56 protein-coding genes, 4 tRNA genes and 1 riboswitch (1 of these 61 running past the window's edge) are annotated in these 57,671 nt (G+C 48.5%); of the genes, 22 read left to right on the forward strand and 38 right to left on the reverse strand.

Annotated elements, in window-relative coordinates:
- The 19 genes from FTU86_RS10095 to FTU86_RS10185 form a co-directional block, all read right to left on the reverse strand.
- On the reverse strand, positions 1 to 658 hold a 658-nt coding region (locus FTU86_RS10095), incomplete at its 3' end, for a GTP-binding protein (RefSeq protein ID WP_180036841.1).
- Positions 659 to 806: 148 nt separating this feature from the next.
- A tRNA-Thr gene (locus FTU86_RS10100) sits at positions 807 to 881 on the reverse strand.
- A 15-nt stretch (positions 882 to 896) separates the two neighbouring features.
- Positions 897 to 972, reverse strand: a tRNA-Gly gene (locus FTU86_RS10105).
- Between the two features lie 36 nt (positions 973 to 1,008).
- Positions 1,009 to 1,092 (reverse strand) — tRNA-Tyr (locus FTU86_RS10110).
- A 56-nt stretch (positions 1,093 to 1,148) separates the two neighbouring features.
- A tRNA-Thr gene (locus FTU86_RS10115) sits at positions 1,149 to 1,224 on the reverse strand.
- 98 nt (positions 1,225 to 1,322) lie between these two features.
- Positions 1,323 to 2,816: an anthranilate synthase component I gene (gene trpE / locus FTU86_RS10120; RefSeq protein ID WP_005181673.1), complete on the reverse strand. Its 1,494-nt coding sequence runs from the start codon at positions 2,814 to 2,816 to the stop codon at positions 1,323 to 1,325.
- Positions 2,817 to 2,936: 120 nt separating this feature from the next.
- Complete coding sequence (gene gph, locus FTU86_RS10125; protein ID WP_160255756.1) at positions 2,937 to 3,608, reverse strand: phosphoglycolate phosphatase; 672 nt, start codon at positions 3,606 to 3,608, stop codon at positions 2,937 to 2,939.
- A 63-nt stretch (positions 3,609 to 3,671) separates the two neighbouring features.
- Positions 3,672 to 4,379, reverse strand: a complete 708-nt coding sequence (locus FTU86_RS10130; RefSeq protein WP_104472166.1) for an FHA domain-containing protein — start codon at positions 4,377 to 4,379, stop codon at positions 3,672 to 3,674.
- Between the two features lie 66 nt (positions 4,380 to 4,445).
- On the reverse strand, positions 4,446 to 6,695 hold the full coding sequence (gspD, locus tag FTU86_RS10135) for a type II secretion system secretin GspD (RefSeq protein WP_168395600.1): 2,250 nt from the start codon (positions 6,693 to 6,695) through the stop codon (positions 4,446 to 4,448).
- Between the two features lie 40 nt (positions 6,696 to 6,735).
- Positions 6,736 to 7,572: a type II secretion system protein N gene (locus tag FTU86_RS10140; protein ID WP_180036842.1), complete on the reverse strand. Its 837-nt coding sequence runs from the start codon at positions 7,570 to 7,572 to the stop codon at positions 6,736 to 6,738.
- Positions 7,572 to 8,312, reverse strand: coding sequence for a type II secretion system protein N (gspN, locus tag FTU86_RS10145; RefSeq protein ID WP_104473370.1), 741 nt, complete (start codon positions 8,310 to 8,312; stop codon positions 7,572 to 7,574). The genes FTU86_RS10140 and gspN overlap by 1 nt, the downstream gene beginning before the upstream one ends.
- 163 nt (positions 8,313 to 8,475) lie before the next feature.
- Complete coding sequence (locus FTU86_RS10150) at positions 8,476 to 8,802, reverse strand: H-NS family nucleoid-associated regulatory protein (protein ID WP_104473371.1); 327 nt, start codon at positions 8,800 to 8,802, stop codon at positions 8,476 to 8,478.
- A gap of 145 nt (positions 8,803 to 8,947) precedes the next feature.
- Positions 8,948 to 9,376, reverse strand: coding sequence for a thioesterase family protein (locus tag FTU86_RS10155; protein ID WP_180036843.1), 429 nt, complete (start codon positions 9,374 to 9,376; stop codon positions 8,948 to 8,950).
- A gap of 10 nt (positions 9,377 to 9,386) precedes the next feature.
- A complete protein-coding gene (locus FTU86_RS10160; RefSeq protein ID WP_180036844.1) occupies positions 9,387 to 10,580 on the reverse strand; it encodes a heme biosynthesis protein HemY in 1,194 nt (397 codons plus the stop codon).
- A gap of 2 nt (positions 10,581 to 10,582) precedes the next feature.
- Complete coding sequence (locus FTU86_RS10165; RefSeq protein WP_180036845.1) at positions 10,583 to 11,428, reverse strand: hypothetical protein; 846 nt, start codon at positions 11,426 to 11,428, stop codon at positions 10,583 to 10,585.
- Complete coding sequence (locus FTU86_RS10170) at positions 11,425 to 12,204, reverse strand: uroporphyrinogen-III synthase (RefSeq protein ID WP_160241694.1); 780 nt, start codon at positions 12,202 to 12,204, stop codon at positions 11,425 to 11,427. The genes FTU86_RS10165 and FTU86_RS10170 overlap by 4 nt, the downstream gene beginning before the upstream one ends.
- A gap of 1 nt (position 12,205) precedes the next feature.
- A complete protein-coding gene (gene hemC, locus FTU86_RS10175) occupies positions 12,206 to 13,123 on the reverse strand; it encodes a hydroxymethylbilane synthase (protein WP_034598116.1) in 918 nt (305 codons plus the stop codon).
- A gap of 108 nt (positions 13,124 to 13,231) precedes the next feature.
- Positions 13,232 to 13,972: a LytTR family DNA-binding domain-containing protein gene (locus FTU86_RS10180; protein ID WP_005181633.1), complete on the reverse strand. Its 741-nt coding sequence runs from the start codon at positions 13,970 to 13,972 to the stop codon at positions 13,232 to 13,234.
- Positions 13,973 to 14,027: 55 nt separating this feature from the next.
- Entirely contained in the window at positions 14,028 to 15,182 is a 1,155-nt protein-coding gene (locus FTU86_RS10185; RefSeq protein WP_104989206.1) for a sensor histidine kinase, read from the reverse strand.
- Here FTU86_RS10185 and argH point away from each other — a divergent pair.
- Both argH and FTU86_RS10195 read left to right on the forward strand, forming a co-directional pair.
- Positions 15,173 to 16,603, forward strand: coding sequence for an argininosuccinate lyase (argH, locus tag FTU86_RS10190; RefSeq protein ID WP_180048504.1), 1,431 nt, complete (start codon positions 15,173 to 15,175; stop codon positions 16,601 to 16,603). The genes FTU86_RS10185 and argH overlap by 10 nt on opposite strands.
- Positions 16,604 to 16,624: 21 nt before the next feature.
- A complete protein-coding gene (locus FTU86_RS10195; protein WP_005181625.1) occupies positions 16,625 to 16,894 on the forward strand; it encodes an oxidative damage protection protein in 270 nt (89 codons plus the stop codon).
- Between the two features lie 963 nt (positions 16,895 to 17,857).
- Here FTU86_RS10195 and phoU read toward each other — a convergent pair.
- Both phoU and FTU86_RS10205 read right to left on the reverse strand, forming a co-directional pair.
- Positions 17,858 to 18,580: a phosphate signaling complex protein PhoU gene (gene phoU / locus FTU86_RS10200; RefSeq protein WP_005181619.1), complete on the reverse strand. Its 723-nt coding sequence runs from the start codon at positions 18,578 to 18,580 to the stop codon at positions 17,858 to 17,860.
- A gap of 124 nt (positions 18,581 to 18,704) precedes the next feature.
- On the reverse strand, positions 18,705 to 20,045 hold the full coding sequence (locus tag FTU86_RS10205; protein WP_160241695.1) for a TolC family outer membrane protein: 1,341 nt from the start codon (positions 20,043 to 20,045) through the stop codon (positions 18,705 to 18,707).
- A 348-nt stretch (positions 20,046 to 20,393) separates the two neighbouring features.
- Between FTU86_RS10205 and FTU86_RS10210 the strand changes: the two genes are divergently transcribed.
- The 7 genes from FTU86_RS10210 (at position 20,394) to FTU86_RS10240 (ending at position 27,075) form a co-directional block, all read left to right on the forward strand.
- Positions 20,394 to 21,416, forward strand: a complete 1,023-nt coding sequence (locus FTU86_RS10210) for a hypothetical protein (protein WP_171526572.1) — start codon at positions 20,394 to 20,396, stop codon at positions 21,414 to 21,416.
- A gap of 60 nt (positions 21,417 to 21,476) precedes the next feature.
- Positions 21,477 to 21,607: riboswitch (TPP riboswitch) on the forward strand.
- 84 nt (positions 21,608 to 21,691) lie between these two features.
- Positions 21,692 to 23,587, forward strand: coding sequence for a phosphomethylpyrimidine synthase ThiC (thiC, locus tag FTU86_RS10215; protein WP_005181616.1), 1,896 nt, complete (start codon positions 21,692 to 21,694; stop codon positions 23,585 to 23,587).
- A gap of 77 nt (positions 23,588 to 23,664) precedes the next feature.
- Positions 23,665 to 24,273, forward strand: a complete 609-nt coding sequence (locus FTU86_RS10220; RefSeq protein ID WP_160241696.1) for an NUDIX domain-containing protein — start codon at positions 23,665 to 23,667, stop codon at positions 24,271 to 24,273.
- Positions 24,274 to 24,294: 21 nt separating this feature from the next.
- A complete protein-coding gene (locus FTU86_RS10225; RefSeq protein ID WP_104989208.1) occupies positions 24,295 to 25,098 on the forward strand; it encodes a metallophosphoesterase in 804 nt (267 codons plus the stop codon).
- A 214-nt stretch (positions 25,099 to 25,312) separates the two neighbouring features.
- Positions 25,313 to 25,840, forward strand: coding sequence for an RNA polymerase-binding protein DksA (gene dksA / locus FTU86_RS10230; protein ID WP_016659695.1), 528 nt, complete (start codon positions 25,313 to 25,315; stop codon positions 25,838 to 25,840).
- Between the two features lie 2 nt (positions 25,841 to 25,842).
- Entirely contained in the window at positions 25,843 to 26,763 is a 921-nt protein-coding gene (gluQRS, locus tag FTU86_RS10235) for a tRNA glutamyl-Q(34) synthetase GluQRS (RefSeq protein ID WP_005181600.1), read from the forward strand.
- A gap of 51 nt (positions 26,764 to 26,814) precedes the next feature.
- Positions 26,815 to 27,075: a zinc-ribbon domain-containing protein gene (locus FTU86_RS10240; protein WP_005181597.1), complete on the forward strand. Its 261-nt coding sequence runs from the start codon at positions 26,815 to 26,817 to the stop codon at positions 27,073 to 27,075.
- On the opposite strand, the gene ftsW is transcribed toward FTU86_RS10240, so the two are convergent.
- From ftsW to FTU86_RS10265, 5 genes are all read right to left on the reverse strand, one after another.
- Positions 27,064 to 28,260: a putative lipid II flippase FtsW gene (gene ftsW / locus FTU86_RS10245; protein WP_075167820.1), complete on the reverse strand. Its 1,197-nt coding sequence runs from the start codon at positions 28,258 to 28,260 to the stop codon at positions 27,064 to 27,066. The genes FTU86_RS10240 and ftsW overlap by 12 nt on opposite strands.
- A 14-nt stretch (positions 28,261 to 28,274) precedes the next feature.
- Positions 28,275 to 29,627 (reverse strand): UDP-N-acetylmuramoyl-L-alanine--D-glutamate ligase, encoded by a 1,353-nt coding sequence (gene murD, locus FTU86_RS10250; RefSeq protein ID WP_180036846.1) that lies wholly within the window; start codon positions 29,625 to 29,627, stop codon positions 28,275 to 28,277.
- A 154-nt stretch (positions 29,628 to 29,781) separates the two neighbouring features.
- A complete protein-coding gene (locus FTU86_RS10255; RefSeq protein WP_016659699.1) occupies positions 29,782 to 30,030 on the reverse strand; it encodes a DUF6587 family protein in 249 nt (82 codons plus the stop codon).
- Between the two features lie 25 nt (positions 30,031 to 30,055).
- Positions 30,056 to 31,909, reverse strand: coding sequence for a ferrous iron transporter B (locus FTU86_RS10260; RefSeq protein WP_180036847.1), 1,854 nt, complete (start codon positions 31,907 to 31,909; stop codon positions 30,056 to 30,058).
- Positions 31,906 to 32,166, reverse strand: a complete 261-nt coding sequence (locus tag FTU86_RS10265) for a FeoA family protein (protein ID WP_005181588.1) — start codon at positions 32,164 to 32,166, stop codon at positions 31,906 to 31,908. Before FTU86_RS10265 ends, FTU86_RS10260 begins: the two co-directional genes overlap by 4 nt.
- A gap of 168 nt (positions 32,167 to 32,334) precedes the next feature.
- Here FTU86_RS10265 and xerD point away from each other — a divergent pair, with 168 nt between their 5' ends.
- The 4 genes from xerD to thrC all read left to right on the forward strand — a co-directional run bounded on the left by xerD (position 32,335) and on the right by thrC (position 36,792).
- The gene (xerD, locus tag FTU86_RS10270) at positions 32,335 to 33,252 is read left to right on the forward strand and encodes a site-specific tyrosine recombinase XerD (RefSeq protein WP_005181586.1); all 918 of its coding nucleotides are present in this window, start codon (positions 32,335 to 32,337) and stop codon (positions 33,250 to 33,252) included.
- Positions 33,253 to 33,349: 97 nt separating this feature from the next.
- Positions 33,350 to 34,162 carry a DsbC family protein gene (locus FTU86_RS10275; RefSeq protein ID WP_104473377.1) on the forward strand — a complete coding sequence of 271 codons (813 nt, stop codon included), beginning with the start codon at positions 33,350 to 33,352 and terminating at the stop codon, positions 34,160 to 34,162.
- Between the two features lie 122 nt (positions 34,163 to 34,284).
- Positions 34,285 to 35,589 (forward strand): homoserine dehydrogenase, encoded by a 1,305-nt coding sequence (locus FTU86_RS10280; RefSeq protein WP_016659702.1) that lies wholly within the window; start codon positions 34,285 to 34,287, stop codon positions 35,587 to 35,589.
- A 57-nt stretch (positions 35,590 to 35,646) separates the two neighbouring features.
- The gene (thrC, locus tag FTU86_RS10285; RefSeq protein WP_005181581.1) at positions 35,647 to 36,792 is read left to right on the forward strand and encodes a threonine synthase; all 1,146 of its coding nucleotides are present in this window, start codon (positions 35,647 to 35,649) and stop codon (positions 36,790 to 36,792) included.
- Between the two features lie 92 nt (positions 36,793 to 36,884).
- Here thrC and FTU86_RS10290 read toward each other — a convergent pair whose 3' ends face one another.
- Positions 36,885 to 37,967 carry a serine hydrolase gene (locus FTU86_RS10290; protein WP_127799456.1) on the reverse strand — a complete coding sequence of 361 codons (1,083 nt, stop codon included), beginning with the start codon at positions 37,965 to 37,967 and terminating at the stop codon, positions 36,885 to 36,887.
- A 217-nt stretch (positions 37,968 to 38,184) separates the two neighbouring features.
- Between FTU86_RS10290 and FTU86_RS10295 the strand changes: the two genes are divergently transcribed.
- The 3 genes from FTU86_RS10295 to FTU86_RS10305 all read left to right on the forward strand — a co-directional run bounded on the left by FTU86_RS10295 (position 38,185) and on the right by FTU86_RS10305 (position 41,830).
- Entirely contained in the window at positions 38,185 to 38,820 is a 636-nt protein-coding gene (locus tag FTU86_RS10295; RefSeq protein WP_005181577.1) for a response regulator, read from the forward strand.
- Between the two features lie 14 nt (positions 38,821 to 38,834).
- Entirely contained in the window at positions 38,835 to 40,403 is a 1,569-nt protein-coding gene (locus FTU86_RS10300) for a PAS domain-containing sensor histidine kinase (RefSeq protein ID WP_180036848.1), read from the forward strand.
- A gap of 71 nt (positions 40,404 to 40,474) precedes the next feature.
- On the forward strand, positions 40,475 to 41,830 hold the full coding sequence (locus FTU86_RS10305) for a sigma-54 dependent transcriptional regulator (RefSeq protein WP_218945238.1): 1,356 nt from the start codon (positions 40,475 to 40,477) through the stop codon (positions 41,828 to 41,830).
- A gap of 16 nt (positions 41,831 to 41,846) precedes the next feature.
- Here the strand turns inward: FTU86_RS10305 and FTU86_RS10310 are convergent, their stop codons facing one another.
- The 4 genes from FTU86_RS10310 to lptF form a co-directional block, all read right to left on the reverse strand.
- Positions 41,847 to 43,016: a S41 family peptidase gene (locus FTU86_RS10310; protein WP_160241704.1), complete on the reverse strand. Its 1,170-nt coding sequence runs from the start codon at positions 43,014 to 43,016 to the stop codon at positions 41,847 to 41,849.
- Positions 43,017 to 43,039: 23 nt separating this feature from the next.
- Entirely contained in the window at positions 43,040 to 44,587 is a 1,548-nt protein-coding gene (gene gpmI, locus FTU86_RS10315) for a 2,3-bisphosphoglycerate-independent phosphoglycerate mutase (protein WP_160241705.1), read from the reverse strand.
- Between the two features lie 118 nt (positions 44,588 to 44,705).
- On the reverse strand, positions 44,706 to 45,776 hold the full coding sequence (gene lptG, locus FTU86_RS10320; protein WP_127801557.1) for an LPS export ABC transporter permease LptG: 1,071 nt from the start codon (positions 45,774 to 45,776) through the stop codon (positions 44,706 to 44,708).
- Position 45,777: 1 nt separating this feature from the next.
- The gene (gene lptF / locus FTU86_RS10325) at positions 45,778 to 46,878 is read right to left on the reverse strand and encodes an LPS export ABC transporter permease LptF (RefSeq protein ID WP_005181567.1); all 1,101 of its coding nucleotides are present in this window, start codon (positions 46,876 to 46,878) and stop codon (positions 45,778 to 45,780) included.
- Between the two features lie 158 nt (positions 46,879 to 47,036).
- Between lptF and FTU86_RS10330 the strand changes: the two genes are divergently transcribed.
- From FTU86_RS10330 to FTU86_RS10345, 4 genes are all read left to right on the forward strand, one after another.
- The gene (locus FTU86_RS10330) at positions 47,037 to 48,485 is read left to right on the forward strand and encodes a leucyl aminopeptidase (RefSeq protein ID WP_160241706.1); all 1,449 of its coding nucleotides are present in this window, start codon (positions 47,037 to 47,039) and stop codon (positions 48,483 to 48,485) included.
- Positions 48,478 to 48,885 carry a DNA polymerase III subunit chi gene (locus tag FTU86_RS10335; protein ID WP_160241707.1) on the forward strand — a complete coding sequence of 136 codons (408 nt, stop codon included), beginning with the start codon at positions 48,478 to 48,480 and terminating at the stop codon, positions 48,883 to 48,885. Before FTU86_RS10330 ends, FTU86_RS10335 begins: the two co-directional genes overlap by 8 nt.
- A 23-nt stretch (positions 48,886 to 48,908) precedes the next feature.
- On the forward strand, positions 48,909 to 49,529 hold the full coding sequence (locus FTU86_RS10340) for a hypothetical protein (RefSeq protein WP_016659708.1): 621 nt from the start codon (positions 48,909 to 48,911) through the stop codon (positions 49,527 to 49,529).
- A 209-nt stretch (positions 49,530 to 49,738) separates the two neighbouring features.
- On the forward strand, positions 49,739 to 49,957 hold the full coding sequence (locus FTU86_RS10345) for a hypothetical protein (protein WP_005181560.1): 219 nt from the start codon (positions 49,739 to 49,741) through the stop codon (positions 49,955 to 49,957).
- Positions 49,958 to 50,039: 82 nt separating this feature from the next.
- On the opposite strand, the gene FTU86_RS10350 is transcribed toward FTU86_RS10345, so the two are convergent.
- The 7 genes from FTU86_RS10350 to glnK all read right to left on the reverse strand — a co-directional run bounded on the left by FTU86_RS10350 (position 50,040) and on the right by glnK (position 56,185).
- Positions 50,040 to 50,585 (reverse strand): VTT domain-containing protein, encoded by a 546-nt coding sequence (locus FTU86_RS10350; protein ID WP_160241708.1) that lies wholly within the window; start codon positions 50,583 to 50,585, stop codon positions 50,040 to 50,042.
- Positions 50,586 to 50,697: 112 nt separating this feature from the next.
- On the reverse strand, positions 50,698 to 51,357 hold the full coding sequence (locus FTU86_RS10355; RefSeq protein ID WP_016659709.1) for a riboflavin synthase: 660 nt from the start codon (positions 51,355 to 51,357) through the stop codon (positions 50,698 to 50,700).
- 27 nt (positions 51,358 to 51,384) lie between these two features.
- On the reverse strand, positions 51,385 to 52,674 hold the full coding sequence (locus FTU86_RS10360; RefSeq protein WP_005181555.1) for a DNA adenine methylase: 1,290 nt from the start codon (positions 52,672 to 52,674) through the stop codon (positions 51,385 to 51,387).
- A complete protein-coding gene (gene ribD / locus FTU86_RS10365) occupies positions 52,671 to 53,759 on the reverse strand; it encodes a bifunctional diaminohydroxyphosphoribosylaminopyrimidine deaminase/5-amino-6-(5-phosphoribosylamino)uracil reductase RibD (RefSeq protein WP_160241709.1) in 1,089 nt (362 codons plus the stop codon). The genes FTU86_RS10360 and ribD overlap by 4 nt, the downstream gene beginning before the upstream one ends.
- Positions 53,760 to 53,782: 23 nt before the next feature.
- Complete coding sequence (gene nrdR / locus FTU86_RS10370; protein ID WP_005181550.1) at positions 53,783 to 54,241, reverse strand: transcriptional regulator NrdR; 459 nt, start codon at positions 54,239 to 54,241, stop codon at positions 53,783 to 53,785.
- Positions 54,242 to 54,380: 139 nt separating this feature from the next.
- Positions 54,381 to 55,784 carry an ammonium transporter gene (locus FTU86_RS10375; protein WP_180036849.1) on the reverse strand — a complete coding sequence of 468 codons (1,404 nt, stop codon included), beginning with the start codon at positions 55,782 to 55,784 and terminating at the stop codon, positions 54,381 to 54,383.
- Positions 55,785 to 55,846: 62 nt separating this feature from the next.
- Positions 55,847 to 56,185 (reverse strand): P-II family nitrogen regulator, encoded by a 339-nt coding sequence (glnK, locus tag FTU86_RS10380; protein ID WP_004650081.1) that lies wholly within the window; start codon positions 56,183 to 56,185, stop codon positions 55,847 to 55,849.
- A gap of 276 nt (positions 56,186 to 56,461) precedes the next feature.
- Here glnK and FTU86_RS10385 point away from each other — a divergent pair, with 276 nt between their 5' ends.
- Both FTU86_RS10385 and FTU86_RS10390 read left to right on the forward strand, forming a co-directional pair.
- On the forward strand, positions 56,462 to 56,689 hold the full coding sequence (locus tag FTU86_RS10385; protein ID WP_005181545.1) for an accessory factor UbiK family protein: 228 nt from the start codon (positions 56,462 to 56,464) through the stop codon (positions 56,687 to 56,689).
- A gap of 69 nt (positions 56,690 to 56,758) precedes the next feature.
- On the forward strand, positions 56,759 to 57,671 hold the 5' portion of the coding sequence (locus FTU86_RS10390) for a YifB family Mg chelatase-like AAA ATPase (protein WP_180036850.1). 575 nt of this gene lie beyond the right edge of the window; 913 of the gene's 1,488 nt are visible here — the first part of the coding sequence; it begins with the start codon at positions 56,759 to 56,761; its stop codon lies off the right edge, out of view.

Here is a 57,671-nt window from a genome sequence, read left to right on the forward strand (position 1 = left end):
CGTCTTCGATTGGCATCAAGAATGCTTGATCGATTGCACGTACTGGCTCTGGAATGTAAGAGTCAAGTGCTTCAACAAGAGCAACAACAGCGTCTTCGCCATATTGACCTGATTCACCGTTAAGTGCAGCAAGCGCTGAACCACGGATTACTGGAGTGTCATCGCCTGGGAAGTCGTAAGTAGAAAGAAGTTCACGAACTTCCATTTCAACTAATTCGATTAACTCTTCGTCGTCTACGATATCGCATTTGTTTAAGAATACGATGATGTAAGGTACACCTACCTGACGAGAAAGAAGGATGTGTTCACGAGTTTGTGGCATTGGACCATCAGTCGCTGAACAAACAAGGATCGCACCGTCCATCTGAGCAGCACCAGTGATCATGTTTTTAACATAGTCGGCGTGACCTGGGCAGTCAACGTGAGCGTAGTGACGAGTTGGAGAATCGTATTCTACGTGAGAAGTGTTAATTGTAATACCACGTGCTTTTTCTTCTGGAGCAGAGTCGATTGCAGCGTAATCTTTCGCTTCACCACCGAATTTCTTCGCACATACAGTTGCAATTGCAGCTGTTAAAGTTGTTTTACCATGGTCAACGTGACCGATTGTGCCCACGTTAACGTGTGGCTTATTACGTTCAAACTTAGCCTTAGCCATGTTTATTTTCCTCGTTTACGTCGAACACAATCTGAGTAATACCCAGCCTCGACATATCGCCTAAAAAACTAGACACCTAATACTTAAAAAGCAGACTAAATAGCCTGCTTTCTTTAAATCTCATGCAACTAAGTTGCTAAACTGTATCTGGAGCTCTTATCGAGATTTGAACTCGAGACCTCTCCCTTACCAAGGGAGTGCTCTACCACTGAGCTATAAGAGCGATCATCTTCGATGATGGAGCGGGAGACGAGGATCGAACTCGCGACATGCAGCTTGGAAGGCTGCCGCTCTACCAACTGAGCTACTCCCGCACATTGTTGGTAATGTACCACTTCATTCGAAGTTAATGGTGGTGGGAGAAGGATTCGAACCTTCGAAGCTTACGCGGCAGAGTTACAGTCTGCTCCCTTTGACCGCTCGGGAATCCCACCAATATCACACTTATTGCAGTGCTCGTTCTTTACTTCACATCTCGAATTCTCTAAGATGGTGCCGGCACACGGATTCGAACTGTGGACCTACTGATTACAAGTCAGTTGCTCTACCAACTGAGCTATGCCGGCGTTTCTTAGTGTTTCGTACGTTTCGTATCGGAACGGTGTGCAGTTTAGCAAAACTTGAAATCCGTGCAAGTGTTTTTTTTAAAAAAACCGTCAAAAACTCACAAAATCAATCCGTTTGACGATAATTCAACCGCTTTGATCACTGCGCGAGCTTTTATTTGGGTTTCATTCCACTCAGATTCAGGATTTGAGTCGGCAACAAGGCCTGCGCCAGCCTGCACATAGACCTTATTTTCACGAATAACACAGGTCCGAATCGCAATCGACATGTCCATTTCGCCATGCCAGCCTAAATAACCAACAGCACCACCAAAAATTCCACGTTTTACTGGCTCAACTTCGTCAATAATTTCCATGGCACGGATTTTTGGTGCCCCAGAAAGTGTGCCTGCCGGGAAAGTTGCCTTAAAAACATCCAATGCATCAACATCATCGCGCACTTCACCCTGCACATTGGACACAATATGCATGACATGCGAATAACGTTCGATCACCATTTGATCAGTCACCTGCACTTTGCCAATTTTTGAGACGCGACCAACATCATTACGACCCAAGTCAATCAGCATTAAATGCTCGGCAATCTCTTTTTCATCAGAAAGTAAATCTTTTTCCAGGGCCAGATCTTCTTCTTTGGTTTTACCACGTGGACGTGTGCCAGCGAGTGGACGCACGGTAGCAATACCATTTTCCAGACGCGACAGGATTTCCGGCGATGAACCGACAATATGAAACGGGGTGTTATTGTCCAAGGTTCGCCCTTGCACCAGGAACAGATATGGTGATGGATTAAGGTGACGTAAAGCGCGATAGACCTGTAACGGCTCACCATCAAAGTCAGACACCATACGATGTCCCGGCACCACTTGCATGACATCACCAGCACGGATGTATTCTTTAACCTTCTCAACCGAAGCAATAAAGTTGTCATGCCCAGTTAAAGATTCAAAATGCGGTGCCATATGAGTCTGTGCTTGCAGATTCACCGGTGTCGCCAGCAACTGCTCCAGCGCATCCAGTTGTGCCTGTGCTTTCTGATAGGCATCAGCATCATTACTATCGGCGTGCACAATCAGGAATAAGGTATCTTTTAAGTTGTCAAACACGATCACGGTTTTAGACAGCATCATCCAGATATCTGGCAGGCCCACCGGATCGGCGTCTGGAATATTGTTCAGGCGCGGTTCGATATAACGCACGGCGTCATAGCCAAAGTAACCGACCAGTCCACCAGTAAAGCTTGGCAACGCCGGTAAATCGGCCTGTGTTGGCACTTTAAACTGGGCCTGGAAATCACGGATAAACTGGAAAGGATCACTACACGGCTGCTGTAGCAGTTCGCCATTGGCCTGCTGAATGGTCAACCGCCCTTCATTGCAGGAAAACACGGTTGACTCGCCCAGGCCAATAATCGAATAGCGCGCCCAGTTTTCACCACCTTCAACAGATTCAAACAGATAAGCCTGTTCATGCTCTTTTAAACGCGCAAACACAGACAATGGGGTTTCGGTATCGGCCAGACGCTGACGGTAGACAGGAATCAGGTTATAGCCGGCAGCTTGCAGTTGTTGATATTGGGCTTGAGTGGTCATGTTGAATCTCTTTCATTTTCGCGGGGTCATAGGAAGGTTGCTGGTAGGTGCTGACTTAGTGACGCCATCGAAAAACTACACAATCACTCATTGCGGTGTCCTTTTACATCTATTCTTACATTAGGAAGCTAATAATTCTGTCAGATTATCCACCACTTGCTGCGGCTGACAATCATAAATACTCTCGCCATGATTATAGCCATAGCTGACTACAATACAATCAATACCGGCACGACGTGCGGCTTCCACATCATTGGAAGAGTCGCCAATCATCAACACTTGGGATTTTTCTACCCCAAAGGTCTCAACACAGTGCAATAACTGGCGTGGATGCGGTTTACGTTCGCTAAACCGATCACCACCAATCACATCAACAAAATAATGGCTCATGTCCAGTGCATCTAAAATGGCGCGTGATGGCAGCTCGGGCTTGTTGGTGACACAGATCATTTTTTTCTGCTGCTGTTTACCCCATTCCAGAAACTCCAGAATTCCGGCAAAAGGCTGGGTATCCAGACAAGGATCGGCATTGTAAATTCCTAGGAAAGTTTCCAGCAGCTGCTGATGCTGATCGGGATGCACCTCTCCGGTTAAATGCAGCAAGGTGCTGTGACAAAATACCGAGGTGCCTTTGCCAATCCAGGTGCGTACCTGTGCTTCGGTGACCATGGGCAGCTGCAAGGCATTCAGGCTCATATTCATGGCACGATACAGATCGATGGCTGAATCGACCAGCGTGCCGTCCAGGTCAAATAAAATCAGCTCACGGGTGTCAAGTTTGGCCACAGACATTTTGGTCCTCTCAAAAAATAAAGGCATGCCAAAGCATGCCTCGATTGTATGCTGTGTCGCGGTTTATTTAAACAACAGCCAGGCAATAATTGCCAGGATCACCAGCACAATAATAGTCATCAGGCCAACAGAGGCATTTTTCTGCTGCTCTTTTTCCTGCTCAACGCGTGATACAGGCTGCTCAACCGGTACCGGTTGTGGCTCTGGGGTGGCTGCGCTTAAATCGGTCCCTTCAGGAATTGGTGCCGGTTTTGGCACACCGACATTGGTTGGCATGCCATCACGTGTCAGTTGCACCGATGCATCACGCTCTTTCAGCTCAGGCATACCCTGATCATTCATCTGCTGTGCCGGCGTTTTCACTGCTACAGTTTCTGTCGGCTCGGCTGCAGTAGCGGTTTCCACCACATCCAGCTCAGGAATCTGTTCTACTTCGGTGCCTGCAGGCGCAAGCGGCTCATCCGGCAACAGTTCCGGTTTGGCTGGTGCCAGGACTGAAAATTTAAAGCTGGCGAACTGGACAATATCACCTTCATGCAACGGAGTTTCCTGCTCAATCCGCAGGTCATTCACAAAGGTGCCATTGGATGAATTTAAGTCCTGTACCCACAGGTCTTCAGCTTTCAGTAACAACGCAGCATGTTTGCGTGATACTTCAGCCGACTGCAGCACCACATCAGCTTCCTGATGACGCCCCACCAGCATGTCACGATCAACACTAATTTCCTGCCCGGTAAATTCACCCGTAATTGCTTGTAATTTCCAAGTCATAGCGAACTTCTCTTTAAATTTTTGCCCATCATAACATGCTCAAAACCAGATTCCATGTCCGCTCTGTTAAGAGCGCGGTCTTAAGGTGGTCGTGGTGGTGGTATTGGTGGTTTTGCTGACTTGCGGGCTTAAGGTCTGACGCTGCAGCGCCGGTTCTACCGCAACGGGTGTGGTCACCACAGCCACCCCCGACTGTGCCGCAGGGGTCGCGGATGGCACCTGCTGATAACGGGTTTGATTTAGTGGAGTTTTAGACACTGGCACCCGCTGCTGATAGATATCTTCCACCCGCTCCGGCAGTTTGGCAAAATTACCATCCTGATCCAGTGCCAGTTGCAAGCTATACAGCTGACTATAACGCTGCTGCGAAATCCGGCGGATATCATTCTGATCTCCAACAATGGTCGGGTGAATAAAGATCAGCAGATTACGCTTCTGATTGGACTTACCATCGGAACGGAATAAACGTCCCAGTCCTGGAATGGCACCCAACCCCGGCACGGCCTGGCGAGAATAGGCAGTGTTATCTGAAATAAGACCACCCAAGACAATAGTCTGACCATGCTCGGCCAGAATTGAGGTTTTAATTGCGCGTTTGCTGGTGACCAAGTCCTGCGCCTGACCTTTGCTGGATTTAACCCCAGAAACTTCCTGTTCCACTTCCAGACGCACTGTGCCATTTTCGCCAATGTGCGGCACCACTTTTAGGGTGACCCCGACGTCCTTACGCTCAATGGTGGTATAGGGATTGACGGTACCATTTCCGGTACTGACCGAACCGGTGACAAACGGCACGTTCTCACCAACCACGATATAGGCTTCTTCATTGTCCATGGTGACAATAGATGGGGTCGACAACAGATTGGATTTGGTGGTTTCTTTTAAGGCTTGAATCAGCGCGCCATACAAACGGCGTGAACCATCACTACCTTCCTGATAATCCCCCAGCACCAGTGAGGTACCCGCGCCAATCGCACCACCGGCACCCGCTGCACCTCCAGTTAAATAACCGGCGGCAATATTTTTCAGGCTGGAACCCAAGTTATCAAAATTGATCAGGCCAATGCCGCTGCTTAAATCACCCAAGGCCCATTGCACGCCAAGCTGATCGGCATCGGTGCCTTCTACTTCAATAATCGCGGCTTCAATGAGAACCTGTTGACGGCGTGTATCCAGCTGCTGAATCGCAGATTCAATTTCACGCATCAGCTGTGGATCGGCTTTGACCACCAGGGCGTTCTGGCTACTATCGGCAATAATACTGACGCCATTGCCATTAAAGCTGGTGATCTGGCTCTGCTGATCAAAACCGTTATTCAGGGTAATACTTGGCGAGGTACTGCCTGTGCTATTGCTGGATGTGCTGTTACTGCTGTTATTGACCAGACTGCTAACGCTATTGTTACTGCTATTTTTCGTATTGGAAGATGAGCTGCTGACCGCCTGCCCCGATACCAGCCCTTGCAGAATTTCCGCCAGGCTTTGCGCACTGGCATATTTTAAGCGAAAGACTTTTAAGCCACCAAGACGGTCGGCCGCCGGCACATCCATCATTTCAATCATCTGACGGATGCGCTTGCGGGTGGCGGTATCACCTTTAATGATAATGCGATTGGTCCGGTTATCCGCCACAATTCGCACCCGCGAGCCTTTGAGATCTTTGGCATTACCGGTCGAGCTCATTGACTCCAATAGCCCGATCACTTCTTCGGCCTGACTGGACTGTAGCGAGATGGCTTCAATATCATTTTGGCCGGTGCCATCCAAATTACGGATAATATTTTCCAGCTGATAGATATTGCTGGCCCGGTCCGAAACAATCAGGGCATTGGTGCCGGCCACCGCAGACAGGTGGGCAAATTGCGGCATTAAAGGCCGTAAAGCCGGAATCATGTCATTGGCATTGGTATTTTCCAGCCAGATGACCCGGGTCACAATCTGGTCGCCGCGCGCATTCTGGCGTGCATCAAACGGAATTCCGGAGCTTTTGACATTGTTATCTGGCACCAGCTTGATGGTATTGCCCGAGGGAATAGCCACTACCCCATTAACATTAAGCACGCCCAGAAACAGGTCATAGACTTCATTGCGGTTCAACGGCTTGTTGGAAATGACCGTGACATTGCCGCGCACCCGCGGATCAACCGCGAAGTTTTTACCGGTAATATCGGCCACTTCATTAATAAATGCAGTCAGGTCAGCATCACGTAAATTAATTTTCCAGGTTTGTGCATAGCTCGCCGTACTTACCATAGCCACCAGAGGTGCACCGACCATCAATGCCCAAAGCGGACGCTCATGATTTAATAAAGCCATAATCTACCGTGTTTCCTAACCCTATAAGGTGACAAATCCGTCACTTAAAATCTTGTTGTACCGTGATGACCTGGTCACCACGCTGAACTTCCAGTCTGACCTGACCCTCCTGTCTTGCCTGTTCCAGCAATTGGGCTTCATTTTGCCCTTGTCCGACAGTCTGACCATTTAAGGATAAAATCCGGTCGCCTGGTTGTAATCCCAATCTGCTTCTGAGTGCCGCCGGTGTCCGTGCGGTAATTTCATAGCCCTGACCATTGCCACTATTCACGCCCATATCCTGTAAATAGCGTTCCCGGTCTTGCTGAATCTTTTGCACTGCCTGACCAATCGCATTTTGCGCAGTTGTTGCCGGTGCCGGATTTCTGTTGGGTGCAGCTGGGCTTTGTGTCGGCACAATCGGCTGATTCAGCCCGTTTTCAATGCCTTTAAACTCTATCTCACGGGTGGCGCCACTGCTATGACGCAAAACCACCCGATCCCAGTACACTTCAGCCAACTGATAACCACTGCCTTCAATCACATCGCCGACGCGATAGCGCTCTGCCACCTCATTGACTTTGAGCACGGCAGAAGAAAACTGGTTGGGATAACCGACCATCACGCCTTGTAATTGAAGGTTCAGATTGTCTTCGGCCTGCGTACGCTGGCTCGCTTCATGAAACAAGGCAAAACTGCTGATATTCGGTACACGCAGCTGCTGCGAACCCAGTTCGACCCGATCCAGTTGCATCGCTTGAGGTGGCGCCAGTAATAGCCAGAACAGACTGGCCAGCTTCCAGCATAAATACAGAATCAGCAGCGCCAGCAATACCGGTGCGACACGATCGGCCTGTTTCAACTGGAGAATCTGCAACTGTTCCCAGATTTTCTGCATCAGAAGCCTCCCTTGAACAGCGGCTGGCGGGTACTGATTACATAGGTATCGGCACCAGCCTTGCCTTCATAAGAAGGAACATGCATCAATAAACGCTGGGTCAGCTGCACATCCAGCATCATCTCCTGATCCAGACTCAGATTTATCATTTTCTGGTCACGTGCATCACGCACATCAATTTTCAGTTTTCCGCTTTCATCCGACAGTGTGCCTTTCAGCGTGGGCACGGTCATGCGCTCTTGACGCTGGGCAAACTGATACACCAGCTCCCCGCCGGCCCAGTTGAGCTGGCCCTGTGCCTGGGCAAACCCTTGCTGCTTGCTATAGTTCAGATCGATATTTTGTAATTGAATCGGATTGGTCGGCCATTGCCAGTCGACCAGGGTTTTTAGAGTTTCTGGCGCAACACGGCCATGTACAGCGTTCAGCATGAAGGTCCCAAAACGGTAACCCATCACGCCTTTTAATTCGGTATGACCACTATGGATTTCAACATCGGCTGCCACTTTCAGCAATAACAGGTCTAAAGGACGCGTATTCCAGCTTAAGCTGCCACGCAACTGTCCCTTGTGCCAATCTGCCTGCCCCTGCCAGATGTTACCACTGACATTATGTAAACTCTGATTGTTTTTATAAAACTTTGAAATTAACCAAGCTGCAGGAATCTGTAATAACACAAAAATTAAAAAAGCAATGATGGCGAAAATCCACCACGTGATGTATCTCGGTTTCTTTATCATTCCACCACGACCAACCTATCTAATGCATTCATGAACAAATTGTTATTTTCATGCACACATTATGCACACTTTTTTTACAACACCAACGGATACACATAAAAAAACCAAGCAGTTCTGCTTGGTTTCGACACTCTAGTGCGCTTAGATGACAATCTGATGAAGTTTAGATCAAGAAGTCTTCAAGCTTGGCACCTTTTTCCAGTTCTGCCACTAACCAGCGCGGTTGCTTACCACGACCTGTCCAGGTTTCATTGGCATTGGCTTTATTACGATAACGCGGCTCTACCGATTTACGTACATTCTTTTTACGTTTAGACTCACCAAACTCAAGAATCTGTTCAATGCTTAAACCCGCATTTTCAGCAATTGCCAAAATCTGATTATATGCATCTTCAACTGCCTGGTCCTTTTTCGATGCAATTAATGCTTCCGCTTCTTCCTGCAAGCGCTTTAATTGTTCTACAGACAAATTACTAATATCGGGCATCATATTTACTCCACAAGTATGCTTTTATATTAATTTACTTCAATTGCATTAATACATCATATTTTTATCTGAATTAAGTTTCAATCATTATTTGAAATGAAAAACAATTATTAACAGAGATAAATAATCTATTTATTCGGGATTAGAATTAATCCAGATAATGCCCCACACTATTTTCCAAAGCCAAAATATGCTGCCGAATCGACTCGGGTAATGGCATTTTCTGCATACTTTCAGAATTCACACAAACCATGATGGCTTCTGCACTCGCGACTACAGCCTGTTGCTGCTCGCTCCATAATATATAATGCATGCGAAAAGCACTATTTCGGATTTCCTCAACCCGTACACCTATTTTTAAGGTATCCGGATAAAATACCGGACGCATATATTTGCACTGATTTGATGCCACTACCGTCGAAAAGGATTGCTGCATCATTCTGATCTGATCCATATAATGAATGCGGGCACTTTCAATATAGCGGTAATACATCACATTATTGACATGACCGAGCGCATCCATATCGCCCCATGCCACCATTTGTTGATGAATTACTGGATAATCGGTTAATTGCATGCGACTTTACCTAGATTTTAATTTTCATGAAATGACTATTATTTTCAAACACCAGATTTAACTGCTGCTGTAAATGCGGTTGATCTTTTAATGCCGATTTAATTCTTAAATAGTTCATTAAAATATGTTCCGGATATAAATCCAGAAGCTGTGCTGCATCGTCATGACGACCGGTAGCTTCCAATATATGCCATTTGGCAAAACTCAATACCGGTAAAGCAGGATATTGCTGTTCCCACTGATTCAGATAATCTTCAATCTTGAGATAATCCGGTACCGGTTTTAACAGCTGCTGCTGGAACCATAAATAGAACACATCCTGATGAAACTGTTCACTCAGCAAATGCACCGCCAGATGTTCCTGCTGCTCACCCATATCACTTAAACGTGCCAGCACTTTTAACCACAGCACTTTAATCGCATACGGCTGGCTAAACATCTGCCCGGACAGATTGCAATAACGCTGTTTTAAATCCTGCAATGCTTCCGGTGTGGCCTGCTCAAAATGCTGCAAGATTTGCTCAAGCCATAACTGCTTACTGTCCAGCCCTAAATGTCCATATTGGGTCGCACGCAAATATAACCATGGATACTGCAGCGCAAACTCCCCCCACAGTGCGGTTAAGCGCTGCTCATAGGCTTGTTTGACATCTTTGAGCCACGGCGACAGTTGATGGCCATTTAAAAATTCCAGATGGGTCAGGGCTTTTTCCGGTTGCTGCTGCGCCAGATAAATTTCAATACGCTGCAACTCGGCCAGCTCAAAGGCCATGGCATTACTCTGGTTTAACATCTGCAAGGCCACCGGATAATCCTGCTGCATCAGCGACAGGCGTGAATGAATCACGGCTTTTAATAAACCAGACTGGTTAAATACCTGACGGATAAAGGCGTCCTGCTCACGCGCGGCATCCAGCAGCCAGATTACCGCCATTTGCTCATAAGGATGTAAATGCTGGAAATCAAACACTGCCGCCTGCTTACGCTGTTCACGGCTTAAATAACGCTTTAGCATCGCCCAGATCAGCTGCACCACCAGACTGATCAGTATCAATAAAATTAAAAGCACCCAGATATTGGTCTGTAGCTGCCAGTCACGCCAATACAGATAAACATAGCCCGCGCCATAGCCATAACTGAATACACTGAGCAAGGCCACCAGCACCAACGTGACCAAGACATAGGCCAGAACAATCTGCTTCATGATCATTCATCCAATAAGGTGCGGCTGGTCAGCACCGGCACAGGAATCACGGTCAGGCTCTGAATTTCCGCCAATTCAGCGCTTAACTGCTGCGCCCCCCGATCCGGCAGTGGCTGTAACAAATGAAGAATTTCAGTCAGCTCCTGCTGATAATTCAGATATTGGCCTTGTCCTAATAACTGACGTGCCAGTAATAAACGCAACTGCGCTTCTTTTAACAGCAATTGACGCTGACTAAGTACAGTCGCTGGCTGCTCGGCGGCTTCCAGTTTCAACCACTTATGCCAGAAGGCCGGATTGGCCTCTTGCGCCGGCTGCAGTTGTGGCTGCTGGATTTCCTGACGCAACAGCTGATCCAGCTGCTGTAGAGCCTGAGTGACCTGCTGCTGCTGGGCACTGCGCTGTGCCGCAAATTGCTGGATCAGCTGCCGGTCTTTGCTCAGGGTTTGATGCAGGCTTTCGGCCAAGGCCGGTGACAAAGCCCACTGATTCAGCTGAACATCCAGTACTGCCAACTTTTCCAGTGCATACGGATATTGCGCCTGCTTTAAGGCAAATTCGATCAGTTCCAGCTGCTGTTGAAGCATCTGCTGCGGCGTGATCGTGGTCTGGCTGATCTGCACCGTAGTATTAGTTGCAGGCGCACTTGAAGATACAGATGGAGAAGGATTACTACTCTGGCGCTGCAAAGCCACCAGCTGGTCATTGAGATTAGCACGGCTTTTTTCCGCCTGATGCATACTCTGAGACAATTCGGACTGCTGCGCCGTTATTTTAAATACGTCATAGCTCAGCTTTAACATCCAGGCCAAGCCGATGATCAATAATAAAATAAGTAGCTTCTTCATGCGTGTCCTGATTTAAGCTCAATCTGCTGCAGTATTGTTTCTGTTTTTAAATTCGTCAACTTGATCAGTTGAAAACGGGTGTGATGCTGTTGTTGATAATCCATCAACAGCGCTTCCAGGCGGTCACCCAGCACCAGATAACGTCCCCGGTTCAATAATTCTTTTTGCGCTTGACTCAGCCGCAACCAGTTTAACCAGCTGGCCTCACTGCTAATCAGCATCCAATAGTCCCGGTGCTGCTGCAGTTGTGGCAATAGCGCGGGCATCTGCTGAATCGACGCGGCCGGACACTGACGCTGATATAAAATAAAATTCAGAATCTGCATTCCGGCCTGTTGCAGGCTGTCCATCATAAACTGACGTCCACCTTCACCGCGCCAGAAGGCAATACATGAACCGGCCGCCAGGGATTTTAATAAAGGCAGTTCCAGCATCCCTTCCGAGGTTTCAACCTCCGGCACGGCGCTCGAAATTCCGTATTCTGCCAGTACCTGCGCCGTTTTTTCACCAACCGCAATCCACTGTAAATGTTGTAATTGATCGAGATGAATACCGCTTTGCGCCAGATACTCCATCCCGATGTGTACCGCGGTCGGGCTGACCACCACAATCCGCTGCGCCTGCAGTAATTGCTGGTACAGCTGTGCCAATGCATCGGACCAGGGACGGGCCTGTAATTCCAGCAGAGGCAGTTCAATCACCGACCAGGCCTGTTGCCTTAAAGCCTGTGACAAGGTACAGGCACGATCGGCCGGGCGGGTATTAATAAACAGCATCTTAATATAAGGCTTTTAGCAGCTCACCTGCCCCTTGTGCCAACAGGTTCTGTGCCAGTTGTTCACCCAGCTGTTCGGCCTGCTCGGGTGCGGCACTGAGCTGTGCGCTTAACAAGGTCTGGCCATCGACACTGCCCACCCGGCCTTCCATCGACAGCTGGCCATCTTTTAAAGTGGCATAACCGGCAATCGGCACCTGACAGCCACCTTCCAGATAAGCATTAAACGCACGTTCTGCGCGTACACAGACATTGGTTTCATCATCCATCAACGGCAAAATCAGCTCGAGTACGGCCTGATCATTAGTCCGGCATTCCAGCCCCAAAGCGCCCTGACCCACGGCCGGCAAACTCACTTCAGGCGCGAGCGTATGACGAATCCGCTCACTAAGGCCCAAACGCTTCAGGCCGGCACTGGCCAGAATAATCGCATCATATTGACCTGCATCCAGCTTGGACAGACGGGTACCAACGTTACCGCGCAAATCAATAATCTCCAGGTCAGGGCGTGCTTTTAAAATCTGGCATTTACGGCGCAAACTGGACGTTCCGACTTTGGCACCCTGCGGCAAGTCCTGAAAGCTGGCATAAGTATTGGACACAAAGGCATCCAGCGGATCTTCACGCTCGCAAATCACCGCCAGGCTTAAGCCTTCTGGTAGCGCCATTGGCACATCTTTCATGGAATGCACAGCAAGGTCAGCACGACCATCTAGCAAAGCTGCTTCTAATTCTTTGACAAACAGTCCCTTGCCCCCAATTTTGGCTAAGGGGGTATCGAGAATTTTATCACCCTGGGTCACAAAGGTGACCAACTCCACGTTTAGACCGGCATGTAAGGCTTCTAAACGCGCACGAATGTGTTCCGCCTGCCATAATGCCAGCGGGCTTTGTCGAGTTGCAATTTTCAGGGTGTTCATCATGTCAGTGAAAGCAAATAAAAGAATTCCCTTAAACTTAACCTGATCGCTTGAAAATGCAAGTCAATTTGCACCCTGAGATGGCGAAAAAGCCATTTCAGCCGGTGCTTACAGTTTCTGAATACGTTCTCTTAAGGTCGGTAAATGACGACGGCTTACTGCCAGACGTTCTTCCAGTTCACGACAACGCACCTGATATTGACCGGTATTAATCACTTCCAGTCCTTCAAGATAATGAATCGAGACCAGTGCATTGCGATGAATCCGAATAAACTGATCGGCAAATTCATGCTCCAGGTCTTTTAAGGTTTCGTCAATCAGCACGCTGCCATTTTTATGGCGCACGGTGACATATTTTTGATCTGCTAAAAAATAATAAATATTTTCTACAGGCACCAGTTCAACACCACGATAAGTTTTCGCCGTGATCTGGTGGCGTTTTATATTCAATTCTTCCATATTTTCTTTTTGTTTTATGTGACTCAGCTGGGCTTGCGTGAGTTTGGTTAAGTGATCTAAAACCTGCTGCAATTCCTGTTGCATGACCGGTTTTAATAAATACCCTTCTGCCTGCGATTTAAATGCATCAAGTGCATGCTCATCATAGGCGGTACAAAAGACAATTGCCGGCATGGGGTCAAGCTCGCGCAAATGCTGGGCGCAGCTTAGTCCATCCATTTCTGGCATCTGAATATCTAATAACACGACATCTGGCTGATGTTCATCTGCTAGCTCAATGGCCTGCTCACCATGACTGGCGGTTGCCACCACCTGATGTCCAAGTTGAGTCACCAAGCGGGCCAAACGCTCAGTTGCAAGAGGTTCATCATCACAGATCAGAACATCCATTTATCCCTCCTTTACGTTAAATCATTTATTTTTATAGCTTAACGTGAATTTTTTTTTATTTATATGGATACTGTACCACGGTGGTATACATGCCCTCCCCTGCATACGTTTGAAAGACCACCTTTCTTCCATAAAAGGCGCGTAGACGCTGTTGCACATTTTGAATTGCAATACCATGTCCTTGTCGTAAATTCATTTTAGCGTTTACGTAAGGGTTTGTAATGACGATATTGACTTGATTTTCCAAAATTTCTACCAATACGCTAATGGTACTCGGTCTGGATATTTTTTCAACACCATGAAAAATACTATTTTCCAGTAAAGGTTGTAAAGTTAATAAGGGAATTTGTACCTGACTGAGCAGTTGCGGCTGTTCAATTTTCCATTCCACCTGCAAGCGTTCACCCAGACGAATCTGCTCAATCTCCAGATAACGCTGGCATAATTCAACTTCTTCCTGCAGCTTGACCAGCTTGACTTCCTGTAAACTGGCACGAAACAGACGTGACAGATTGAGCAGCATCTGCTCGGCTTTTTCAGGATCAATCGCAATCAGGCTAATGACATTATTTAAACTGTTGAATAAAAAATGCGGATGGATACGCGCTTGCAAGGCATGCACCTTGGCCTTTAGAGCACTTTGCTCGCGCAGATAATTCTGTTCGCGCAAATATAAATAGCGAAAACAGAATGCTCCCAGCAAGATGCCATAACTTAAATGCAAATCCAGCCCGCCCCCCAGCTCGGCTGCAGTCAAGTCACGCAGATGAAAATTCTGGCCAAAATGCGTCAGCAGATTCAGGCTTAAAGTGGTCACCAGTACAATTAGCTGTAGCAATAAAAAACCAAAACCGAGCGAAAAGCCCAGACTCATCCGGCCCAAACGTCTTTGAAAATATTCAATAAAGGCAGTAAAGGCCAGCAGCACCCAGTTAATATACAGCACATATTGCAGCAGCCTTGAGCCGGTTAATGCCTGCCAGCCCTGCGCTTCAGCCAGTGCCAGCACCATGGCCAATACATTGCTGGCAATAAATAATTCAATTAGATGTTGCCAACGCCCTATTTTCGTAAAAAAATAACTGTAATTTTTTTCATCAGCCGTATCTGCAAAAGATGATCTCACCTGCCCTTCGGCAAGTGATTCCGAATTTGTTATACTCGTTTTCAAATTACTGCTTTTTATTCTATTGAGCCGACATGACCACATCTTCTAATTCCTCAAATCCGTCACAAACCCAGACTTCGGGTATGTGGGGCGGTCGTTTCTCTGAAGCTACTGACGCATTTGTTGCTGAATTTACAGCATCTGTCCAATTTGACCAACGCTTTTATAAACAAGATATTGCCGGCTCAATCGCCCATGCAACCATGTTGGCCAAAGTTAGCGTGCTGACTGCACAGGAACGTGACGACATCATCAACGGCTTAAACACCATTAAAGCCGAAATTGAAGCGGGTCAGTTTGAATGGCGTATTGACCTTGAAGATGTGCACATGAACATCGAATCACGCCTGACCCAGCGTATTGGCATTACCGGTAAAAAACTGCACACCGGCCGTAGCCGTAACGACCAGGTGGCGACCGATATCCGTCTGTATGTGCGTGATGAAATTGATGCCATTTTAGAATTATTGAAAAAACTACAAACTGGTATTCTAAGCCTGGCGGAAAAAAACACTGACACGATTATGCCGGGCTTCACCCATTTACAAACTGCTCAACCTGTGACTTTTGGTCACCACCTTATGGCCTGGTTTGAAATGCTGGTACGTGACTCTGAGCGCTTAATTGACTGCCGTAAACGTGTGAACCGTATGCCACTCGGTTCAGCTGCACTGGCAGGTACAACCTATCCAATCGACCGCGCCTATACCGCAGAATTACTGGGCTTTGATGCCGTGGCTGAAAACTCTTTAGATGCAGTATCTGACCGTGATTTCGGGATTGAATTTAACGCTGCGGCATCGTTAATCATGATGCACCTGTCACGTATGTCGGAAGAACTGATTCTGTGGACCTCAGCCCAGTTTAAATTTGTGAATATTCCTGACCGTTTCTGTACCGGCTCATCAATCATGCCGCAAAAGAAAAACCCGGATGTCCCTGAACTGGTTCGCGGTAAAACCGGCCGTGTCTATGGCGACTTAATGAGCCTGTTGACCCTGATGAAAGGTCAACCACTGGCCTATAACAAAGACAACCAGGAAGACAAAGAGCCTCTGTTTGATGCAATTGATACTGTACGTGGTTCACTGATGGCGTTTGCTGACATGATTCCGGCATTGGTGCCTAACATTGCAGAAATGCGTGAAGCGGCGCTGCGTGGTTTCTCTACTGCAACCGACCTTGCGGATTACCTGGTGAAAAATGGCGTTGCTTTCCGTGATGCCCATGAAATTGTTGGTAAAGCGGTAGCACTGGGCGTACAGGAAGGCAAAGACCTGTCTGAACTGACCCTGGAACAGCTGCAGCAGTTCTCTGACCTGATTCAGGCCGATGTATTTGAAAAAGCCCTGACTCTGGAAGCTTCAGTGAATGCACGTAACCATATTGGGGGGACTGCTCCGGCACAAGTCGCTGCTGCGATTGAACGCGCCCACGCCCGTTTAGAGCAACTTTACGCTTAATCTTAAATTCGGAGTATGGATATGTCTCGACAAGTATTTTGCCGTAAGTATCAACAAGAAATGGAAGGCTTGGACTTTGCCCCGTTCCCGGGTGCCAAAGGTCAGGAATTATTTGATACCGTGTCTAAACAGGCCTGGAACGAATGGCTGAAACATCAGACCACGCTGATCAATGAAAAGCGTTTAAACGTGTTTGAAGCAGATGCGAAAAAGTTTCTGGAAGAACAGCGCGAAAAATTCTTCAATAATGACGAAACCTTAGAAAAAGCCGAAGGGCTAAAGCCTGAGTAAAACTTAAAGCGCTGCTTTAAGTTTTACGCAAGACAAGGACGAAGTCCGCGTAGGCTTTCATGCAAAAAGAATCTCCATTTTTGGGGATTCTTTTTTATGCACGGTTGTAAAAATTACGTAAGACAAGCGAAGCGCGTAGTTTCAAATGTCTCAAAGGAGTCTGAAGAGGCTCCTTTTTTATACTCGATACTGCTCCGCCACGCCGCAAGACGAGAAGCTGTGCTTCGAGTAAAAAAGAAAGCGCTGCTTTAAGTTTTACGCAAGACAAGGGCGAAGTCCGCGTAGACTTTCATGCAAAAAGAATCTCCATTTTTTGGGGATTTTTTTATGCACGGTTGTAAAAATTACGTAAGACAAGCGAAGCGCGTAGGCTTAAATTTGAAAGGCTCCAGAAATGGAGCTTTTCTTTTACTCTATCCAAACCCAAGATCAACCACTGCACATAGGGTTTTATCTCGGAAGATGCTTTTAGCCTTTAATCCAAAAAAATTTCATCGATAAAAAAATGAATTCCTCTTCATTCACCCATTTCAGGCTTGGCACAGAAAAAGTAGATGAACTCTGTTGTTTTCCAGCCGCAAGCTCCCTGTTTATAGTGAGCTTAAGGTGATTGGTTTTTATTGAATTGACAGGTATATCTGGACAACTATAAAGTTTTACTTCACCAAAATCAGGGGTTTATAATTTAGATTAAAATTAACCTATTTAACCGATTGGTATTGTAACTGGCCGATACATTTGTTCATAAAACTCAACATTAGACTACAATAAGCTTAAAGATTTCCGCCCACCATCTTCCTATAATAACAATCAAGGAGATGGAAGCATCTCTTATAATAGATATAAATATCCCCGATTTCGATCTCAGATTTCCCCCAAAATCTGGGATTTTTTTTATCCATTTTATGCGTAATCCATAAAAAAAGCCTGAAAATTATTTCAGGCTGTTTCTGGTATTCAAACTTAGCGTTCTTGAACTTTCTGTTCAATTTCTTCCATGCTGGTATGACGCACATCCAGACCTTTGACCATATAAATCACTTGCTCGGAAATATTACGCGCATGGTCACCAATCCGCTCTAGGGAACGCAGTACCCACATTACATTGATGACGCGGGAAATATGACGTGGATCTTCAATCATATAGGTCATTAAAGTCCGGGTGGCCGACTGGTATTCACGGTCGATATCGGCATCGGCCAGCAGTACGCGTAAAGCCTGATCGACATCTAAACGGGCAAAAGCATCCAGCGCATCATGAATCATGACTCGCACCTGGTTGCCAATATGACGGGTTTCCATATAACCGCGCGGCGAGCCACCTTCTTCACACAAGCTTTGTGCAATCCGGGCAATTTTAGCCGCTTCATCACCAATACGTTCCAGGTCGGTATTGGCCTTGCTCATGGCAATCACCATGCGCAGGTCAATTGCTGCAGGATGACGGCGCGCCAAAATCAGGGTTAATGCTTCATCAATTTCAGTTTCCAGACGGTTCACCGCATTGTCCTGAAATTGCACCTCTATTGCCATCGCGGCATCTGTGTCCAGCAATGCATGAATCGCATTGGCCACCTGCTGTTCTACCAAGCCACCCATGGTCATGAATTTTGTATTGACATCCTGTAGATCTTCATTAAATTGAGAAGAAATATGGTGATTTAACACAGGATTATTTGGACTCAAGAGATGTACTCCAATGCAGTAATAACGGACTTATTTGATCATTGATTATTAAATCACATTAAACATTAAGCTTTTATGACAATTTAAACAAGTGCCCGATTGCATCATTTTATTTTATTGAAATTTAAGGTTTTTCTATTAACCACAAGTTCATCTCGGCCAGATCTTTTTCACTGAGTTGCCCCACCGACGCCCTGAGGCGAAGTATATTAATCAGATAATCATATTTGGCATTCAAATAGTCCTGCTTGGCCGAAAAAGCATTACGCTGGGCCAGCAGGACATCGACCATGGTTTTTAGGCCTTCATTATATTGGGCACGCGATGCGCGCGATACCAGTTCTGCCGATTGCATGGCCGCCTGTCGTGCCTGTAATTTGGACTGATCGGTTTCCACCTGCAAATAGGCACTTTTTACATCGGTATTGGCTTTACGGATCGCCGCATCCAGCTCGGCTTCGGCTTTATCGACATTCACCGCTGCTTTCTGGATATTGCGCTGGGTACGCCCGCCAGTAAATACATTCCAGTTCATTTCAATGCCGACCTGATCAAACTGGCCATTCTGAGAAATCGGGCTTTGTGGCGTCTGCTTGTTATAGCCATAAGTACCGACCGCTTCAATTTGCGGATAACGCGCGGCCTGCTCCACCCGTTTCTGGTCTTCGGCATAACGCTGCTGCAAGCGGGCCTGCAAAATGGACAGGTTCTGACTTTGTGCCAGCTCGGTCCATGCCTCTAAACTGGCCGGATCAGGCTTTTGGAACTGAAAGTCATCTCGCAGTACCGCCAGATTTTCACGATATGGCCCGATCAGCTGCGCCAGTTGTTCCTGTGCCAGCACCAGCTGCACATGGGTAGCAATCCGGTTGGCCTTGGCATTTTGATATTGCGCCTCGGCTTCGCTGACATCACTGCGCGCGACCAGTCCCTCGCGCAGCTTGGCATTCATCATGTTCAGCTGTTCCAGCAGTGCCTGCTCTTCCTGTAAATAGGCGGTGGTTAAAGACTGCTGACGTAGCACATTAAAATAGGCCTCGGCCACATTTAAGATATGCTCCTGCTTTTGCAGTCTTAAGGTGACTTCACTGAGACTGAGTGAGGTTTTGACCTGTTTTAGGCCTTCCCAGGCATCCCAGCGAAATAAAGGCTGGCGTGCGGTGACACTCACCTGACGGGTGGTGGTTGCTGAAGGTGACAGGCTTTCAGAGCTGACTGGAGAACCTGGAATTGTCGCAGTATTGGCGTCCTGACTGCGCCGGGTGATATTGCCAGACACAGTCACGGTCGGCAGCAAATTGCCTTTGGCAATGCCTAAATTCAGTTGATCGGCTTCATATTGCAACAGATTGGCCTGCCAGTTCGGGTCGGTGGCTTTGGCACGCTCATAGGCCTCGACCAGATCCAAGGCTTGCGCCCAAGGGCTAAACAACAGCAGGCCCAATACACATATTTTTTTCTTCATTTTATTCGTTTAACTCATCTCGCCAAAATGGCCATGTCTCAGTCAAGCATTGACTCAATTTGCTCCATAGTAGCGATTTATCGCATTTTTTTCGTATGTTTTTGATTATTTTTTTATATTTTACCGCTTTAACTCAAGCAGCAAGCTGTCCAGTTGAGTTGAGCCAGGAGCGCACTCACAGCCATGTAACCAAACTTCAGCACAACGCTACAATTCACCGGCCCGAAGCTCGTTACAATAGCGCCATACATTCCGCACTTGTTATTTTTTTGCTGCTTTTTTAATTGGGTTATCGTGAAGCTTATTTCTCCCCGCTGGCGTACTTTACTGCTCAGTTTATGTTCTGCAATGGTTTTGACCGCGTGTCAAAGGCCAGAACCTCCTGTGGTCATTGAACAGAAGCCGAAGCAGGCTGTGGCTGAACAGGCGGTCGATTTAAAGTCGATCTGCCGCGGTATTGAACAGGAAATGCGCGAGATTAACCAGCAGCGCACCACCTTTGCCCTGGAACAGATTAACCAGGATTTAAAAGTCTGTTTGCCACTAATGGATTTCCCCGACCAGCAGCATCTGCTGGAACTGTCTGCCCAGATGTACCAGAATTTTCTGAAAGTCGAACGTACCGCCCAGCAGCAGACCGCTTTTGATCAGTATGCCTTTGATCTGGCCCAGCATCCCACCATTCAGCAAAGCCATTTCGAACAGTTTGCCTTACGCGACCAGTATCTGCTGAAACACAAAGGTCAGGCCTATGTCGACCTGTATGATGCCGGTGAAGGGCAACTGGTCTATCGGCGTAATCCGCAGTACCTGGCTCGTATTTTTGCGCCTTATCTGCCCGATGCCGAACGGATTTTTATTGAAAATCTGGCCGAACAGAATATGCAGCGTCCGATTCGTGATGGCGGCCTGACCATTGATGCCCAGGAAGTGGTGCGTCGCGCCCTGTTCTGGGAAGATTATGTCAAAAACTATCCTGACAGCAATTATATCCGTGATGCGCGTTATCTGGATCAGGTCTATCGTATGTTCCTGTTTAAAGGCACCTTAAATACCCCGGTTTCAGACAGCTATGAAGCAGAATATGCGATTCAGCCCAGTGTCTGGTATGAAATTGAAAAGCTGGCCAAGCTGGAGCAGTCGCGACTGGCAGATCAGGCGCGTAAATTCCGCAGCTTTGTACAGATGTCGCCACAGGAACGGCGTAACCGTATTCCAGTCAGCCTGACCGCACAGGAACAAAACAATGAACGTGCCAACACCCTGGCGCTAAAGCAGCTGTCCCATTATCTGGATTTACCGCTAAACGGCTTAAGTCCGACCCGTGACTGTTTTAGCGATGCGGTCTGTATGCCTTATCAGAATAACTAAGCCACCCACCAATTTGGCAGTTTTATCACTGGCCTTTTTAAGCCAACCTGTTAAGATTTAAGCAGCTTGACGGAGCGCGAGTAAATCCTCGCTGAGATTGTGTAATTGTCTAACCGTATAGATGATTAAGCACAAGTACCGTTGAACCTGATCAGGTTAACACCTGCGTAGGAATCAAGCGCAACTAAACCTTAAGTTTCGATTTATTATTCAGGATAAATCCGTTTCGTTTTGGTCGTGCTTGATTCGTTGATGCTCTTCATAAGGATCATGGTATGAACCAATTAACGAATCTTTCTTCCGAGGCTATTTCTGCTCAACACGAGCAAGATGCCAAAGACCTCACCCGTATTTTACCCGCTTCGAGCAAAGTCTATATCCAGGGCTCACGTGAGGATATCCGTGTCCCGATGCGCCAGATTGAACTGACCGAGACCCCAACCAGTTTAGGCGGTGAACACAATCCGCCGGTAATGGTCTATGACACCTCTGGCGTTTACACCGACCCGGAAGTCAATATTGATCTGAACCAGGGTTTACCGAATGTGCGTGAACGCTGGATTGAAGAGCGTAACGATACAGAAATTCTGGATCAGCTCAGTTCTAAATTCGGTCAGGAACGCCTGCGTGACATCCGCACTGCCGACATCCGTTTTGCCCATATCCAGAAACCGCGCCGGGCCAAACGCGGGCATAACGTGACCCAAATGCACTATGCCAAACAGGGCATTATTACCCCGGAAATGGAATACATCGCCATCCGTGAAAACCTGCGCCAACAGCAAGGCGTCGATATGCGCCAGCATCCGGGACAAAACTTTGGTGCACAAAACCTGCGTGAAATTACCCCGGAATTTGTACGTCAGGAAGTCGCTGCCGGCCGCGCCATTATTCCCGCCAACATTAACCACCCTGAAATTGAGCCGATGATTATTGGCCGTAATTTCCTGGTGAAAATTAATGCCAATATTGGTAACTCGGCACTGGGTTCCGACATTGCCGAAGAAGTGGCAAAAATGACCTGGGCCACCCGCTGGGGCGCCGACACCATCATGGATTTATCGACCGGGAAAAATATTCATGAAACCCGCGAATGGATTATCCGTAACTCACCCGTGCCAATTGGTACCGTGCCCATTTATCAGGCCCTGGAAAAAGTCAACGGCGTGGCAGAAGACCTGACCTGGGAAATCTTTAAAGACACCCTGATTGAACAGGCCGAACAAGGTGTGGACTACTTCACCATTCATGCTGGGGTACTGCTGCGTTATGTACCGCTGACCGCCAACCGCCTCACCGGTATTGTGTCACGTGGTGGTTCAATCATGGCACAGTGGTGTCTGGCGCATCATGAAGAAAACTTCCTGTATACCCACTTCGATGAAATCTGCGAAATCATGAAAGCCTATGACGTTTCCTTCAGTCTGGGCGATGGCCTGCGTCCGGGCTGTATTCAGGATGCCAATGATGAAGCACAATTCAGCGAACTTCGTACCCTGGGCGAGTTAACGCATCGCGCCTGGGAACATGATGTACAGGTGATGATTGAAGGCCCGGGTCATGTGCCAATGCATATGATCAAGGAAAATATGGATCTGCAACTGGAAGTCTGCAAAGAGGCGCCGTTCTATACCCTTGGTCCGCTAACCACCGATATTGCACCGGGCTATGACCATATTACCTCGGCCATTGGGGCCGCTATGATTGGCTGGTATGGCACGGCCATGCTGTGCTACGTGACGCCAAAAGAGCATTTAGGTCTGCCGAACAAGAAAGATGTTAAAGACGGTATTATCACCTACAAGATTGCTGCACATGCCGCCGATCTGGCCAAAGGTCATCCGGGTGCGCAGGCGCGTGACAATGCCCTGTCCAAAGCCCGCTTTGAATTCCGCTGGGAAGATCAGTTTAACCTGAGTCTGGACCCGGATACGGCGCGCAGTATGCATGATGAAACCTTGCCGAAAGAAGCACACAAATCAGCGCACTTCTGTTCGATGTGTGGACCGAAATTCTGCTCCATGAAAATCACCCAAAATGTGAGAGATTATGCGCAAAATCAGAATCTTGCTAAAGAAGCCATGCAAAGTGATACAGAGGTTGCGGAAGGTCTCAAAGCCATGAAGGAGACCTATCAGCAGACTGGTCAAAAATTGTACCACGACGTCTAAGCTATCGAAAAAGAGTTTGTGTTCCATTTAATCTCAGTTAGGATGAAAACTGATGTTCTTCATCCGTATGATGTTTTATGGAAATACTTAAACAGGCGACCTATGGTCGAAATGAACTGCGCATTCAACAGCGTGAATTCTTGTTTCGTGGCTTTATTCAGGTTGAAAAAGTCAGTCTGAGCCATCGCCTGTTTAATCAAAACCACTATACACCGGTCATTCATCGGGAGTTGATTCAACGCCCGGAGGCAGCCGGTGTATTGTTATATGATGAAAAAAAACATAAATTTGCATTAATAGAACAATTTCGTATTGGGGCAATGGATGATCAGGATTCTCCCTGGCAACTCGAAGTCATTGCGGGCGTACTCGATGGTGATGAATCACCGGAAAACTGCATTCGCCGTGAAACCCTAGAAGAATCAGGCTGCGAAGTTGAAGAACTGCAGCATCTGTTTACCTTCTATCCTTCTGCAGGAGCTTGTGCGGAAATCTTTCATTTATATAGTGCGAAAGTAAATTTGCCTGAACAAGGCGGTGTGTTTGGTCTTAGTGAGGAAGGCGAAAATATTCAATTGCATATTTTTGAGTATGAGCACTTACCGATCTTATTGGCCAATGGTCGGCTCAGGAATGCGCCGCTGATCATCGCCCTGCAATGGTTACAACAACAAATTAAACCATAAGGAATGTCTAAGGGGTCAGGCATGACTTTTATAAGCAAAAATACACAAAGCTGGACCATCGTCCAGATTTCAGACACACATTTAATGGATCAGGAAGACCTTAAATTTGTGCAGATGAATCCGGAACACAGCTTTCATGGCATCATGCGTGATATTCAGCAACGTTATCCTGAGCTGGATGCCATTGTTCATACCGGGGATCTGGCACAGGTGCCAGTGCCGGCGACCTATGCGCGCTATCTGGCATTTATGCACCGCCTGAATATTCCGTTTTATCAGATTCCGGGCAATCATGATGAGGTGGAGTATTTTCCGTTTCACCAGCAGCAAAACCGGGTACATGCCATTCATTTGGGTCGCTGGACCATCATGCTGCTGAACAGTGCGGTCAAGAATCAGATTGATGGCCGGATTGAACCCTCCCAGCTCGCGCAACTGGACCAGCTGTTAACCGAACATGCCGGCCAGCATGTGATTCTGGCCTGTCATCATCATCCTTTTGCCATGCAGTCACATTGGGTCGATCAGCATAAACTGAAAAATACCGCAGATCTGACTGAAGTGATGGTCAAGCACCAGAATATTAAAGCGGTTTTATTTGGCCACGTGCATCAGGATTCACTGAACATCTGGAACAATATTCCTTTTTATTCAACGCCTTCGACTTCAGTGCAGTTTAAACCACACAGTGATGATTTTGCCCTGGGACAGGAAGCACCGGGCTATCGGGTCTTGCATTTAAAGGACAATGGCGAGTTCGACACACAGGTGCATCGTGTTGAAAATTTGGTCGGTCAAATAAATAATGAAATTTCAGGTTATTAACTTTTCATTTTAATCTTTTTGCTTTAAGTTATGGCTGCGAAGGAAAACGTGATACGACGAAATCCAAACATCAAAGACTATCAATATACATAAAAAGTCTATATGATGACGACCCCCGAAGGGATAATCTTCTCCTTGGGAGTGGATAAAAACACTTGCATATCACCATATTTTTTGCGTATAGATAATACGTATATGATGAGGAATGCCCTACATGGCGAATGACAACCAAAATCAAGTCTTGGACGAACAAACAGATGTTGTAGAGGAAAAATCTACAAAGCGCGTGCGTAAGACAAAGCCAAAGGCGTCAGAAGGTGGTTCTACTGCTAGCTTATTTGGTATTGAGCCTTATCAGCCGAAAAAAAATGAAGAATATATGTCTGAGGGCCAGCTTGAGCACTTCCGTCAGATTCTCTTGGCCTGGAAAGCCGAGCTGATGTCTGAAGTTGATCGTACGCTAAACACAATGCAAGATGAAAATACTGCATTGCCTGACGTAAACGACCGCGCCACTCAGGAAGAAGAGTTTGCCATCGAGTTACGTACCCGTGACCGTGAACGCAAACTGATCCGTAAAATTGAACAATCCATTGAAGCCATTAAAAACGATGACTACGGTTTCTGTGAAACCTGCGGAATCGAAATTGGTTTACGCCGTTTAGAAGCGCGTCCAACTGCGACTTTGTGTATTGACTGCAAAACTTTGGCAGAAATCAAAGAGAAGCAAAATAACGGTTAAGCATGTCTATTCGTAATCCCTCCCTGCCCCTCCCTTTGATAAAGGGAGGGAAAGCTGAAGAGAATTACGTGGGCCGGTTTGCGCCATCGCCAACCGGCCCTTTGCATTTTGGTTCCCTCATTACCGCGGTGGCCAGTTATTGCGATGCCAAGGCCCAGCATGGGCGCTGGCTGGTCCGTATTGAAGACACTGACATTCCCCGTATTTATCCCGGCAGTGAAGCGCATATCCTGCGTTCTTTAGATGCCTTTCAGTTCGAGCCGGATGGCGAGATTTTGTTTCAAAAAGACCGTTTGGCCATTTACGAAGACGTTCTTGAGCAACTCGCCGAGCAAGGCTGGGTCTATGCCTGTCAGTGCACGCGTAAAATGCTCGGTTCCAATCATATTTATGCTGGCACCTGTCGCAATCTGCAACTCCCCTTTGCACAGCAGGCCATCCGCCTGAAAGTGACCGATACAGACATCTGCTTTGAAGACCGCTTGCAGGGCCGGCATTGCTCCAACCTGCAACAAGATCTGGGGGATTTTGTCTTAAAACGCCGTGACGGGATTATTAACTATCAGCTGGCCGTGGTGGTCGATGACTATCTGCAAGGCATTACCGATGTCGTCCGCGGCGCAGACCTCTTGGACAATACCGAACGGCAAATCTGGCTTGGGCGGGTGCTGGGCTATCCGGAACTGCGCTATCTGCATTTGCCGCTGGCCATGAATGATCAGGGGCAAAAACTCTCCAAGCAGAACCTGGCCCAGCCGCTGGATTTAAATCAGGCTCCTCTGCTATTACAACAGGCGCTCACGGCTTTGCACCAACCCCCGGTAGTTTTAGACACCCCGGCACGTATGCTGCAGCAAGCCATTGCCCAGTGGTCAATTGACGCCATTCCACATACAACTCAGCTACAGGGCAGCTACGCATAACTACACAATTTGCGCTAATCTAGAAAAAAATAACTGCAAGATGGGATTACTATGTTTTTTATTTTCGGGATTGGTCCAAAAACCAAAGTGCTGGAGAAAAACCAGTTTGTCTGTCCGGTCTGTCGCACCCGCACCAGCTATGAACTGAAGCAGCAGCGCAATTATTTTTCCTTATTTTTTATTCCTTTAATTCCGCTATCCAAAGCCAAAGGCAGCTTTGTCAAATGTCTGAACTGTAAAACGGAAATGCCAAGCACAGTGTTGCACCATGCTCAGCCAGATCCATTTCAGCAGAGCAATCTAGAAGCTTGATTCCTCACGGCTTGGATTGGTCTGCTGGGTAGTACTTTCAATTTTCAGAATCAGACTGACCATCACCGCACACATAATTAGCGATGAACCACCATAACTGATAAATGGCAGGGTCAGCCCTTTAGTCGGCAACATGCCCATATTCATGCCGGCATTCACCAGAATCTGTAACAGGAAGATGATGCTGATGCCATAGGCCAGATAACCAGCACGTAAATACTGATGTCGCAAGGCACGATGACCAATGCGAATACAGCAGACCAGCATGGTGAAAGACAGGCTCAGCACCACCAGAATACCCAAAAAGCCAAATTCTTCGCCGAGTACCGCCAGCATAAAGTCAGTATGTGCTTCCGGCAGATAGGACATTTTCTGGATACTATGCCCCAAACCCACCCCGGCCCATTCACCACGGCCAAAAGCCATTAAGGCATTTGACAGCTGATAACCGGCCCCGAGCGGATCATTCCACGGGTTAGAGAAAGACATTAAACGTTCAAAACGATAGGGTTCAAACACCACTAGGAAGGTAAACGCGCCCAGCATTGCACCCAAGGCAATCCCGAACTGAATCAGCGGCGCACCGGCCAGGAAGAACACGCCAAGCATGGTCAGTGCAATCACCACGGTCGCACCCAAGTCCGGTTCCGCCATAATCAGGCCCACGGTCGCTGCCATAATTACCGCCAGCCGTACCAGACCTTTAATATTATTACGCACTTCTTCGGCACGACGTACCACGTAGTCGGCGGTAAAAATCGCCATCATCACCTTGGCCACTTCTGAAGCCTGCAAGGTAAACCCGGCCACCCGAATCCAGCGTTTGGAACCATTGACTTCGGTACCGACCACCAGTACCGCAATCAGCAAGGCAATGGTAATAATCCATAAAAAGAAGGTGTTATTGAACCAGAGGTTTAAGGGAACTTTATACACGGTATAGGCGGCAATTAGCGCTACCGCAATTGAAATACCATGCCGCAGTACATAATGGAAGGCATTTTCATGCATACGCTCGGCATAGGGCATTGAGGCAGACGCCACCATAATCGAGCCGATACAGAGCAAGGCCAATACGCTAAAAATGAGCACATTGCGCACATTCACTTCGGCCGGTAACCGCGGTAACCAGCGCTCATAGACCTGATTGATTTTATTGATCGTTGTCTGAGCAAAGCCAGCCATATCCCAAATCCTTATTATTCTTGACCAAGTTCGTTGACATAAGTCACGAACTGACGACCACGTTCCGGATAGCCCGAGAACATATCAAAACTTGCACATGCAGGTGACAATAACACGACATCCTGCGGCTGGGTATGCTGCTGGCACAGTGTGACCGCCTGTTGCAGACTGTCGGCATGGAGCAGCGTGGTAGTGCCCTGTACCGCCGCTTCAATCAGCGCGGCATCTTCACCAATCAACACTGCCAGTTTGGCGTATTGACTGAGCGCCTGACGCAGTGCCTTAAAGTCCTGGCCTTTGCCCTGCCCGCCTAAAATAATGGCCACCTGACCACCATACGGCTGAATTGCTGCACCCAAGCCTTCCAGTGCCGCAAGGGTGGCACCAATATTGGTGCCTTTGGAGTCGTTATAATAACGCACGCCTGCGACCTCTTCGACGAATTCACAGCGATGCTCCAGACCTTTAAAGCTTTTTAAGGTGTTCAGCATGCTGTCCATCGGCAGGCCAATCGCTTCACCCAGCACCAGACAGGCCAAGGCATTGGCAATATTATGCGTACCCTGAATATACATGTCGCTGCTTTTCAGCAGACGTTCACGGCCACGCGCCAGCCAAATGGTGCCATCTGTTTCTTTTAAAATACCAAACTGGTTGATATCTGGGGCATTCAGACCAAAGCTCTGCATAGGGGTGGTATCTGGCACCAGTGGACGGGTCAGTGCATCATCACGGTTATACACCACCTGTTTCACACCCTGGAAAATACGGTGTTTGGCGGTGTGATAACCGAGCATGTCACCATGACGGTCCAGATGGTCTTCACTCATGTTCAGCACCACCGCCACTTCAGCATTCAGGTTTGAAGTGGTTTCTAACTGAAAGCTGGAAAGTTCCAGAATATACAGCTCCGGATCATCTTTGGTTAAATCCAGCGCCGGACGGCCCAGATTACCCCCAACCGCGACCTTCTTGCCAGCATCGGCAGCCATCAGGCCAATTAGTGTGGTTACGGTACTTTTGGCATTGGAACCGGTAATGGCCACAATTGGCTTGTCAGTGGCACGGCGCAAAATCTGGATTTCACTGACCACCGGAATGCCCTGCGCTATTGCCGTCTGAATTTCTGGCAGTTTTGGATCAAGCCCCGGACTGATGATAATTTCTTCAGCAGACAACAGCAGTTCCTGGTCAAACTGGCCAAAACTGGTCTGAACCTCGGCCGGAATCTGGTCATAGCCGGGGGGTGTCGCTCGAGAGTCTGTTACGGCAACGCGGTAGCCCTGATCATGCAAGAAGTTGACTGCTGCAACACCTGAAATGCCAAGACCTGCCACAACTTTTAATCCACCGCGTTGTATTAACATTTGAGCTCCATCAATGATTTGGATTTTAAACTGCGGAAATGTTAGCACTTTGGGGTTTTGAATGCTTTTTCTGTTTGCAGTTTCTGGAAAAAATTTTGTGTCAGTGCGTAAAAAAGCCGTCATAGAGATGACGGCTTTTTTGATGCTCAAGGGTTTACTTCCACTTGACCCCTTGTACTTCAGTTTTCTTGCTGGCCTGCTCCGACACCGGACAATCACAGCCACCGCCACAACCGGCAGCCATTTTCGGTCTGAACCATTTGCCCAGCGTGTGCCAGCCTTTTGCCGTACAGGCATCCGACAACTTCAGAAAGACTGAATTTGAAGTCTTCGGGAATACCTTTTTGAAGACCACCAGCGTGCTCCACATCACCAATACCGCCACAATCAATACTTCAATCATTTCAGTCTCCTTTTTTTGTTTCGGCTTAAGCCAACAGGTTGGATACAATCTGATAGGTCAGGAATGACATCAAATAGGCCAGACCAAACAGATACACGGTCATAAAGCCCACTGTTTTCCACGATGCCGTTTCACGGCGTACCGTGGCCAGCGTCGCCAGACAGTGCGGTGCATAAATAAACCAGACCAGTAGCGATAAACCGGTCGCCAATGACCAGCCCAAGTCACCACCGCTGCTGATGATGCTGGCCAGACCATCGGCCATGGCATCTTCGTCCCCTGACAGGGCGTAAATGGTACCCAGTGCAGCCACCACCACTTCACGGGCTGCCATTGCTGGAATCAAGGCAATACAGATCTGCCAGTTAAAGCCCAGTGGGGCAAAAATTGGCTGCATGATATGGCCCAGCATCCCGGCAAAGGTATAATCAATCGCCGGCATGGTCGCGCCTTCTGGCGGCTGCGGGAAGGTACACAGGAACCAGAGCAGAATCGACAGGGCAAAGATGATGCCACCGACCCGTTTCAGGAAGATTCGGGCGCGATCCAGCAAACCAATCCAGACGTTTTTGATGTCCGGGAAACGGTAACTTGGCAGTTCCATCAACAGCATGTGATCGGACTTGTCTTTCTGGAAAAACTTCAGCACAAAAGACACGCCCAGCGCACTTAAAATACCAGCCATATACAGCGCAAACAGCACCAGACCCTGCAGGTTAAACAGGCCCCATACCGTTTGTTCCGGAATAAAGGCAGCAATTAACAGCGCATACACAGGTAAACGTGCGGAACAGGTCATCAGCGGTGCCACAAAAATAGTGGTTAAACGGTCACGCGGGTCGCTAATACTGCGCGTTGCCATAATCCCCGGAATCGCGCAGGCAAAGCTGGACAGTAACGGAATAAAGGCACGGCCACTTAAACCGGCTTTAAACATCAGTTTATCCAGCAAGAATGCAGCGCGCGGTAAATAACCGGATTCTTCCAACATCAGAATAAAGAAGAACAGAATCAGAATTTGCGGCAGGAACACCACCACACCACCGGCGCCGGCAATAATCCCGTCCACCACCAGACTGTTCAGTAAAGGATGGGCAATACTGCCACCAATTACTTCACCCAGCCAGCCAAAGAAGGTTTCAATCCCGTCCATAAATGGGGCTGCCCAGGCAAAGACCGCCTGGAAAATGATAAACATCATGACCGCCAGACTGACCAGACCCAGCACCGGATGCAGGAACACCTTATCGAGGAAATCGGAACGTTTATCTTCCTGATCAACGTATTGCACCACATCATTCAGCAGGGTTTCGACCTTCTGATGGGCATCGCCTTTCAGACCGGTCAATTCGGTATGTGGCAGCGCATATTTACCCTGATCCAGCGCATTCATCAGGTTTTCAATCCCGGAACGGCGCACGGCCACGGTTTCTACCACCGGCACACCGAGGCGCTCAGACAGTTTCTGGGTGTTGATCTGCATGCCACGACGACGCGCTTCGTCCATCATGTTCAGCACCAGCAACATTGGACGACCCAGTTCAATCATTTCCAGTACCAGACCCAGATGCAGCTTCAGATTGGTGGCATCAACCACACACAGGAAAGCATCCTGCTGGCCTTCTTCTGCCAGTTTGCCCTGTACCACATCACGGGTAATGGCTTCGTCCGGGCTGGCAGCATTCAAGCTATAAGTACCAGGTAAATCCAGCACCCGTACCGGCTTGCCTGAAGGTAAATTAAAATGACCGACTTTACGTTCGACCGTTACGCCGGCATAGTTGGCAACTTTCTGGCGTGTACCAGTTAAATGGTTGAATAATGAGGTTTTACCGCAGTTAGGATTCCCTACAAGGGCAATACGTAAGGCATCACTCATGTAGTGACTCCATCTTCAATTTCAATTTTCTCTGCTTCATTTTTGCGTAAGGCAAAACGGGTAAAACCGACCTGAATCAGAATCGGGTCCCCGCCAAAAACACCTTTGGTAATGACCTGAACGCGCGTGCCCGGCACAAACCCCAATGTTTCCAGACGGCTGGCCACCAAGTCATTGTGTGACTCGCCCCCCTCATCCTGCCGGATAATCTGGCGGATAATGGCCGTCTGCTTTACCTTTAACTCTGATAAACGCACTGTGAAATTCCTAAGCTCTTTTAAATAGTATACAAACAAATGAGAATAATTAACAAATAAGGATTGATTACGTTTCCGTTCTTATATCACATCGACAGCCCGGAAAAATTACTCTACATTGGAGAATTCCAATGATCTTGATCGAATTCTTAAATTAAAGTGATCCACATGCTCAATAAAAAGCCCCGCATTCCTGCACCTGTCACCATTCCGGAACATTTAAGCTATTTGCAGGGCTTTCGCGATCATCTAGTAGCACAAACCGTCAGTCCACATACCCGCAATGCCTATCTGTCCGACTTAATGTTATGCAGTGCCTGCGTGCCCAGTTCGATGCTGGACTGGAGTCATGATGATATTTCCGATGTCCTGATTGAATTGACCAAACAGCAAAAAAGCCCACGTTCGATTGCCCGCTGCCTATCGGCCTTAAGGGCTTTTTATAAATTTCTGCGTGAACAGAAACTGCGCGCCGACAATCCGGTCGCCGCACATAAAACCCCAAAACTGGGCCGGGCCTTGCCCAAAGATCTGTCCGAAGCCGATGTTGAAGCGCTAATTCAGGCACCGGATGTCAATACAGCGCTGGGCCTGCGTGACCGGGCCATGTTTGAAGTGCTGTATGCCTGTGGGTTACGGGTGTCTGAATTGCTGAATTTACGTCTGGAGCTGATTAACCTGAAACAGGGTTATTTGCGCATTGTCGGCAAAGGCAATAAAGAACGTCTGGTGCCTTTAGGCCAGGTCGCCTGTGAATGGGTAGAACACTATCTGCAAGAGGCGCGGCCGCAGCTATATAAAACCAGCACCGATTATTTATTTCTGACCCAGCATGGCGGCATCATGAGCCGGCAGAACTTCTGGTATGCGATTAAACGCTATGCACTACAGGCCGGGATTCAGGCCGAATTATCGCCGCATACCTTACGCCATGCCTTTGCCACGCATCTGCTCAATCATGGCGCGGACCTGCGCGTGGTGCAAATGCTGCTGGGGCATAGCGACCTGTCGACCACACAAATTTATACCCATGTCGCGCAGATTCGCATGCAGCAGCTGCACGCGACCCATCATCCTCGCGCTTAACCGCACTGCCGAAATACGACCAAGAAGTTTTCGATCGGTCATTTTTTTTTGTTATGCTAGCCTCCTTGTTTTTATATCGATAAGAAAAGGGTTAGCAATGACATTTACCCGCGCGAAAATTGTAATGGCCATGACACTTGCTGCAGGCCTGGGCCTGACGGCATGCTCGAGCAATAATGATGAGAAAAAACAAACCACGCTTACGGCCAGTGCACCGGCAACCGGGGAAGCCTCTACCCTTTCTGAACGTAATGCCCAGCAGCGTCTGGTCAAAACCCTGGAACAGCATTTTAAAACTGCTGGCATTCAGGCCAAAATCACGGAAGTTAAAACCACGGAAGTCCCGAATCTATACTGGGTCAGCCTGGAAGGCATGTCTGCGGTCTATGCCACCAGCGATGGCAAATACATTTTCCAAGGCGATGTGATCCGTTTAGGCGACAAACAGCTACATAACGTCGGTGAGAGCCTGCAAGCCGGCACCAATAAACAGATTTTTGCCAGCCTGAAAGAGCAGGACCTGCTGATCTATAAAGCCAAGGGCGAAACCAAACACGTCATTTATGTGTTTACCGATGTCAGCTGTCCATACTGCCACAAGCTGCATGAACATATGGATGAGCTGAACAGCAAAGGCATTGAAGTGCGCTATATTGCCTGGCCACGTGGTGAACAGTTTATTCCGGCCATGGAAAGCGTCTGGTGTAGCCAAGACCGCCATGCGGCTTTTGATCAGGCCATTGCCGGTGCTGAACTGCCTGCCGCGAGCTGCAAAACGCCAGTACGTGAACACTATCAGCTGGGTCTGAATATTGGGGTGAACGGTACACCGGCAATCTATAGTGCAGACGGGGTTTACCTTGGTGGTTATCTGTCGCCAAGCGAATTGCTGAAGCGTTTAAATAACTAATTTTAATGGGTTAAATTACTGTTTTTTATAGATCAAGAGAAAGTGATTTCTACGCTAGAGTCTTCAGCTTTTTTTAGCTATGATCTAAGCTCGCTTAAAATTGATTAAATATGGAGTGTGACGTGAAACCAGTTCGTCTGGCAATCCTCGGTCTTGGTACTGTGGGTGGTGGTGCCCTTAAACTATTAAAAGAAAATGCTGCTGAGATTAAACGTCGCACCGGTCGTGAAATTGAAATTACCTATGTCGGCACCCGTCGTCCGCGTCCAGACCTGAACCTGCCAGAAACGGTCAAACAAAGCTCGGATCTGCTGGATATCGTGCGTCAACCGGATGTAGATGTCGTGGTTGAAGTCATGGGTGGGATTCATCCTGCATATGAAGTCATTATGGAAGCGATGAAACACGGCAAACATATTGTCACCGCAAACAAGGCCTTGCTGGCTGAACACGGCAACGAACTGTTTAAAGCCGCGGATGATCATGCCGTTCAGATCGCTTATGAAGCTGCGGTAGCTGGTGGTATTCCAATCATCAAGGTGATTCGTGAAGGTCTGGCCGCGAACAAGATTGAATGGCTGGCGGGTATCATTAACGGTACCGGTAACTTCATCTTAAGCGAAATGCGTGAAAAAGGCCGTGCCTTTGCCGATGTGCTGAAAGAAGCGCAAGAGCTGGGTTATGCCGAAGCCGATCCAACCTTCGACGTTGAAGGTATTGATGCAGCGCACAAGCTGACCATTCTGGCCTCATGTGCATTTGGTATTCCGCTGCAATTTGACAAGGTGTATACCGAAGGCATTAGCAAAATTACCGCGCAAGATGTCAAATATGCCGAAGATTTAGGTTTCCGTATCAAGCATTTAGGAATTGCACGCCGTACCGATGCCGGCATTGAACTACGTGTGCATCCAACCCTGATTCCTGAAGAAGAACTGATTGCCAATGTAAATGGCGTGAAAAATGCGGTGCTGGTGCAGGCCAATGCAGTCGGTCCAACCCTGTATTATGGCGCCGGTGCCGGTGCAGGCCCAACCGCTTCAGCAGTGGTTGCTGACGTGGTCGATATTGTCCGTGACATCTCCTATACCGAAGATGGCGCAGGTACAATTCCGCAACTGGCCTTCGAAGCCTTAACTGACCTGCCAATTTTAAGCCGTGAACAGATGACCACGGGTTACTATATTCGCATTAATGCCGAAGACCAGACCGGTGTACTGGCCGATGTCACCACTATTTTAAGCCGTGCCGGTATCAGTATTGATGCCATCATGCAGCAATCTCGCTTAAAAGACCTTATTCCTATCGTGATTCTGACTGACCCAGTTCAGGAATCAAAAATGGATGAAGCGTTACAACAAATTCAAGCTTTGCCTGTGATTCATGGCGAAATTGTACGAATTCGTTTAGAATCGCTTGATAATTAATCGGGTCAAGGGGAATATTTCCCCTTGCCAAGCTCTACACACAATTGGAACATCATCATGTCGAATGCCAATCGTTATACTGGTTTAGTTGACCGTTATCGTGACCGTTTACCAGTGTCTGCAACTACACGTGCAATCTCTCTCGGTGAAGGGAATACCCCGCTAATCAAGCTTGAGAACATTCCACGTATTATTGGCAAGAACGTTGAAATTTATGTGAAGTATGAAGGCTTAAACCCGACAGGTTCATTTAAAGACCGTGGCATGACCATGGCCGTAACCAAAGCGGTTGAAGAAGGTTCAAAAGCCATTATCTGCGCCTCTACCGGTAACACTTCTGCAGCGGCAGCAGCCTATGCAGCGCGTGCTGGTATCAAAGCGTTTGTGCTGATTCCTGAAGGCAAAATTGCTATGGGTAAAATGGCACAGGCCATGATGTACGGTGCCATCACCATGCAGATTCGCGGTAACTTCGACGATGGTATGCGTCTGGTGAAAGAAGTGGCCGATCAGGCTCCGGTAACCATCGTAAACTCGATCAACCCGTACCGTCTGCAAGGTCAAAAGACCATTGCCTACGAAATCGTGGATGAACTCGGCCGTGCACCAGACTACCACTGCCTGCCAGTTGGTAACGCGGGCAACATCACTGCACACTGGATGGGTTATACCGAAGCTGTGGCTAACCAGCCTGCAGACCAGTTTGAACAAGTGGTGTATGATGCGGCAACGGATGCCTTTACTGGTCCAAAACCGGAAGGTTTACCAGTTATGGTCGGTTATCAAGCCTCTGGCGCTGCGCCATTCTTACGTGGTGCGCCAGTTGAAAACCCGGAAACTGTAGCCACTGCAATCCGTATTGGTAACCCGCAAAGCTGGAACCATGCCAAAGCTGTAGTTCGTGATTCACAAGGCTGGTTCGATGAACTGACCGATGCAGAAATTCTGGAAGCTCAGCGCATGCTGTCCATGTACGAAGGCGTGTTTGTTGAGCCTGCATCTGCAGCATCCATTGGCGGCGCGATGCGTGACATTAAAGCCGGTAAAATTGCAGAAGGTTCAGTAATTGTATGTACTGTTACTGGTAACGGTCTGAAAGACCCAGACACTGCAATGAAACAGTGCCAGGATGCGGTGATGCTGTCGATTGACGCTACCATGGATCAGGTTCGTGATTCTATCCTTTCAAACATGGATCAATAATTCCGGTTTGAAACAAAAATCCCTGCTCATGCAGGGATTTTTTTATGGCTGAGGTTTTAAGTTCTGCACGATTTCGCACAGAACAGTTCAGCTTAAATCCGTTTTGGTAACTGGCTGGTCCAGGACATTAAACGGGTGGCATCGTTATTACGCGCCTGGGTATTGCTGGCCCCTAAAATAATCACCACCGCCGGACGTGAATTTAAAGTGGTGTGCATCACCAGACAACGCCCTGCTTCATTAATAAAGCCGGTTTTAGACAGGTTAATATTCCAGCCACCATTACGCACCAGTGAATTGGTATTGTTCGATTTCAGCACCCGATAACCTAGGTTAAAGTCATAGCTTGGCGTGGTCGAGAACTGGCGGATCAGACCATATTGTGATGCGGTACTGACCAGAATGCCTAAATCACGAGCCGAGGACACATTGCGCGGGTCCAAACCGGTTGATTCGGTAAAGCGGGTCGAATGCATGCCCAGCTCACGCGCTTTGTTGTTCATAGCGGCCACGAACGCACTGCGTCCACCCGGATAGGTACGTGCCAGCGCTGCTGCGGCCGGGTTTTCTGATTTCATTAAGGCAAATAATAAGGCTTCAGCACGGTTCATCTTGTCGCCCACACGCAGGGTCGAACTCGAGTTCTTGCCTGCTGCACCGGCAAAATCAATCTGCTGCAAGGTAATTTGCTCAGACATATTTAAACGCGCATCTGCCGTCACTACCGCAGTCATGACTTTGGTAATTGAAGCAATTGGCAACGCGGTATTGGTATTTTTACTGTACAGCACTTCACCGGTATTGGCATCCATCACCAGTGCGGCACGTGCGTTCACAGTGGGCTGGTTGCTATAGGATGCAGTATCCAGAATCGGGCTGGTTCTACTAACCGTGCTGGCGGGCGCCGGTGTGCTGGAACTGCGTACCGTGGTGGTAATTTTGGTTGAGCCTTGTGGTGACGGTTCCACCACCTGCTCGGTCACAGAAGTCGTGGCGGTGGTCATCACATCGCCATTCAGCAGCTGATTGGCCTCTTCAGATGACCAGCTTAGCGTTGCCTGGGCGTTACTCCCCGAGGAAGGGTTCATGACGATTTCAGCAGTACTGACTGAACTCATGCCGAGCAGAACCGATGCTCCCAGCACATGCATTAATAACTTCTTAGAATTTTTCACTATTGCTTACTCAACTCAGGGAGGTAAGATACATTTGCGTATTACCTCAAATATGCCTTACATTTACAACACAGCACGGAACCAATTTTAGCCTCCGACATTGTGCAGAATTTTTCACTTTAGGTTAAGAATAGGATGGCCAATTTTGTCGGTTGATTGCAAGCTAATTTTGCTATATGTAACAAAAAAGATGATTTTAGTGAGAGGGAGAGTCTAGGTGATCACAGTTTTAGTGGTAGATGATCATGAATTGGTTCGTACCGGCATCTGCCGTATGCTCGAAGACCACACCGATGTTCAGGTCATTGGACAAGCTGAATCTGGGGAAGAAGCCATTAATCTGGTGCGCCAGCATCATCCCAATGTGGTCCTGCTTGACGTGAACATGCCGGGCATTGGCGGGGTGGAAACCACGCGCCGTTTATTACAGACTGCCCCGGAAACCAAGGTATTGGCGGTCAGTGGTCTGGCCGAAGAACCCTATCCTTCTTTATTACTCAAAGCCGGTGCCAAAGGCTATATCACCAAAGGTGCACCTGTCTCGGAAATGGTGCGTGCCATTAAAAAAGTCATGCAGGGCGGTAAATATTTTAGTGCCGATATTGCCGAGCAACTGGCCAGTTCCTACCTGTCAGACACCCAGCAATCACCGTTCGACAGCCTGTCGGAACGTGAAATGCAGGTGGCAATGATGGTGGTGAACTGTATTAGCGCGCAGGAAATTGCTGACAAGCTGTTCGTCAGCGTGAAAACCGTAAACACCTATCGCTACCGTATTTTTGAAAAACTGAATATCGACAGTGATGTCAAACTGACCCATCTGGCCATTCGCTACGGATTAATTAAACCTTAAGCGGTTTAAGCCTCATGGATATCCGCCGTACGCAAGCTGAACTGAACCAGTACCATCTCGGGCTATGGTACGGGGCGTATCGGCTAATAATTGCCTTCTGTTTGCTGCTGATTTATTTACTCACCACTCAAACTCTCAATCATGATTATCAGCATCCACGGCTGTATGCCGCCAGTCTGGTGCTGTATTTTATTTTTAGCTGTGCCCAGCTGCTGTATTTTCGCTATGTCCGGCACAGGATTCCGCTACAACTCACGCTGATTTTCAGTGTTGATGTACTGGTGCTCAGCAGCCTGACCTTTGCGCTGGATGGACCGAGCCTGCATTTAAGCCTGCTGTTTGTGATTGCGATTTTCGCCGCGACGTTATTGCTGGAAAAAAGCAAGGCGCTGTTCATTACCCTGGTGGCAATGATTTGTGTCACCTATCAGCATTTTGTTGGCACATTACTGGATTTTTCCTCTCTGGATCGCATCGGGCAAAGTGCCCTGCTCTCGTTCCTGTTTTTTATTATTTACCGTTTTGGCCAGATTGCCGTCCGCCGTTTCCAGATTCTGGAGCACCTGAACTTTTCCCAATCACTGGAACTGAACCGGCTAAAGAATATTAACCGCTATATTCTGGAACAGACCGATATGGGCTATCTGGTGCTGGATGAAAACTGCCATATTATGGTCAGTAATCCGGCCGCCTGCCATTTGCTGGGTATTAATCCGCTGTATGCTTTCGACAAATATCCACTGTATAAAGTACAGCCCGACCTATTTCAACTATTGCAGTTTGACCAGCTCTCTAACGGCGAAAAATTCCAGTTTGAATCGCAGCTCAGTCATTTCCTGATCCAGATTCAGGTACAAAAGCTGGTGGTGCCGCAGCAGACCTTAACCTTGCTGGTGCTGCAGGATGCACGGCAAATTAACCAGCGTGTGCAGCAACTGAAACTGGCAGCACTGGGCCAGCTTTCGGCCAGTATTGCCCATGAAATCCGTAATCCGCTGGCGGCCATTGTCCAGGCCAATCGCCTGCTGGCTGGCAGCGATACCGATCAGCAGCAGATGCTGAGCCAGATGATTGATAAGCAGTCGCAGCGCATTGACAAGATCATTGATGACACCCTGAGCATGGTGAAAAATAAGGAAACCACACCGGTGCAGATTGATCTGGCGCGTTTTATTCCGCAGCTGATCCAGGATGATCTGGCCGATCTGGCCAGCCAGATTCAGGTCAGCCAGCCCGAACCTCTGCAGATTCTGTTTGATGAATCCCAGCTGCGTCAGGTGCTGATTAACCTGATCCGTAATGCCCAGCGCCACAATGTGCCGGATCATCCGATTGAACTGCAACTTTATCGCCAGCAGGACACGGTCTATATGGATGTCAAAGATTATGGCAGCGGCGTGGCTTCACATGATATTCGCTACCTGTTTCAACCATTTTTTAGTACCGAAATTAGTGGAACTGGTTTAGGATTATACTTATCACATAGTTTCTGCGAGGCCAATCGGGCCAAGTTGCGCTATGTAGAACAAAAACAAGGAGCATGTTTCAGGATTGAATGCTCACCTGTTGACGTAAATAAATAGTTTTTTGGGGAAGTTTAGTGGAACAACCACTCGTTCTCTTCGTCGATGACGAGGAAGATTTATGCACGCTCATGCAAATGACATTGGCGCGCATGGGGATTCAAACACACGTGGCACACCGGCTGGAGCAGGCACGGCAGTTGCTGTCCAGTCATCACTATGATGCTTGCATCACCGATCTGAATTTGCCTGATGGAAATGGCCTGCAACTGGTCGAGCTGATTGCCCAGCATTTTCCGCAGCTGCCGGTTGCGGTGCTGACGGCCTATGGCAATATGGAAATTGCCATTGCCGCGCTCAAAGCCGGAGCCTTTGATTTTGTCAGCAAACCGATTAACCAGAAACACCTCGAACAATTGCTGGAAAAAGCACTGAATCAGCCGCTGTTTAAAGCACATAGCCAGGAAGCGGACCAGCTGGAACAGCGGATGCTGATCGGGCAATCTCTACCGATTCAGCAACTGCGCACCACCCTGAAAAAAATTGCCCGCTCGCAGGCACCGGTGTTTATTAGTGGTGAATCGGGCACCGGGAAAGAAGTAGTGGCCAATCTGGTGCATCGCCTCAGCAACCGCAGTGACGGGCCTTTTATTGCCATCAACTGTGGCGCGATTCCGGGCGATTTGATGGAAAGCGAATTCTTCGGCCATAAAAAAGGCAGCTTTACCGGTGCAGCGCAGGACAAACAGGGCCTGATTCAGTCAGCACACGGCGGTAGCCTGTTTCTGGATGAAATTGCCGAACTGCCGCTCAATATGCAGGTAAAACTGCTGCGCGCGGTGCAGGAAAAACGGATTCGTCCAGTCGGTTCCGAGACGGAAATTGATGTTGATTTCCGGATTATTAGTGCCAGCCATCAGGACCTGGAAGCGTTAGTCCAGCAAGGCCGGTTCCGTCAGGATCTGTTCTTCCGGATTCATGTGATGGATATTGTGTTGCCACCGCTACGTGAGCGTGGTCAGGATATTTTATTGCTGGCCCAGCATTTTATTCAGAAAATTGCCCAGGAATGGGATATACACAGCAAAACCCTGTCAGAACGTGCCCAGCAGTTTTTGCTGGAACAGTATTATCCGGGTAATGTGCGTGAGCTACGCAATATCATTGAACGCGCCATGACCTTGAGTGATGATGATGTGATTGATCTGCCACATCTGCAGACCGCACCCTTACGCAAAATGGCACCGCTGGCCGAGCCAGAAGCTGACCCGGCAACACCGGTTACAGCTGATGCCCTGCCCGCTGCTCCGCGTAAACTTCCGGAAGAAGGACTGGAGCTGTTTCTGGAGAAAATCGAAAAAGAGATTTTGCTGAATGCACTGAATCTGACCCATTGGAACCGGACCCTGGCTGCGAAAAAACTGGGGATGTCGTTTCGTTCCCTGCGTTATCGACTAAAGAAATTCGGACTGGATACCGATGAATAAGGTGCGAACCCTGCGCCTATTTATGACTTAACAGCAGCTCTGCAACATGGTCCAGATAATTGTCTTCTTTCATATCCTGTTGCAGTGCATAGCGCTGGTTCGGTTCAATCCCGACCCCTTCAATCATTTTGCCTTGCGGGGTGTAATAGTGAGAAACCGTCATTTGTAAGGCGGTGCCATCTGACAGCGGAAACAGCTTCTGTACCACCCCTTTGCCATAACTTTTTTCACCAATCACCCAGGCACGGCCATGATCTTTTAAGGCGGCAGTAAACACTTCTGCAGCCGAGGCCGAACGCTGGTTAATCAGCACACCGACCTTTAGATTCTGGAATTCAAAACTCGGTAAAGCCTGAAATTGCTGGTCGCCTTCAGCGCGGCTTTTGGTAGAAACAATCACGCCCTGATTCAAGAACAGATCGGCCGATTCGACTGCCGAGGACAGCAAACCGCCCGGGTTATTGCGCAGGTCAAACAGTACCGCCTTTAGCCGTGGTGTGCTGTACTGTTCGATCAGTTCCTTGATTTCATTGGCAGTATCTTGCTGGAAGACTTTGACTTTAATCAGTAGTACCTGATTACTCAGCATCTGCGCCTGAATATCGGTTTCGACTTTTCTGTTGCGTACCAGACGAATCGGCTGCGCGCTTGCGGTCAGTTGCAAGGTGATATTGGAGCCAACCGCGCCCATCAACAAGGCATTGACCTGATCCTGATTGAGCTTTTGCAGTTCCTGATTGTCGATTTTAAAAACCGAAATACCATTACGCAGGCCTTGTTTGGCCGAGTCGGCATCGGGTCTTAAATTATGAATCTGCCATTGATGCTGCTGGGCATCGTAACGTAAATTAAAATCGACCGAGGCCAGATCGCCTTCGGTATATTGCACCAAGGCACGGTAATCTTCGGCATTCAGATAACGCGAATACTGGTCCAGTCCGGAAACCAGACCTTGAATGGCTTGAGCAAACAAAGCTTCGTCACTTTTTTCCGTGACATAATTGGCTTTGACCAGCCCATAAATTTTGACAAACTGCTGGATCGATTCGACCGGCACTTCAACATAGTCCTGCTCGGTAGTTTCTTCCAGTGCCAGCGGATCTTGATCTTCTGCCGCCCAGACAGGCAGGTTCACACACATCATCAATGTTGTTGCAACAAGCACGCGTTTCCAGTGTGGAACCATCCTTTCACCTATCTGTTGGCAGTTTATGGAGTCAGGGTAATTAAATTACGCCCTTGCATTTCTGCAGGAATTGGCAGTTGCATCAGACTTAATAAAGTCGGTGCTACATCGGCCAGAACACCACCTTCTGCAATCACCGCCTGGGTCGGGCCAGCATAAATAAACGGCACCAGCTCGGTGGTATGCTGGGTATGAACCTGACCACTGTCATAGTCCTGCATCTGCTCGACATTACCATGATCAGCAGTAATCAGCATATGACCCTGCTTGGCCATTACAGCTTCATACACACGGCCCAGACAGGTATCCACTGCTTCTACCGCTTTCACCGCTGCATCAAACACACCGGTATGACCCACCATATCGCCATTGGCATAGTTGACCACCAACAAGTCATATTCACCTGAATTGATCGCTGCCACCAGCTCATCCGTTACTTCATACGCGCTCATTTCTGGCTTGAGATCATAAGTCGCTACATTTGGTGATGGAATCAGAATGCGCTTTTCGCCCGGATATTCATCTTCACGGCCGCCACTAAAGAAGAAGGTCACGTGTGCATATTTTTCGGTTTCGGCAATACGCAGCTGGGTTTTACCCAGGTCTGACAGATATTCACCGAGCGAGTTTTTCAGTGCTTCTGGCATATAAGCCACAGGTGCATCAATGGTGGCCTGATAACGGGTCAGCATCACAAACTTGGCCAGCTGCGGCACCACTTTACGCTCAAAACCGGCAAAGTCGGTTTCCACAAAGGCTTTGGTCAGTTCACGGGCACGGTCTGCACGGAAGTTCATGAACACCACGCTGTCGCCATCCTGAATTGCCGCAACCTCACCAATACGGGTAGCTTTAACAAATTCATCGCTTTCATCGGCTGCATAAGCTGCGTCCAGACCAGCTACGGCGGTTGCTGCAGTACGGACTGCTTCACCTTCTGTTAACAGACGATAAGCCTGTTCTACACGGTCCCAACGGTTGTCGCGGTCCATGGCAAAATAACGGCCGATCATGCTGGCAATCCGGCCTTGGCCTGGATATTGGGCAAACAGGGCATCCAGTTTTTGCAAAGAGGGCTGCGCACTTTTTGGCGGAGTATCACGGCCATCCAGAAATGCGTGTAAATAAACAGTTGCACCACGTTTCAGCGCCAGCTCCGCCATTGCCACAATATGGTCTTCATGTGAGTGCACGCCACCTTCCGACAGCAGGCCCATTAAGTGCACGGCACCGCCCGCAGCTTTGGCTTTCTCGACTGCATCGACCAGCACTTTATGTTCAAAGAAAGCACCGGTACGGATATCTTTGGTAATGCGGGTAAAGTCCTGATATAGCACACGGCCGGCACCCAGGTTCATATGGCCCACTTCGGAGTTACCCATCTGACCATCTGGCAGGCCCACATCTTCACCTGAACCTGAAATCAACCCATGCGGATGCTTTTCCTGCATAGCGGTCAAATTTGGACGTTGTGCCGCCAGGAACGCATTGTCCTCAACAGCTTCACGATGCCCAATACCATCCATAATGACCAGTACGTGAGGGATTTTGCCTGCAGTTGCATCCGTCATAGTTCACACTCTTTTAGTCTACAAATTAATCGCATATCTTACCGAATTTTCAGTTCGGACACCATGCACGGCTGATGGTTTCAACCGTGCCACACTATCGTTTTGTTCAATTGCCGGCTTATCGGGCGCGTTGCAGCAGATAACCACCCACCACAAACATCAGAATAATCGGGATAAACACAAACCAGGCCGGAGATGGCGCATAAATCAGGCTGGCATAACCGAGGAAATCCTGTAAATAGAAGAAGCCCAGGCCGACAAACAAGGCAATCACCAGACGGAAACCCATCGACTGCTGGCGCAGCGGTCCAAAAATAAAGGAACAGGCAATCAGCACCAGCGCAATCAGGGCAAATGGAGAACCAACTTTTTGCCAGAAAGCCAGCTGATAGCTTTTCGGCACCTGACTGTACTCATGCATATAGCTCATGAAACTGACCAGCTGACTGGGTGATAAATCTTCCGGGTCGATGGTGACCATGTGTACATATTTTGGTTGCAAGGCCAGCGATAAAGGCTGCGTGGCCTGCTGATCAGCAATAGCATTGCCCTCTGGCAGAATGTCCATTTGGCGGCTGTTTTGCAGTGACCAGGCGCCATCTTCGACAAACTGGCCCTGTTCGGCATTTAAGGTACCGCGTAAGCGGAAGTTATCATCGAAGTCGATGACCTGAATATTCTTCAGTGTGCCCTGCGAGTTGGCATAGTCAATATAAATAAAGCGCTGCCCTTCGCGGGTCCAGTAGCCTTTGACTTCACCGAGTTCAGCCACGCTGCGATATTTCTTGACGCTTTCTGCGCGCTCGTTGGTATAGGGAATCACCCATTCACTTAAGGCAAAAGACAGCACCACCAGAATAAGCGCCGAACGCACCACCCAGCCGACAATCCGCCACAGGCTGATACCAGCGGCACGCATCACAATCAACTCACTGTTTGAAGCCAGCGTGCCCAGGCCCAGCACCGCGCCAATTAATGCGGCAATCGGGAGAATTTCATACAGATAACCGGGCGCACCCCAGAGCACATGCCATAAGGCATCCAGCGCGCCATAGCCTTCTTTTAGGGAACCGAGTTCACCCAGATAGGTAAATAATACCTGTAAGCCGGACAACACCGCGGTTGCCCCCAACATCGCCAGTGCGGTCGTTTTGGTCACATGCTTGGCCACTATACGACGTGCGAACATATTAAGACCTCACTCGCTGAATCTGTTTCTTGATTTTGGGTGCCAGTTTCTGTTTACGCGAGAACAGCGCCGCCGCAATGGCATAGACCATCAGCACCAGCGGATAGGCCCAGATACCCATTTCTTCTTTACTGATCCGGGTTTTGACCGCCATTAGCGCCACAATCAGGCTGGCAAAAATCAGCAGGGCCGGAAACAGTTTTAAATAACGTCCCTGACGCGGACTGACTTCTGATAAAGCCACCGCCAGCAGCAGCGCCACCAGAATTGAAAACGGTACGAAGATGCGCCAGCCCAGCTCACTGGCCACCACCGGGTCCTGACGGTTATCCCACAATTGCCCGATTGGCAGGGCTTCCACTTCGGTGCTCTGGAATTTGGCTTCCTGATCACTTTCCAGACGCAAACGATAGCTGGCAAATTCAGCCTGAGAATACTGCGGACGATCCGGATAAATTTCATAACGGCGCCCTTCGACCAGATCGACCACATTGGCCGGATCATTAGACAGTTCAATCCGGGTCGCCTCTTTGGCCAGAATCATGATATCCGGTTTGCCCGGACGGTCAGCACGCTGGTAGAAGAAAATATCTTTCAGATTACGCCGGTCTTCTGACAGGTCGCCGGCATAAATGGTATATGGCCCCGAAGAAATAAACTCTTTTGGCCGTACCAGATCGAAACCGGTACGGACCGCCTGATTGGTGGTCAATTCTTCAAACTGGCGAATCCCCCACGGTGCTGCCCAAACCATCAGCATGGCCTGCACCGCCAGAAATACCACCGTCATCGGGACTAATAAACGTGCCAGTTGGTTACGACTGACACCGCTGCCATTTAACACTGCCATTTCATGATCGACATAAAGCCGGCCAAACACCAGCATCAGGCCAATAAAAAAGCCCAGTGGCAAAATCAGGGTTAAAAATTCCGGCAGACGGTAGCCAATAATGCTAAACAGAATCCCCGCATCCAGACGCCCCTGCGCGGCGACGCCAAAATACTTGATCAGCCGGCCACCCATCATGATCAAGGTCAATAAGGCAATCACAACCAAGGATGTCGACACAACTTGCTTGACCAGATAACGCCGAATAATCAAATTAATGCTTCCAGAAAACGAGGGAATAAAACTAGCGATAGTTTACCCGAATGTTGAAAATATAAAACCTATACTGTTGTTTCACATTGAAACTCTATTCATGAAAATGTTTCAATGGTTTAATGGTTTTAAAATTTTAAAAGGCCTATATAACGCATATGAAACTGACGATTCATCCGACATACCAAGACAATGTCACCGCAGCTGCTTTATTTATTCTGGTCGATGCCAATACCCTTCGTACAACCGCAGATCACTATAAAATCAAAAATTTAGATAGCATCACCCAGGCCGTACAATTTAAATCCGGCTTTAATGAAAGCTTAAGCCTGACAGCACAGGACAACTTGCCGGCATTCAGCCAGCTGATTGGCCTTGGTTTAAGCAGCGAATTACAGCCGGCTAAACTGGCCAAACTGGCGCAAACCATTGTAAAAACCGCACAGAAGAAATTTAGCAGTATTGCGGTAGATCTATCAGTCCTGCCACAAGAACTGCATTATATTTTTGCCTTGAGCCTGACCCAGGCCGCCTACGGTTTTGATGAATTTAAAACCAAAAAGAATGAATTTGTATTAGCGCAGATTCAATTGATTGCCACACAAAGCCCGTTAACTGCCCATCAGCTGAAATTTATTGAAGCGGTACATACTGGTCAGAATTTTGCCCGCGATTTAGGCAACCGTCCGGGGAACATCTGCTTCCCGGAATATCTGGCTGATCAGGCACTGGCACTGGCAGAAGAATTCCCGGATTTACTCAAAGTAACCGTGCTGAATGAACAGCATATGGCTGACCTGGGCATGGGTGCGTTCCTTGCGGTCAGCAAGGGTTCCGAGCGTCCGGGCCGCATGATTACCCTGGAATACAAGGCCAATCTTGAGCAGGCACCTATTGTACTGGTCGGTAAGGGTATTACCTTTGATACCGGCGGTATTTCCCTGAAACCGGGTGCTGGCATGGACGAAATGAAATTCGATATGTGCGGTGCAGCCTCAGTCTTGGGGACCTTACGTGCGCTGTGTGAATCACGCTTGCCGATTCATGTGGTGGCAGCCATTGCCGCAGCGGAAAATATGCCATCGGGCAAAGCCACCCGTCCGGGCGATATTGTCACCACCATGAGCGGTCAGACTGTCGAAATCCTGAACACCGATGCCGAAGGCCGTCTGGTGCTGTGTGATGCCCTGACCTATATCCAGCGTTTTAACCCGGCACTGGTCATTGACGTGGCGACCTTAACCGGTGCCTGTGTGATTGCGCTCGGTTCGGTGTTAACCGGTCTGTTCACACCAGATGATGAACTGGCACAGGAACTGACCCAGGCCGGCCAGCAGAGTTTTGACCGCGTATGGCGTATGCCGGTGATTGATGACTATCAGGAACAATTAGATTCACCTTTTGCCGATATTGGCAATATTGGTGGTCCAAAAGCCGGTTCTGTGACTGCAGCCTGCTTCCTGCAACGCTTTACTCGTGACTATCGCTGGGCGCATCTGGATATTGCCGGCACTGCCTGGAATTCAGGAACCCATAAAGGTGCAACAGGCCGTCCGGTACCGCTACTGATGCAATTCTTGGCCAACCGTGCAGAGCAGCATGGCTAAAGTCAGCTTTTATCTGTTTGAAAAAAGTCCTGAACGGCAAGTGGACAGCACTTGCCGTTTATGCCGGAAAATCCTGCGTGAACCACAGCGCATCTGGCTGTATAGCGCAGACCCGGCATTGCAACGGGCGCTGGATGAACGGCTGTGGAGCTTTGATGCCGGCAGTTTTATTCCGCATGGTATTGATGAGCCTACGGCACAGGTCTGTATTTCAGCGCAGTTGCCAACTGAAAATGATTGGATTGTGTTTAATTTTAACAAACAGGCTCTTGAACAGTTCGCCAAATTTAGTCACATTATCGAAATCATTGAAAATCATGAAACCGCCAAACAGCTTGGCCGGGAAAAATATAAACAATATCGTCGTTTAGGCATTGAGCCGCAAACCCACAAATTATAGAACCACCCCAAAGGAGATGCAGCGTGGCATTAAATGTTGGTCCAGATTTTAAACAGCGCTGGTTAACTGCGCCTGAAGCTGTGCGTCAGACCTTTATTGATGACCTGCATCGGATTAGCGAGGTGCTGCAACCGGACAGCGACCTCAAACGCTGGGTAGAGTACGATCAGCAGCAACAGCAGCAGTCCTTTCAGAAAATTGATCAGGCCTATGCCGAACTGAAAATCCAGTTAATTGAAGAAGCGCGTATTCGCCGCCAGCAGATGCTGGAGCAACGTCTGGCCCAACAACGCGCCGATCAGGCCGCGTATGCGCAGGCTCTGTATCAGGATGAACTGCAACAGTTTGCCGCGCAGACCGAAACCCTGGCCAGTTTACGCACCCAGCTGGATCAGGAGATTCTGGACTACACTGCGCGTTATCAAAAAAATCCGGAAAATGGTAGTTTCAATTTTGCCAAAGGCGTGCGTATTGCCGATGAACAGATTCTGTCGGAACTCGACAGTGTCCGGGTACGTCTGGAACTGGAAGCCGAAACCCGGATTGAAGAAGCAGTACAACAGTTCCGCAGCCAGCTACAAGCCGCTGCCCAGGAAGAAATTGAATATATTTTAAAACATTCCCAATTTTCCAAAGAGGCCTAAATGTCGGCCTTCTGGCGTGAAAAACCCGGTACGGTGTCAGTAAATGCAGATTTAAACCGGCCCATCTGAAAGATAAATCGGGTTGTGAGGCAGAATTTCTCGCCCGCATGTCATGAAAGTGAAATATTTTTGTCACAAGATAGTCATACTTTAAACAGCAGTACTGCTGCCTTTTAAAGTAAAAATTATTTTTATAATTAGGGTTTAAAATGGGTATCTTGACACAAATATCGAGCAAAATTGACCATCTGCATAGTGGTGAACAATGGCATATTACTGCTCAGGATTTATTAATCAGCCGTGCAGATTTCCAGTCGCTTTATATTTACCTGACCAAAGAAGCTGAAAAGGGTACATTTTCTTTGGCACCGGTTGCAGAAGCCAGTCCACGTTTAGGCGGTACCTCTGTAACAGTGATCAAGCACTAAGGTCAGCGAATTTCTCCCCGCAAGATAAAAGTCCACCCCGCGTGGGCTTTTTTGTACGTGCGGTTTTTCAGCACTGTTTATATTAAAAAATATGACCCAGCCACGACAGGATATTGCCCAGACCGTAACCGATGGCCAATAAAAACACAATCCAGATAATGCCACCGGCAATGTTATAGGCCGTAAAGCTGGCGATGGGCATATGTCCGGAACCGGCAGCAAACGGTGCAAAAGAACGGACAAAAGGAATAAACCGTGCAATGAGAATGGTTTTACCGCCATGCTTCATAAAATAGCGGTTGGTTTTGACGATATATTCCGGTTTGAAATAACGCGAATGGTCATTAAAAAACTTCAGCCCCAAGACCTTGCCGGTATAGTAATTCACGCTATAGCCAAGAATAGAGGCCAGGCACAGTAAAATCGCCATATAGTGCAAATGCACCACGTCGGTGGTTGAACATAAGGCGCCAATGGCAATCAGCAGACTGTCTCCCGGCAGAAAAAACATAAATACCGAACCGGTTTCCGCAAAGATAATTAAAAATAAAATTGCATAAATCCAGACCCCATAGTTGTTGAGCAACACAGGCAGCCACTGTTCAAAATTTAGCAAAAAATCAATCATCTACACTTAACCAACGTAAGTTACTCTGTTTCGCGCAGCCTGAATTATCGCTAAAAATAAAAAAACAGTCTAATTTTTTCAATCAGACTGTTCTGTACAGCAGCGTCAGGACTTATTTTAAGAAGCCATTTTCGGCCAGAAAGTCCATGCTGATTTTTGACTGTGCCGTGGTTTCTGCGGCTTTTTCACCGAGCAGTAAACGCTCGATATAACGCGCCAAAACATCCACTTCCAGATTGACTTTAGTCCCAGTTTTCCAGGTACCAATATTGGTACGCTCTGCGGTATGCGGAATCAGGTTCAGGCTGATTACACTGCCACGTAAATGGTTAATGGTCAGGCTGATGCCATCTACAGTCACCGAACCTTTTTCGGCCAGATATTTGGCAATTTCAGCCGGTGCAGTCACTTCGAAATATAAAGAACGCGCATCTTCACGCACCAAGGTAATTTCACCCACGGCATCGACATGACCACTGACAATATGTCCGCCAAAACGGGTGGTCGGTAACATGGCTTTTTCCACATTCACCGGCTGGCCAACTTTCCAGTTACCTAAGGTAGTCCGGTTTAAACTTTCCCGTGACACATCGGCCGCGTACCAGTTATCGCCCCACTCAATAACGGTCAGGCAGATGCCGTTGGTGGCAATAGAATCCCCCAGATGGACATCGGACATATCCAGATCGGTCTGAATACGCAGGCGGACATCACCACCGACACTTTGCAGGCTGTCCACTTTGCCCACGCTTTCAATAATTCCTGTAAACATAGTCTTTTCTCTTATTGTCTCTAGTGCTTACCACAAGGCCAGTTGGGTGCTAACACCGCTGGTATCGACCCCGCCCAGCTCGGCAAAGTGATGCAACTGCCCCAGCAACTGCCGGATTGGCGGGCCAGACTTGGCATGAGTATCGGTAATCACAATAAATTCCAGTACTCGTGCGCGTTCAGACTGACGCTGCTTGCTGACCCGGTAACGCGGTACATCCTGGGTTAACAGGCTGACCCGGCCACGTTTTAAATTGGCCTGCAACAAATCCACTGCACTGATATTGCCATCGGTGGAGTAACTGGTCAGGATATACCGTGCATTAATGGTCTCTAACAGCTTCTCATACGCCTCTTTGGCGTGCTTGGACGAGTTATACGGACTCGGACGCTCTTTACGCCAGGCACGGTCAATGCCGCTCTTAAAGCCTTTGGTATCTGGCGTTGGTAAATCGACCTGATCCCACAAGGTTAAGGCATTTAACACATGATAGTTACTGCTATAAGCATGCTGGTTATATGGCGGATCTAAATACGCCACATCCACTTCAAAACCGCTCATCTGGTTGGCCAGATGCTGGGCATCAACACACCACATTTCGGCAGCCGGACGTTTCGGATCACCAATTTCACAGAAGCGGCTTGGGGTTAACCACAACAAAGATTCAATCCGTTCCAGTGCAGTCTGGGTTTTACCACCCCAGCCATGGTGGAAACTTTTAAAGACCCCGGAGGTGTTGCTGACAAAACTGGCCGAATACAACAAAGGCGCCAGCAGCGCGCTCATCTCGACATCATCAATCGCGCCTTGCGCCTGCCAGGTGGCAATCTGCTGGCGGATGGCATCAATACGCATCCCGTTACGGCGTTTAAAGAATAAACGGTCGCGGGTCGGATCATAAATTTCATCATTGCGTGGGCACAGGTTATGCGTGACCCAGCCTTTGACTTCTGGCAAACGGTTTAAATAATCAATCGCTTTCTGATAACCGCCCAGCTCTTTAAACGCCGGCGCTTCCACACAAGCCAAAATCGCATGATTCAGCGCATGGCTATACGGTTCCCAGTCATTGGCAATTACCCGATAGCCATTTTGTCGGGCCAGACGTGAAACCACGCCTGAACCGGCAAAAAAGTCAGCGAAGATCGGGGCGCGGCCGCCTTTGTTCAGGGTGCCGGTCTGCTCCAGCGCTTCCAGAATCAGATGTAACAGACGACGTTTATTCCCCAGATAAGGAACCAGCTGATGGAAAAGATATTCATCTGTCGTACGTGCGGCGTGACGACGTTTGTGATAAACCGTAGACTCTGAATTCATAACGTCTCTTGAGAAGGGGTTAACCTTAAGCGCACATCATCACCGAATTGAGTGACGTCGCAAAGTTTAAATCGAAGTTGTTGTGCCATACGCTCAAATTCTGCCTGAAACATGGCACGTGCAGACCGGCCTAACAGGGTCGGAGCCACATAACTGATCACTTCGTCGACCAATTGCTGCTGTAAAAAGGCGGTCGATAATATTGCACCGGCTTCAATCAGCACATCATACAGCTGATACTGCTGCACCAAAGTTCGAAGTAGTTGATCCAAAGGCTGAACCTCGAGCTGGATCACGCCCAGCGCTTCCAGCTCGGCCCGATACGGACCCATCACCATCACACTGTCCGGCTGCTCGAGCAGTTTGGCGGTTAAGGGTAAGCGTCCCTGACGGTCCAGCACCAGCCGTTTCGGCTGGGCAATGCTGCTGATGTCCTGATGTATCGCCAGCTGGCGGACATTGAGCTGACAGTCATCGGCCAGTACGGTTTCAATCCCGGTAATCACCACTGCTGAAATTGCGCGCCAGTGCTGCACATCCAGACGGGCCGGATTGCCGGTAATCCATTTCGATTCACCGGAGGCCATGGCAGTACGGCCATCCAGACTTGACGCCACTTTTAAGCGGACATAAGGCTGACCCGTGGCCATGGCTTTTAAAAAGCCCAGATTCAGCTGATGCGCCTGCTGTTCCAGCACGCCTACCTCCACCTGAATTCCGGCATCGCGCAGAATCTGCACGCCTTTACCAGCCACCAGCGGATTCGGATCAGGACAGGCCACTACCACTCTGGCCACACCGGCTTCGACCAGACCTTTGGCACAAGGCGGGGTACGTCCATAATGCGCACAAGGTTCCAGAGTCACGTAAGCGGTTGCACCGCGGGCGGCATCGCCGGCATCACGTAAGGCAAATACTTCGGCATGTGGCTGTCCGGCACGCGGATGATAGCCCTCACCCACCAGCTGTCCGTCTTTAACCAGCACACAGCCCACATTCGGATTCGGTTTGGTCGAGTACTGTCCGAGTCGTGCCAGTTCAATGGCACGCTGCATCCAGATTTGGTCTTGAGTTAACTCGGACATGTCACCACTCTTGCGCGTTGAGCTTAGTATTCACGTTGCTGCATTTGTTCAATTTGACGGCGGAAGGCTTCCACATCCTGAAAGTCCTGATACACCGAAGCAAAACGCACATAGGCCACATGATCCAGCGAGAATAAAGACTGCATGACAATTTCCCCGATGGTGCGTGATTTAACATCACGTTCGCCCAGACGGCGGATTTGCAGCTGGATATCACTGAGTACCGTTTCAATCTGTTCCTGAGTCACGGGACGTTTTTGCAAGGCATGCATCAATGAACGGCGCAGTTTGGCTTCATCAAAGGGCTCATTTTTACCGTCCGATTTAATGACGCGTGGCATCACCACTTCATAACTTTCAAAGGTGGTAAAACGTTCACCACAGCTAATACATTCACGACGTCGGCGAATTTGACAGCCTTCAGCTGCCAGCCGTGAATCAATCACTTTACTGTCTGCGGCGTTGCAAAATGGACAATGCATAGTGGTTTAATTGAACAAATCCAGTTGATTTGAGAGTGTAGCAAAAAAACAGGATTTTGTAGAGTTTTACGCAATATATAGAAAAAAAACAGCCCTTTTGGGCTGTTTTACACAATATATTGATTATGCTGCTGAAAGATTATTCAACCCGTTCACCATGCTGGCTTAAATCCAGACCCATGCGTTCATCATCAGATTCAACACGGATACCAATTACCAGATCAATCACTTTCAGGATGATGAAGGTTAATACTGCAGAGTACACAATGGTGGCAATCACACCTTCCACTTGCACCCACAGCTGACCCATCAGGCTGGCAGGTGCCGCATCGCCCATAATGAATTCGCTGGCAAAGAAGGCGGTTAAAATTGCACCTACAATACCACCCACGCCATGCAGGCCAAAGGCATCTAAAGAGTCATCGGCTTTCAGGGCACGTTTCAGTGCAGTAATCCCCCAGAAGCAGACCACGCCACCAATCAGCCCCATGGCTAAGGCACCACCGACGGTGACAAAACCTGCTGCCGGGGTAATGACCACCAGACCGGCCACAGCACCTGAAGCACCGCCTAATACAGAGGCTTTACCACGGACCACTTTTTCAGTCACTAACCAGGCCAGTGCGGCTGCAGCTGCGGCAACTTGAGTCACCACTAAAGCATAACCTGCTGAACCATTGGCGCCCAGCGCAGAACCACCATTGAAACCAAACCAGCCTACCCACAGCAAGCTTGCACCCACCACAGTTAAGGTCAGGTTGTGCGGTGCCATCGATTCACGGCCCAAGCCCATACGTTTGCCCAGCATATAGGCAGCCACCAGACCAGCCACACCAGAGTTAATGTGTACCACGGTACCACCAGCGAAATCCAGCGCGCCATCATTACCTAACCAGCCGCCACCCCAGACCCAGTGGGTAATAGGTGCATAGACCACCACCACCCAGATGGCAATGAACGCAACAAAGGCCCCAAATTTCATCCGCTCTGCAATCGAACCGCTAATAATGGCCACGGTAATAATCGCAAAGGTCATCTGGAAGATCACAAACAGAATTTCAGGAATGGTGCCACTCAAGGCATCGGTGGTAATACCGGCCAGCATGAACTTGTCCAAGCTGCCAATAAAGGCATTGCCTTCGCCAAAGGCCAAGGTATAGCCAATAATTACCCAGACCAGACTGACCACTGCGGCCGCAACAAAACTGTGCGCCATGGTGCTGAGGACGTTTTTCTTGCGCACCATACCGCCATAGAACAGGGCCAAGCCCGGAATGGTCATGAGTAGGACAAGTGCTGTTGAGACCAGAATCCAAGCGGTATCACCAGTGTCTAACACGGCTTCTTCTTCAGCCGCTGCCACTTCAGGTAAAGCAGTTTCTGTAGTGATGATATCGCTTGATTCAATAAGCGCAGGTTCCACAGTATCATTTACTGTGATTTGTTCTGAAGGAGTTGGCGCTGTTACGGCTTCTTCAGCCCAAGTAACAGAACCACCCCAAAGCGCGCCGGACAGGCCGAGCGCAAGTAGCATTTTTTTCATTCGTATCCCCCAACCTAGTTTTTGTGAGTTATTAGCTACTCAGCAAACTTCGTGCCAATTACTTAAACAGCATCTGCACCTGTTTCACCTGTACGAATACGGATGACCTGTTCCAGATTCGTCACAAAAATTTTACCGTCACCGATTTTGCCGGTGCTTGCTACACGGGTGATTGATTCAATCACTGAATCCACCATTTCATCACTAATGGCGATTTCGATTTTCACTTTTGGTAGAAAATCAACAACATATTCTGCGCCACGATACAGTTCAGTGTGACCTTTCTGACGACCGAAGCCTTTGACTTCAGTGACAGTGATCCCTTGAACACCAATTTCTGACAGTGCTTCACGCACGTCATCTAATTTAAAGGGTTTTACAATTGCAGTTACGAGCTTCATGTGTGTTTTCCTTCGGCTTATTTCACCAGTAAGGTTTTATGTTCAAATTTCATGCCAAAACTCCTAAGGTCGGGGGAAATTAGAAGTTACGGCATGTGATTTATTTATATCTTATTTTATACCTTTCTCATGCACCAATCTTCAAAAAATAAACATTTTTCTGTAGAGATTTACGATCTCCGGCATCGAATAAAACCATATTTCATCTGAAACACTATAGTCTGGGCCAGAGCAATGCTACACTGCGCTTTTCAGTCCACTGGAATGGAATTTATTATGATAGAAACCTTATTACAGGCCATCTTAGAACAGGTCGATCAACCGAAAAAAGACTTAGAACATAACCTGCGTGCCCTGCTAAGCGAAGCCGTCAGCAAAATGGATCTGGTGTCCAAAGAAGAGCTGGACCGTCAGCGCACTGCACTGAATAATGCCAATCTTCGTTTAAATGAACTGCTGCAGCAGGTAGAAGCACTCGAACAAAAGATTTTGAACAAAGAATAAGCACCTTCTTAGTGCAACAAAAGACGCATAACGACCAAAAATAACGCACCAAAACGGAACATAACAACAATGTCTTTTGCCAAAATTTATACGCGGGGTCTGCTTGGACTGAATGCCCCGTCCATTGAAGTTGAAGTCCATTTAAGTCAGGGTCTGCCCTCCTTAACCATTGTCGGTCTGGCCGAAGCCGCGGTCCGTGAAAGTAAAGACCGAGTTCGCTCGGCCATTATTAACAGTGGTTTTCAGTTTCCCACCAAACGTTTGACCATTAATCTGGCCCCGGCCGACTTACCCAAAGATGGCTCGCGTCTGGATTTACCGATTGCTTTAGGCATTCTGATTGCTTCCGGACAATTGCCCGAACAGGCCGCAGACAACCTGGAATTTATTGGTGAACTGGCGCTGGATGGCCAATTGCGTCCGGTCACCGGGACTTTAAGTATTGCCATTGCCTGTCAGGCGGCCGGCCATCAACTGGTATTACCGGAACCCAATGCGCAGGAAGCTGCACAACTGCCCGACTTTCAGGTGTTTGCGGCCAGTCATCTGAAACAGGTCTGTGAGCATCTGGCGCAGGCTGCGCCGCTGCAGCCTTTTGCAGCAAGCTCGGAAACCCGTTTGGAACGCTATGCTTTTGATCTGGCGGATGTCAAAGGACAGCTGCGACCTCGGCGTGCCCTGGAAATTGCCGCTGCCGGTGGCCATTCCTTGCTCTTTAAAGGTCCACCCGGTACAGGCAAGACTCTCTTGGCCTCACGTCTGGCCAGTATTTTGCCGCCCCTGAATATGCAGGAAAATCTTGAAGTTGCCAGTATCTATTCAATTGCCAATACCCCACATCGCTTTGGACAGCGGCCGTTTCGAGCCCCGCATCATACCGCTTCAGCGATTGCACTGGTCGGTGGTGGCTCGCATCCGAAACCGGGCGAAATTACCCTGGCTCATTTAGGTGTGCTGTTTTTAGATGAACTGCCGGAGTTTG

Source organism: Acinetobacter sp. YH12155 (genome assembly GCF_013418255.1).
GTDB lineage: Bacteria > Pseudomonadota > Gammaproteobacteria > Pseudomonadales > Moraxellaceae > Acinetobacter > Acinetobacter indicus.

What these genes read in the sequence shown, in the direction of transcription:
- trpE (WP_005181673.1), bottom strand. Translation starts at nt 2,816, where the DNA reads ATGACCACTCAAGCCCAATATCAACAACTGCAAGCTGCCGGCTATAAC.
- gph (WP_160255756.1), bottom strand. Translation starts at nt 3,608, where the DNA reads ATGTCTGTGGCCAAACTTGACACCCGTGAGCTGATTTTATTTGACCTG.
- FTU86_RS10130 (WP_104472166.1), bottom strand. Translation starts at nt 4,379, where the DNA reads ATGACTTGGAAATTACAAGCAATTACGGGTGAATTTACCGGGCAGGAA.
- gspD (WP_168395600.1), bottom strand. Translation starts at nt 6,695, where the DNA reads ATGGCTTTATTAAATCATGAGCGTCCGCTTTGGGCATTGATGGTCGGT.
- FTU86_RS10140 (WP_180036842.1), bottom strand. Translation starts at nt 7,572, where the DNA reads ATGCAGAAAATCTGGGAACAGTTGCAGATTCTCCAGTTGAAACAGGCC.
- gspN (WP_104473370.1), bottom strand. Translation starts at nt 8,312, where the DNA reads ATGATAAAGAAACCGAGATACATCACGTGGTGGATTTTCGCCATCATT.
- FTU86_RS10150 (WP_104473371.1), bottom strand. Translation starts at nt 8,802, where the DNA reads ATGATGCCCGATATTAGTAATTTGTCTGTAGAACAATTAAAGCGCTTG.
- FTU86_RS10155 (WP_180036843.1), bottom strand. Translation starts at nt 9,376, where the DNA reads ATGCAATTAACCGATTATCCAGTAATTCATCAACAAATGGTGGCATGG.
- FTU86_RS10160 (WP_180036844.1), bottom strand. Translation starts at nt 10,580, where the DNA reads ATGAAGCAGATTGTTCTGGCCTATGTCTTGGTCACGTTGGTGCTGGTG.
- FTU86_RS10165 (WP_180036845.1), bottom strand. Translation starts at nt 11,428, where the DNA reads ATGAAGAAGCTACTTATTTTATTATTGATCATCGGCTTGGCCTGGATG.
- FTU86_RS10170 (WP_160241694.1), bottom strand. Translation starts at nt 12,204, where the DNA reads ATGCTGTTTATTAATACCCGCCCGGCCGATCGTGCCTGTACCTTGTCA.
- hemC (WP_034598116.1), bottom strand. Translation starts at nt 13,123, where the DNA reads ATGAACACCCTGAAAATTGCAACTCGACAAAGCCCGCTGGCATTATGG.
- FTU86_RS10180 (WP_005181633.1), bottom strand. Translation starts at nt 13,972, where the DNA reads ATGGATGTTCTGATCTGTGATGATGAACCTCTTGCAACTGAGCGTTTG.
- argH (WP_180048504.1), top strand. Translation starts at nt 15,173, where the DNA reads ATGACCACATCTTCTAATTCCTCAAATCCGTCACAAACCCAGACTTCG.
- FTU86_RS10185 (WP_104989206.1), bottom strand. Translation starts at nt 15,182, where the DNA reads ATGTGGTCATGTCGGCTCAATAGAATAAAAAGCAGTAATTTGAAAACG.
- FTU86_RS10195 (WP_005181625.1), top strand. Translation starts at nt 16,625, where the DNA reads ATGTCTCGACAAGTATTTTGCCGTAAGTATCAACAAGAAATGGAAGGC.
- FTU86_RS10205 (WP_160241695.1), bottom strand. Translation starts at nt 20,045, where the DNA reads ATGAAGAAAAAAATATGTGTATTGGGCCTGCTGTTGTTTAGCCCTTGG.
- FTU86_RS10210 (WP_171526572.1), top strand. Translation starts at nt 20,394, where the DNA reads ATGGTTTTGACCGCGTGTCAAAGGCCAGAACCTCCTGTGGTCATTGAA.
- thiC (WP_005181616.1), top strand. Translation starts at nt 21,692, where the DNA reads ATGAACCAATTAACGAATCTTTCTTCCGAGGCTATTTCTGCTCAACAC.
- FTU86_RS10220 (WP_160241696.1), top strand. Translation starts at nt 23,665, where the DNA reads ATGGAAATACTTAAACAGGCGACCTATGGTCGAAATGAACTGCGCATT.
- FTU86_RS10225 (WP_104989208.1), top strand. Translation starts at nt 24,295, where the DNA reads ATGACTTTTATAAGCAAAAATACACAAAGCTGGACCATCGTCCAGATT.
- dksA (WP_016659695.1), top strand. Translation starts at nt 25,313, where the DNA reads ATGGCGAATGACAACCAAAATCAAGTCTTGGACGAACAAACAGATGTT.
- gluQRS (WP_005181600.1), top strand. Translation starts at nt 25,843, where the DNA reads ATGTCTATTCGTAATCCCTCCCTGCCCCTCCCTTTGATAAAGGGAGGG.
- FTU86_RS10240 (WP_005181597.1), top strand. Translation starts at nt 26,815, where the DNA reads ATGTTTTTTATTTTCGGGATTGGTCCAAAAACCAAAGTGCTGGAGAAA.
- ftsW (WP_075167820.1), bottom strand. Translation starts at nt 28,260, where the DNA reads ATGGCTGGCTTTGCTCAGACAACGATCAATAAAATCAATCAGGTCTAT.
- murD (WP_180036846.1), bottom strand. Translation starts at nt 29,627, where the DNA reads ATGTTAATACAACGCGGTGGATTAAAAGTTGTGGCAGGTCTTGGCATT.
- FTU86_RS10255 (WP_016659699.1), bottom strand. Translation starts at nt 30,030, where the DNA reads ATGATTGAAGTATTGATTGTGGCGGTATTGGTGATGTGGAGCACGCTG.
- FTU86_RS10260 (WP_180036847.1), bottom strand. Translation starts at nt 31,909, where the DNA reads ATGAGTGATGCCTTACGTATTGCCCTTGTAGGGAATCCTAACTGCGGT.
- xerD (WP_005181586.1), top strand. Translation starts at nt 32,335, where the DNA reads ATGCTCAATAAAAAGCCCCGCATTCCTGCACCTGTCACCATTCCGGAA.
- FTU86_RS10275 (WP_104473377.1), top strand. Translation starts at nt 33,350, where the DNA reads ATGACATTTACCCGCGCGAAAATTGTAATGGCCATGACACTTGCTGCA.
- thrC (WP_005181581.1), top strand. Translation starts at nt 35,647, where the DNA reads ATGTCGAATGCCAATCGTTATACTGGTTTAGTTGACCGTTATCGTGAC.
- FTU86_RS10300 (WP_180036848.1), top strand. Translation starts at nt 38,835, where the DNA reads ATGGATATCCGCCGTACGCAAGCTGAACTGAACCAGTACCATCTCGGG.
- FTU86_RS10305 (WP_218945238.1), top strand. Translation starts at nt 40,475, where the DNA reads ATGCAAATGACATTGGCGCGCATGGGGATTCAAACACACGTGGCACAC.
- FTU86_RS10310 (WP_160241704.1), bottom strand. Translation starts at nt 43,016, where the DNA reads ATGGTTCCACACTGGAAACGCGTGCTTGTTGCAACAACATTGATGATG.
- gpmI (WP_160241705.1), bottom strand. Translation starts at nt 44,587, where the DNA reads ATGACGGATGCAACTGCAGGCAAAATCCCTCACGTACTGGTCATTATG.
- lptG (WP_127801557.1), bottom strand. Translation starts at nt 45,776, where the DNA reads ATGTTCGCACGTCGTATAGTGGCCAAGCATGTGACCAAAACGACCGCA.
- FTU86_RS10330 (WP_160241706.1), top strand. Translation starts at nt 47,037, where the DNA reads ATGAAACTGACGATTCATCCGACATACCAAGACAATGTCACCGCAGCT.
- FTU86_RS10335 (WP_160241707.1), top strand. Translation starts at nt 48,478, where the DNA reads ATGGCTAAAGTCAGCTTTTATCTGTTTGAAAAAAGTCCTGAACGGCAA.
- FTU86_RS10345 (WP_005181560.1), top strand. Translation starts at nt 49,739, where the DNA reads ATGGGTATCTTGACACAAATATCGAGCAAAATTGACCATCTGCATAGT.
- FTU86_RS10350 (WP_160241708.1), bottom strand. Translation starts at nt 50,585, where the DNA reads ATGATTGATTTTTTGCTAAATTTTGAACAGTGGCTGCCTGTGTTGCTC.
- FTU86_RS10355 (WP_016659709.1), bottom strand. Translation starts at nt 51,357, where the DNA reads ATGTTTACAGGAATTATTGAAAGCGTGGGCAAAGTGGACAGCCTGCAA.
- FTU86_RS10360 (WP_005181555.1), bottom strand. Translation starts at nt 52,674, where the DNA reads ATGAATTCAGAGTCTACGGTTTATCACAAACGTCGTCACGCCGCACGT.
- ribD (WP_160241709.1), bottom strand. Translation starts at nt 53,759, where the DNA reads ATGTCCGAGTTAACTCAAGACCAAATCTGGATGCAGCGTGCCATTGAA.
- nrdR (WP_005181550.1), bottom strand. Translation starts at nt 54,241, where the DNA reads ATGCATTGTCCATTTTGCAACGCCGCAGACAGTAAAGTGATTGATTCA.
- FTU86_RS10375 (WP_180036849.1), bottom strand. Translation starts at nt 55,784, where the DNA reads ATGAAAAAAATGCTACTTGCGCTCGGCCTGTCCGGCGCGCTTTGGGGT.
- glnK (WP_004650081.1), bottom strand. Translation starts at nt 56,185, where the DNA reads ATGAAGCTCGTAACTGCAATTGTAAAACCCTTTAAATTAGATGACGTG.
- FTU86_RS10385 (WP_005181545.1), top strand. Translation starts at nt 56,462, where the DNA reads ATGATAGAAACCTTATTACAGGCCATCTTAGAACAGGTCGATCAACCG.